This window comes from Arthrobacter sp. AQ5-05, assembly GCF_003287975.1.
Classification (GTDB): Bacteria; Actinomycetota; Actinomycetes; order Actinomycetales; family Micrococcaceae; genus Paeniglutamicibacter.
The window spans coordinates 1-57,671 of sequence record NZ_QMKQ01000022.1; the positions used below are offsets into that span (position 1 = coordinate 1).

39 protein-coding genes, 2 pseudogenes and 1 riboswitch (1 of these 42 running past the window's edge) are annotated in these 57,671 nt (G+C 59.9%); of the genes and pseudogenes, 25 read left to right on the plus strand and 16 right to left on the minus strand.

Features of this window, described 5'->3' with window-relative positions; translation table 11 throughout:
* Window positions 1-233: 233 nt before the first annotated feature.
* Window positions 234-806, plus strand: a complete 573-nt coding sequence (locus DQ353_RS16105) for a recombinase family protein (protein ID WP_113764038.1) — start codon at window positions 234-236, stop codon at window positions 804-806.
* A gap of 76 nt (window positions 807-882) precedes the next feature.
* Window positions 883-3,849, plus strand: a complete 2,967-nt coding sequence (locus tag DQ353_RS16110) for a Tn3 family transposase (RefSeq protein ID WP_113764041.1) — start codon at window positions 883-885, stop codon at window positions 3,847-3,849.
* Between the two features lie 146 nt (window positions 3,850-3,995).
* On the opposite strand, the gene DQ353_RS16115 is transcribed toward DQ353_RS16110, so the two are convergent.
* On the minus strand, window positions 3,996-5,345 hold the full coding sequence (locus DQ353_RS16115; RefSeq protein WP_113764043.1) for an APC family permease: 1,350 nt from the start codon (window positions 5,343-5,345) through the stop codon (window positions 3,996-3,998).
* Between the two features lie 471 nt (window positions 5,346-5,816).
* Window positions 5,817-6,146, minus strand: coding sequence for a C40 family peptidase (locus DQ353_RS21780; RefSeq protein ID WP_181578443.1), 330 nt, complete (start codon window positions 6,144-6,146; stop codon window positions 5,817-5,819).
* A 585-nt stretch (window positions 6,147-6,731) separates the two neighbouring features.
* Window positions 6,732-6,897: riboswitch (cyclic di-AMP (ydaO/yuaA leader) on the minus strand.
* A 1,079-nt stretch (window positions 6,898-7,976) separates the two neighbouring features.
* Between DQ353_RS21780 and DQ353_RS16125 the strand changes: the two genes are divergently transcribed.
* From DQ353_RS16125 to DQ353_RS16185, 14 genes and pseudogenes are all read left to right on the plus strand, one after another.
* Window positions 7,977-8,306 carry a metal-sensitive transcriptional regulator gene (locus DQ353_RS16125; RefSeq protein WP_113764047.1) on the plus strand — a complete coding sequence of 110 codons (330 nt, stop codon included), beginning with the start codon at window positions 7,977-7,979 and terminating at the stop codon, window positions 8,304-8,306.
* A gap of 154 nt (window positions 8,307-8,460) precedes the next feature.
* Window positions 8,461-8,688: a heavy-metal-associated domain-containing protein gene (locus tag DQ353_RS16130; protein WP_286166860.1), complete on the plus strand. Its 228-nt coding sequence runs from the start codon at window positions 8,461-8,463 to the stop codon at window positions 8,686-8,688.
* A 635-nt stretch (window positions 8,689-9,323) separates the two neighbouring features.
* Complete coding sequence (locus DQ353_RS21370; protein ID WP_146755278.1) at window positions 9,324-9,761, plus strand: hypothetical protein; 438 nt, start codon at window positions 9,324-9,326, stop codon at window positions 9,759-9,761.
* 439 nt (window positions 9,762-10,200) lie between these two features.
* Window positions 10,201-10,410, plus strand: a complete 210-nt coding sequence (locus DQ353_RS16135) for a heavy-metal-associated domain-containing protein (RefSeq protein ID WP_181578444.1) — start codon at window positions 10,201-10,203, stop codon at window positions 10,408-10,410.
* Between the two features lies 1 nt (window position 10,411).
* Entirely contained in the window at window positions 10,412-11,374 is a 963-nt protein-coding gene (locus tag DQ353_RS16140) for a DUF8832 domain-containing protein (RefSeq protein ID WP_113764053.1), read from the plus strand.
* A complete protein-coding gene (locus DQ353_RS16145) occupies window positions 11,371-13,692 on the plus strand; it encodes a heavy metal translocating P-type ATPase (protein WP_113764055.1) in 2,322 nt (773 codons plus the stop codon). Before DQ353_RS16140 ends, DQ353_RS16145 begins: the two co-directional genes overlap by 4 nt.
* A 35-nt stretch (window positions 13,693-13,727) precedes the next feature.
* Window positions 13,728-13,991, plus strand: coding sequence for a YHS domain-containing protein (locus DQ353_RS16150; protein WP_113764057.1), 264 nt, complete (start codon window positions 13,728-13,730; stop codon window positions 13,989-13,991).
* Window positions 13,992-14,102: 111 nt separating this feature from the next.
* On the plus strand, window positions 14,103-16,304 hold the full coding sequence (locus tag DQ353_RS16155) for a heavy metal translocating P-type ATPase (protein ID WP_181578446.1): 2,202 nt from the start codon (window positions 14,103-14,105) through the stop codon (window positions 16,302-16,304).
* An 80-nt stretch (window positions 16,305-16,384) separates the two neighbouring features.
* A pseudogene (locus DQ353_RS16160) lies at window positions 16,385-16,571 on the plus strand (metal-sensitive transcriptional regulator); the annotation flags it as partial.
* Between the two features lie 253 nt (window positions 16,572-16,824).
* Window positions 16,825-19,272 carry a phosphoketolase family protein gene (locus DQ353_RS16165; protein ID WP_113764061.1) on the plus strand — a complete coding sequence of 816 codons (2,448 nt, stop codon included), beginning with the start codon at window positions 16,825-16,827 and terminating at the stop codon, window positions 19,270-19,272.
* On the plus strand, window positions 19,272-22,553 hold the full coding sequence (locus tag DQ353_RS16170) for an HAD-IA family hydrolase (RefSeq protein WP_113764063.1): 3,282 nt from the start codon (window positions 19,272-19,274) through the stop codon (window positions 22,551-22,553). The genes DQ353_RS16165 and DQ353_RS16170 overlap by 1 nt, the downstream gene beginning before the upstream one ends.
* Before the next feature lie 128 nt (window positions 22,554-22,681).
* A complete protein-coding gene (locus DQ353_RS16175) occupies window positions 22,682-23,764 on the plus strand; it encodes a type II glyceraldehyde-3-phosphate dehydrogenase (protein WP_113764065.1) in 1,083 nt (360 codons plus the stop codon).
* Between the two features lie 32 nt (window positions 23,765-23,796).
* Window positions 23,797-24,054, plus strand: a complete 258-nt coding sequence (locus tag DQ353_RS16180) for an SHOCT domain-containing protein (RefSeq protein WP_113764067.1) — start codon at window positions 23,797-23,799, stop codon at window positions 24,052-24,054.
* A 1,034-nt stretch (window positions 24,055-25,088) separates the two neighbouring features.
* Window positions 25,089-25,517 carry a universal stress protein gene (locus tag DQ353_RS16185; RefSeq protein ID WP_113764069.1) on the plus strand — a complete coding sequence of 143 codons (429 nt, stop codon included), beginning with the start codon at window positions 25,089-25,091 and terminating at the stop codon, window positions 25,515-25,517.
* Window positions 25,518-26,059: 542 nt separating this feature from the next.
* On the opposite strand, the gene DQ353_RS16190 is transcribed toward DQ353_RS16185, so the two are convergent.
* A complete protein-coding gene (locus DQ353_RS16190) occupies window positions 26,060-26,959 on the minus strand; it encodes a DMT family transporter (protein ID WP_220094033.1) in 900 nt (299 codons plus the stop codon).
* Between the two features lie 752 nt (window positions 26,960-27,711).
* Window positions 27,712-28,767 (minus strand): zinc-dependent alcohol dehydrogenase family protein, encoded by a 1,056-nt coding sequence (locus tag DQ353_RS16195; protein WP_113764073.1) that lies wholly within the window; start codon window positions 28,765-28,767, stop codon window positions 27,712-27,714.
* 668 nt (window positions 28,768-29,435) lie between these two features.
* On the opposite strand from DQ353_RS16195, the pseudogene DQ353_RS16200 reads away from it, so the two are divergent.
* Window positions 29,436-30,618, plus strand: a pseudogene (locus DQ353_RS16200) (acetate/propionate family kinase).
* Window positions 30,619-31,300: 682 nt separating this feature from the next.
* Here DQ353_RS16200 and DQ353_RS16205 read toward each other — a convergent pair.
* From DQ353_RS16205 to DQ353_RS16225, 5 genes are all read right to left on the minus strand, one after another.
* Window positions 31,301-32,800 carry an ABC transporter permease gene (locus DQ353_RS16205; RefSeq protein ID WP_113764075.1) on the minus strand — a complete coding sequence of 500 codons (1,500 nt, stop codon included), beginning with the start codon at window positions 32,798-32,800 and terminating at the stop codon, window positions 31,301-31,303.
* Window positions 32,797-33,495 carry an ATP-binding cassette domain-containing protein gene (locus DQ353_RS16210; protein ID WP_113764077.1) on the minus strand — a complete coding sequence of 233 codons (699 nt, stop codon included), beginning with the start codon at window positions 33,493-33,495 and terminating at the stop codon, window positions 32,797-32,799. The genes DQ353_RS16205 and DQ353_RS16210 overlap by 4 nt, the downstream gene beginning before the upstream one ends.
* A 1,002-nt stretch (window positions 33,496-34,497) precedes the next feature.
* Entirely contained in the window at window positions 34,498-34,941 is a 444-nt protein-coding gene (locus DQ353_RS16215) for a hypothetical protein (RefSeq protein WP_113764079.1), read from the minus strand.
* A gap of 94 nt (window positions 34,942-35,035) precedes the next feature.
* Window positions 35,036-35,698 carry a cyclodeaminase/cyclohydrolase family protein gene (locus tag DQ353_RS16220; protein ID WP_113764081.1) on the minus strand — a complete coding sequence of 221 codons (663 nt, stop codon included), beginning with the start codon at window positions 35,696-35,698 and terminating at the stop codon, window positions 35,036-35,038.
* Window positions 35,699-35,842: 144 nt separating this feature from the next.
* The gene (locus tag DQ353_RS16225; protein ID WP_113764117.1) at window positions 35,843-36,415 is read right to left on the minus strand and encodes a recombinase family protein; all 573 of its coding nucleotides are present in this window, start codon (window positions 36,413-36,415) and stop codon (window positions 35,843-35,845) included.
* Window positions 36,416-36,992: 577 nt separating this feature from the next.
* Between DQ353_RS16225 and DQ353_RS16230 the strand changes: the two genes are divergently transcribed.
* The 4 genes from DQ353_RS16230 to DQ353_RS16245 all read left to right on the plus strand — a co-directional run bounded on the left by DQ353_RS16230 (window position 36,993) and on the right by DQ353_RS16245 (window position 43,400).
* Window positions 36,993-38,114: a tyrosine-type recombinase/integrase gene (locus DQ353_RS16230; protein WP_113764083.1), complete on the plus strand. Its 1,122-nt coding sequence runs from the start codon at window positions 36,993-36,995 to the stop codon at window positions 38,112-38,114.
* Window positions 38,111-38,443, plus strand: a complete 333-nt coding sequence (locus tag DQ353_RS16235) for a helix-turn-helix domain-containing protein (RefSeq protein WP_113764085.1) — start codon at window positions 38,111-38,113, stop codon at window positions 38,441-38,443. The genes DQ353_RS16230 and DQ353_RS16235 overlap by 4 nt, the downstream gene beginning before the upstream one ends.
* A complete protein-coding gene (locus DQ353_RS21375) occupies window positions 38,440-39,963 on the plus strand; it encodes a site-specific integrase (protein WP_146755279.1) in 1,524 nt (507 codons plus the stop codon). The genes DQ353_RS16235 and DQ353_RS21375 overlap by 4 nt, the downstream gene beginning before the upstream one ends.
* Window positions 39,964-40,322: 359 nt before the next feature.
* Window positions 40,323-43,400, plus strand: coding sequence for an SIR2 family NAD-dependent protein deacylase (locus DQ353_RS16245; protein ID WP_181578445.1), 3,078 nt, complete (start codon window positions 40,323-40,325; stop codon window positions 43,398-43,400).
* 435 nt (window positions 43,401-43,835) lie between these two features.
* On the opposite strand, the gene DQ353_RS16250 is transcribed toward DQ353_RS16245, so the two are convergent.
* The gene (locus DQ353_RS16250) at window positions 43,836-44,882 is read right to left on the minus strand and encodes a PDDEXK nuclease domain-containing protein (RefSeq protein ID WP_113764091.1); all 1,047 of its coding nucleotides are present in this window, start codon (window positions 44,880-44,882) and stop codon (window positions 43,836-43,838) included.
* A 136-nt stretch (window positions 44,883-45,018) separates the two neighbouring features.
* Between DQ353_RS16250 and DQ353_RS16255 the strand changes: the two genes are divergently transcribed.
* Window positions 45,019-45,249: a DUF2188 domain-containing protein gene (locus tag DQ353_RS16255; protein WP_113764093.1), complete on the plus strand. Its 231-nt coding sequence runs from the start codon at window positions 45,019-45,021 to the stop codon at window positions 45,247-45,249.
* Between the two features lie 490 nt (window positions 45,250-45,739).
* The gene (locus DQ353_RS16260) at window positions 45,740-47,017 is read left to right on the plus strand and encodes a hypothetical protein (RefSeq protein WP_286166861.1); all 1,278 of its coding nucleotides are present in this window, start codon (window positions 45,740-45,742) and stop codon (window positions 47,015-47,017) included.
* A gap of 118 nt (window positions 47,018-47,135) precedes the next feature.
* Here the strand turns inward: DQ353_RS16260 and DQ353_RS16265 are convergent, their stop codons facing one another.
* The 6 genes from DQ353_RS16265 to DQ353_RS16290 form a co-directional block, all read right to left on the minus strand.
* Window positions 47,136-48,134, minus strand: coding sequence for a hypothetical protein (locus tag DQ353_RS16265; RefSeq protein ID WP_146755281.1), 999 nt, complete (start codon window positions 48,132-48,134; stop codon window positions 47,136-47,138).
* A gap of 3 nt (window positions 48,135-48,137) precedes the next feature.
* The gene (locus DQ353_RS16270) at window positions 48,138-50,396 is read right to left on the minus strand and encodes a hypothetical protein (RefSeq protein ID WP_113764099.1); all 2,259 of its coding nucleotides are present in this window, start codon (window positions 50,394-50,396) and stop codon (window positions 48,138-48,140) included.
* A gap of 441 nt (window positions 50,397-50,837) precedes the next feature.
* Complete coding sequence (locus DQ353_RS16275) at window positions 50,838-52,289, minus strand: DUF2130 domain-containing protein (RefSeq protein WP_113764101.1); 1,452 nt, start codon at window positions 52,287-52,289, stop codon at window positions 50,838-50,840.
* A 448-nt stretch (window positions 52,290-52,737) separates the two neighbouring features.
* Window positions 52,738-53,490 carry a TM2 domain-containing protein gene (locus DQ353_RS16280; RefSeq protein WP_286166862.1) on the minus strand — a complete coding sequence of 251 codons (753 nt, stop codon included), beginning with the start codon at window positions 53,488-53,490 and terminating at the stop codon, window positions 52,738-52,740.
* Between the two features lie 95 nt (window positions 53,491-53,585).
* Entirely contained in the window at window positions 53,586-54,185 is a 600-nt protein-coding gene (locus DQ353_RS16285) for an Rv1352/Rv1906c domain-containing protein (RefSeq protein WP_146755283.1), read from the minus strand.
* Window positions 54,182-54,670 (minus strand): hypothetical protein, encoded by a 489-nt coding sequence (locus tag DQ353_RS16290; protein ID WP_113764105.1) that lies wholly within the window; start codon window positions 54,668-54,670, stop codon window positions 54,182-54,184. The genes DQ353_RS16285 and DQ353_RS16290 overlap by 4 nt, the downstream gene beginning before the upstream one ends.
* A gap of 240 nt (window positions 54,671-54,910) precedes the next feature.
* Here DQ353_RS16290 and DQ353_RS16295 point away from each other — a divergent pair, with 240 nt between their 5' ends.
* Window positions 54,911-56,905 (plus strand): hypothetical protein, encoded by a 1,995-nt coding sequence (locus DQ353_RS16295; RefSeq protein WP_113764107.1) that lies wholly within the window; start codon window positions 54,911-54,913, stop codon window positions 56,903-56,905.
* Window positions 56,905-57,671 carry the start of a class I SAM-dependent DNA methyltransferase gene (locus DQ353_RS16300; RefSeq protein ID WP_113764109.1) on the plus strand. It continues 844 nt past the right edge of the window, so 767 of the gene's 1,611 nt are visible here — the first part of the coding sequence; it begins with the start codon at window positions 56,905-56,907; its stop codon lies beyond the right edge, outside the window. Before DQ353_RS16295 ends, DQ353_RS16300 begins: the two co-directional genes overlap by 1 nt.

Genomic DNA, 57,671 nt, shown 5'->3' on the forward strand with positions numbered 1-57,671 from the left:
CGACGACCACGGGCTCGGCCTGAGTGATCTCTGAGAACCGAACCCGCCATGACTACGAATGATCCGGCAAGCGATGTATGAGGACGGGAAAGATTTATGGTGTCCGGGAACGATCGTTCGCGAGACAATCCTCCGGCTCTTTCGTGGCCCCCGGATTTCCGCAGGCAATTTTGTAACGCTTTCCGTGTACGAGCCAATGTAACGCCAAGCTGGGTTAGTGATACATTTTGGTCATGCGAATCGGATACGGGCGTGTCTCCACACGCGACCAGCACCCCGAAGCCCAACACGACGCCCTGCGCGCGGCCGGCTGCGACCAAGTCTTCCTCGACACCGCTTCGGGGAAACTCGCCCGCCGCCCCGAACTAGACAAGGCACTGCTCTCTGCCAACCGGGCCGGCGACCAGCTCGTTATCACCAAGCTCGACCGGCTCGGGCGGTCGCTGGAAAATCTCATCGAGCTTTCTAAGATGCTGCAGGAGCGTGGCGTGGACCTGGTGGTCCTGGACCAGGGCGTCGACACTTCCACACCCGCCGGGCGGATGTTCTTCCAGATCATCGGCTCAATCGCCGAGTTCGAACACGCGCTGATGTCCGAACGCACCCGCGACGGACTCGCCGCCGCTCGGGCACGGGGACGAACAGGTGGGCAGAAACCAAAGCTCGGTCCGCGTCAGGTCAAACTGGCCCGTGAAATGTATGAGGAAAAGGATGCTGACGGGAAACGGGCCCACACCGTCGAGCAGATTGCCCAGGAATTTGGTGTCACCAGGCCCACCATCTACCGGCATCTGGCCAAACCATGAGCTGCAGGTCTTGCGCATCGCGGTCCTACGACACGTCGGTAGATCGCGGCCTTCCAACTAACAAGGACTTCTGACTGTGGCCCTTCGTTCCCTGCTCACGACTGCCGAACGCGGCCAAGTCCTTGAAATTCCCATCGGCATCGAGGACTTGGCTGCCCACTACACCCTCGGCGAGGCGGACATGTCGCTGGTTCGCCAACGACGAGGAGATGCGAACCGGCTGGGTTTCACCCTCCAGCTGTGTCTGCTGAGGCATCCGGGTATCGCGCTGGCTGAAGACACCGAGGTGCCCATTGAATTGGTTTCCTGGGTCGCGGGCCAGTTGGGCATCGGCGCCGAGGCCTGGGACGAGTACGGCAGACGTGGGGAAACGCGACAGGAACACGGGCGGGAGATTCGCGCGTACCTGGGCATGTCAGCCTTCGGAATCGCGGATTTTCGCCTGCTGGTGGAGCACGTGGGCGGTGTGGCCGCGCAAACGGACCAGGGCATTGTCCTGGTCGAAACCGCGAGGGACTTCCTCCAATCAAGGAAGATCGCCACGCCCGGGGTGGAGATCATTGAAAAGGCCTGCGCGCAGGCTCTGATCCGGGCGAACCGGAGAATCCACGCCATATTGGGCGATAATCTCTCGCCCGGGCACCGAAGCCGTCTGGACGGGTTGTTGCTTCGCCGCCCCGACAGTTCCCTGACCGAGATCGGTTGGCTGAGGCAGGCCCCGCTGCTTCCCAACGCGCGGGCGATGAACGAGCACATCGACCGGCTCACGAGCTGGCGTGCCCTTGACCTGCCCTGGGATGCCGGCAAACTGGTGCACCGGAACAGGTTGCTGAAGCTGGCCCGGGAAGGCGCCTCGATGACCGCGGCAGACCTGGCCAAGTTCGAGCCCGGGCGACGATACGCGACCCTCTTCGCCATGTCCGTGGAAAGCATGGCCACGGTCACCGACGAAATCATCGATCTGCATGACCGAATTATTGGCCGGATCATCCGCACCGCCCGGAACAAGCAAAACCAGAACACCCTGGCCTCCCGTGCAACCGTCGCGGCGATGATGCGCCTGCACTCCAAGCTCGGCGATACCCTGATCGCAGCCAAGGAGAACGGAGAGGATCCCTTCGCTGCGATCGACACGGCCATCGGCTGGGAAGCCTTGACCGAAAGCATCGCCCAAGCCAAAGACCTGACCCGGCCGGCTGTGGAGGACCATCTCGCCCTCGTCAGTGCCCAGTTCACCACGCTGCGCCGCTACACTCCCGCATTCCTTGCGGCCCTTGACCTCCAGGCAGCTCCCGCAGCACAAGACCTGCTGGCCGCCATCAATCTCATCCGCACCATGAACACCTCCGGCGCCCGAAAGGTTCCCGAGAATGCACCCACGTCATTCATTCGTTCTCGGTGGAAACCGCTGGTTTTCACCGAGAACGGTCCAGACCGTGGATTCTACGAGTTCTGTGCCCTGGCAGAACTCAAGAACGCGCTGCGTTCCGGGGACATGTGGGTCACCGGCTCCCGCCAGTTCCGCGACTTCGACGACTATCTTCTTTCCGGTCCCGACTACACGGCCATGAAGAACGCCGGGGACCTGCCTCTGGTCACGACCGCCGGCGGGGAAGAATACCTGAAGGAACGTCTGGCTCTGCTTAGTGAACGACTGCGCCGGGTCAACGAGCTGGCGTCCCGCGGCGAACTGGCGGGGGTGCTGATCACCGGCAGCGGGGTGAAGATCACCCCGCTGGAGACGATCGTCCCCGCACACGCCCAACCCCTGATCGACCAGGCCAGCACCATGTTCCCGCGAATCCGGATCACCGACCTGTTGATGGAAGTCGATGGCTGGACCGGGTTCACCCGCCACTTCACCAATCTCAAGTCTGGCCAACCTTCCAAGGACAAGCAGCTACTGCTCACCGCGATCCTGGCCGACGGAATCAACCTGGGACTGACCAAGATGTCCGAGTCATGCACCGGCGTCACCTATGCCCAATTGGACCGTCACCAGGCGTCCCATATCCGGGACGAAACCTACAGCGCCGCCCTGGCGGAACTGGTCAACACCCAGCACGGGCACCCCTTCGCCGGGCACTGGGGCGATGGAACCACCTCGTCCTCGGACGGGCAGCGTTTCCGTGCCGGAAGCCAGGCAGAATCCACCGGGCACGTGAACCCGAAATACGGGGCCGAGCCCGGACGGATGGTCTATACGCACGTCTCGGACAAGTATTCTCCCTTCCACAGCAAACTCATCAACGTCGGGGAACGCGACGCAACCTACGTCCTGGACGGATTGCTTTATCACGAATCCGACCTGGCCATCCAGGAGCACTACACCGACACCGCCGGGTTCACCGACCACCTCTTCGCCCTCATGCACCTGCTCGGCTATCGGTTCGCGCCCCGGATCCGCAACATCGGCGACACCCGCCTCTACACACCAACCAACGACGCCAAGCTGTCGACGTTGGCGCCGCTGATCGGCGGAACCATCAACACCAAGACCATCACCGCGCACTGGGATGAAATCCTCCGACTGGCCACATCCATCAAGACCGGCACCGTGACCGCCTCCTTGATGATGCGCAAACTCGGCGCCTACCCGCGCCAAAACGGCCTCGCCACAGCGTTGCGGGAGCTGGGAAAACTGGAACGAACGCTCTTCCTACTGGACTGGCTCCAAGATCCCGACTTGCGCCGGAAAGTGACGGCCGGGCTGAACAAGGGAGAGGCCAGGAACACCCTGGCGCGGGCGGTGTTCTTCAACCGGCTCGGGGAGATCCGTGACCGAGCCTTCGAACAGCAGCGCTACCGAGCCTCGGGGCTGAATCTTCTCACCGCGGCCATCGTCCTCTGGAACACCGTCTACCTCGACCGCACCATCGCGACCTTGGACAGGGAAGACAAGGCCCCTGACCCGGAGTTGCTGCGTTTCCTCTCACCCCTGGGGTGGGAACACATCAACCTCACCGGCGACTACACCTGGCCACGCACCAACAAGATCAAACCCGGTAAATACAGGCCGCTGCGGCGTTCGTCTAAGTCCTAGCGTCGGATATTTCACTTTTTCACAAGCCACCCCTTTTAGGGCCTGCTGGGTTCTGCGGACTACCAAGCCTTAGAGTTCGGTGCCGGCGAATCGGACATACCCGGACCTGGACCGAGCGCTACCGGGCACGATCCCCGGGTAAGGAACTAGTCGTTGCTCTGTTGGTGAGACTCTTCGTGATCTTCCGTGCGTGGCAAACCACGATGGCGCACCACCAGCCACTGTGTAATCACGATGATGGTAGCCACGACCACAGTGATGACCACCGTGAACGGATCCGAACGGGCCCGAAGCACGACGAAGGGAACCAGCACGGCGAGATCCAGCACGATAGCCACCCACGGGATCCACTTTTTGGCTTGCACCTCGTTACTCAGGTGACGAATCATTCCCCAGTGGATGCCGAGGTCCATCACCAGATAGAGAATGGCACCCAGAGCAGCGATCTGGGATAAGTCGAAGAATGCTGCCAGCACGATGGCCAGCCCCGCGGTAATGAACAGCGCTTGGTGCCCATTGGTGTTTTTCGATCCTGGGACCTGGCCCATGTCGCGGAGCATGGCATAGAGCTTGGAGACGGAGTACAAACTGGCAACCAGGCCTGACAGTGTGGCGATCACCGCGATGCCCACGGTGAGTGCCATTCCCCAGGATCCGAACATCGGCTCGGCCGCCGCGGCCAAGGCATAGTCCCGGGCTTCGACGATTTGCGGGACGGTGAGGCTGCCGGTGACCGCGATGGTGATCAGTAGGTAGAGCACGGTGCACAGGCTGATGGAAATAATGATCGATCTGCCGACATTGCGCTTGGGTTCACGCACGTCCCCGCCTTGGTTGGTGATAGTGGTGAAGCCCTTGTAGGCCAAAATGCACAGCGCAACCCCGGCGGGAAAGCCCCACCATCCAGACTCGGGAGCGGTGCGGTCGGAAATGGCGAAAAGCCTCCCGAGCGATGAGAAGCCGGCTGCCAGGATCCCCCCGATGGCCAACACGGCAATCCCGATGATCTTGATGGCGGCGGTCACCGTCGCTGAGCCTTCCACCCATTTGTTTCCGACCATGTTCACCAATGCCGCGGCCGCGATGGCGGCGACAGCGAGGACAGGTACCAAGATCGTGGAGTCTTGTAATCCGAAGGGCCGCAACAGGTAGGTGCCGAAGGTTCGGCCCAGCAGGCTTTCGGCCAGAACCATCGAGACAAACATGAACAGGGACAGTGAGCCAGCGACTACGCCCGGACCATACGCGGCCTTGAGCAACATAGCGATCCCGCCGGAGGATGGGTTGGTGGCGGAGTAGCGGATGTAGGAGTAGGAACTGAAACCCACGACCACGGCGCCGGCGAAGAAGGCCCAGGGGACCCATTCACCGGCTAACTCGGCGACTTGTCCTACGAGGGCGAAGATCCCGGCACCGATCATCACGCCGGTACCCAGAGCCACCGAGCCGGTCAGTGATAGTTTTTGTTGTTCCTTCTCACTGGAATGGTTTTTCATGCAACGTTCCTTTCCTGCAGTGGTGCCTCACAAAACCGCAGCGAACGCATCGAAGCGAGTTCTCTTCAAAACCCATGATCATGCCTCCGAAGAAGCGACTTCTTCCAGGCCCCTTTTTGGTTTCGAAAGCCCCAGAAGAATACAACTGATCGGCATGGGATCACAGCCCATACATTGGAGTGGACTTGGAGCACCCAGGCATGTTTGGGTCTAGGGTTTAAATGAGGCAGGTGCTTTCGAGGTACTCCCCCGAAGTATGGTTCCTCGAGGCACCACCCGGGCTTCACGAACATCGATGGCAGGGAAACCTGATCGCAGTCCACAAGAACCCAATTGCAGAACCCTCGAAGCGGATGGTGAATCCCCACAGCGGTTCCAGCTCAGGGGTAGTAACCGCCTTCAGCCCGACGGTACGCAAAAATGGGGCCTCCACCCAGCAATGGATGGAGGCCCCGCACACTAAAAAGTCAACTAGTTGGCCAGTGTGTAGTAACCCATGAGCGGACCGTACGGGCTGTCTGCATCACGAATAACGGTGTCTACAGAAGGATTCTGAGCGCCGATGATCTTTCCACCGCCAATGTAGATTCCAGCGTGACTGCCGCCGTTCTGGTAGACCAGATCGCCGGGCTTGGGGTTGCTGGTCTTCACGAATTTTCCGCTGGTGCGGATGGCGGTGGTGTTGTGGGGCAGGCTGATGCCGGCCTTGCCATAGACGTACTGGATGAATCCGGAGCAGTCCCACCCGGCGGGGGAATCGCCACCCCAGACATACGGCGCTCCCTCAAATTTCAAGGCCATGCTCGCGATACTACCGAGCTTTCCACTGGAGTCGCTCGATTTCGAGGACTTCATGGGCGTAATCGAGTCAGCGACCGGTGCAATAGTTGATTCTTCCGAGGCTTCGGAGTTGGAAGTGGCGTGGGTGTGTCCCGAGCGCGAAGCCACCGGTGCCGGCGCTGCGTGCGTATGTCCGGAGCGCGAAGCCACCGGTGCCGGCGCTGCGTGCGTATGTCCGGAGCGCGAAGCCACCGGAGCCGGCGCTGCGTGCGTATGTCCGGAGCGCGAAGCCACCGGTGCCGGAGCCGAGCTCGAGGTGAAAGCGGCTCGGCTGGCCTTGAAAGTCCCAGCTTCTGGCGCTGATGCCGCTCGCACGTTGTCATTGGCCGGAGCGTAGGCGGGCACAGACAAGGCTCCAGTGGGTACTTGTTGTGCTTGGCTGGGTGCTGCTAGGCCCAGCATGAGGCCGGAGACGGCGGCCAAGACGGCGGCCTGCCGGCCAACTGAGCCTGCGTTGGAGGAAACGGCCTTCGAGATCGCGCCTACGGGGTTGCTACTGGCCGGGGTCGCTCGGTGGCGGGCTTTGCTGTGACGATTGGACATGGTTCTACCTCTCCCTATGCCTGCGAGGTGAGCTGTCGGGTTCGAGTGGGAGTCACTCGGTCTTCCACACCGAAAATCGGTGCAGAGGGCTTAACCCCAAGGGTCCTGACGGACCCGGATGTGGGTCCCCCGCCACTGCCAGCTAATAAGCGAACGGTACCCGGAGTGTTGGCAGTGCTCGGCAATCCACCCGGATATGCCGGGCACATATGAGGCCCGACACGTCAAAAAATTTACAGTAGATCACACCAAATGTCACGTTCTGATGACGGAACTGCATCTTTTAGGTAACGCACGTGGAGGCTGCCTGACTGCAACATGGCTTTTGTGCGCACCGGATAGCTGGAAGATAATACAGTGCGAAATTTGGTCCATGCTGGAACCTGAGGCATTCCCGGAAGTAGGGTGGCCATCGGACAGCCGCACCCCTGGCCAGCATCGGTGTCATCTTTCGAAGTCGCTCCCATTGCGCTTCCCGAATTTTGAGGCTAATTGAGCTGGCTTCTAACATTCAGGTTCTCAGGAGTCACCTGCACCACCCTGCAAGATGCTCCGCCATCATCTTCATTTCCGGTGCACACACAAAGAATTGGGTGCGCAGCTGGCCAAGCATGATTCTGATGCATGGTCAGATGTACCCAATTCCATGCATCGATGTCCCCGGGCATGGTCGATCCACATGGAGTCCCGCCAGCTGTGGGTGCCGTGAAGGCCAACTTCGTAGTCATGTGCGCTGGCTGAATCAACATTTTTCCGATATGCGGAAGTTACCGTTGGCGGCGTAGCCGCAGTACTCGCAGCACGACGACGACACCAAATACGGTCACACCGGTGCGGACCGAGGATGGCGATAGTGGCGCTACCAATGCAACACAAGCCACGGCGCCGATCACTTATAGCTCATTAATATACCGGCGATCAGCGTCTGGTTGGGTGAATGCGGCGATGTTTGCCACCAGGTAGTAGATGAGTACGCCAAAGGATGAAAATCCGATGACGCCACGTAGATCCGCTCTGGCGATAACAGCGTCGATCACGATGCCCAGGCCGAGCCTTCTTGCTTCACCCCGGCACCGGCCCCAGACGCCGATATCGGCCCCCGTGCGCCGTCGCATGCCATCTCGAGCTCAGAGCCGAGATCAATCAAGCAACCGGAATTCCGCAACGGACAGTCGCGGTGGCCACCCAACGGACATATACCCCTATGGGGTACTTGACAATATACCCTCTGGGGGTATTATTGGGCGTATGGCAAACGTTGCACCCCCCACCGATGAACATCTAAACCACGCCTACACCCCCAACAAGGAGGCCCTTCTGAAGCGACTGAGTCGCATCGAAGGGCAGGTGCGCGGGGTAAACCGCATGGTTAACGAAGAAACATACTGCATCGACATCCTCACGCAGATCTCGGCCATCAACGCCGCCCTGCACAAGGTCAGCCTCGGCCTGGTCGAGGACCACATTTCCCACTGTGTCGTCAATGCCGCAACCCAGTCCCTTGAAACCGGCAACCCGTCAATCGTGGCCGAGAAGGTTTCCGAAGTAACAACGGCCATCGGCCGCCTGCTGCGCTAAAAACCACCACACATTCCCCACACCCTGCACGAACCACCTCAGGAGAAGAAAACAGATGAGCAACGAATCAAGCTGTGGATGCGGCGGCTGCGGATGCGCAAGCAACTCCATCAACGAAGGAATCACCATCACCTCACGACCCACGGAGGAAACTATGGGAAATAACGTCACCCTAAAGATCGAGGGCATGACCTGCGGGCACTGCGTCACCTCTGTCACCAAGGAACTCACTACGGTTCCCGGAGTCAGCAACGTCGAGGTCTTCCTCCTAGCCGGCGGCACCTCCACCGCCACACTTAACGCCAGCACACCACTGGAGAACGCCGTTCTCGAAGCGGCCGTCACGGACGCCGGCTTCACGCTGGTTTCTGTAGACGCCTAGTTCTACGGTCGCATTTGTAGGGCGTACCTGCGGGCATTGTAGTGGCAGTGCTGGGCTCGGTGCTGATGTTTTCGGCGCCGGAGGGAACGGCGGGCCATCAGCCAATGTTCGTCGGTTTCGCAGGGCCCGTTGATGCGGGTTCTGTCCCAGGCATAGAGGCGCTCACCCTTGGTGCCGGTACCGGCTGGTGCGGTTGCGCCATGCGCGACGCTCCGGTGAGGCGAAGAGCTGGTTGGTTCGTCCTTCGGCGCCCATGGGGCCGGGGTCATGACTCGCAGGTTCATGGATATAGGCGAGTTGTCATTGCCATGGCTGTCTCCATCTGAAGGATAGAAAAGTCTGGGCGGCTCACAACGATCTCGACTCAGAGGCTTTCATCATCGGGTCCCCACCGGGACATCTGGAACAACGGATCAGATATCGTTCGCCGAAACCGACCGCATCGCGGTCAGGGCTATCGCGCACATATTCTCCCATTGATACCGGCTGTCTTCCAGAAAGAGCCAAAGCCCTCGTAAAAATCAGGGGCCATGGCTCAACGGGGTCCACTGCCCTGAAGACCTTATTAGATCCATGTTGAATAAGGCATCCGTTGCGGGCTCCCGCTTCCGGCCATTATCTCAAAGGTGGTTTCCGTGAAGAATCCCAAGGTCCAAGTACCCATCGCTTTTCCACCGCGCACCAGCAGCGAGGAAACACCTTCGCCGGCCACAACGTCACTGTCGCAACACGATCCTGGAAACGAAACCCCAACCTGTGAACGCTGCGCCTCGTCCGCCTATCTGGTCTATGAGCGCATCACCCTCGTGCTTGATGCCGAACGTATCCAACCGCCTGGTTGGGACCTCGCCTACTGGTGCGGGAAATGTGAATCGTTCTACGGAATGCTAACAACCGTCGCGCCCGGTGATCATAAGGGAATCCGGCTGGCCGCCGAGAACCCGCGCTATGTGCACTACGCGATGCCCAAGCCGAATACCGACACAGGCACCGGCGCAGCACCCTCCATAGTCAATCCTGAACCTCCGAACTCGCCACATGGTGTTAACCGTCGCGTTGGTTGGCGATCTTAGCGTCAGTGTGTTTGGCGATGACCCAACCGTAGAAATGCCCTACCGAGGATTTTCAGCAGGGCATTCATAGTCTTGCTGACGGCACGCTCGTCAGGGATGCCGGGATTTTATTCGCTGTTTTCGGTAACCGATGATTGCGTAGTTTCCTGGTCGACGATTCTCTTATTCCGGCGTAGGTGGCGACCAGTGCCGAAATTGCAAGGTTGCTCATCGCCCGCGGGCATCCACGCGATCCCTGGTGGATGACGGTGACGGCATCCTCGAAGAAAAGGGAATCGGATCGGTCGGCATCACCGCGGATATCGCTGCCACCCCTTGCGCCACGTCCGCTCCGCCGGCGAGGCACAGCAGGCAGATGAAGAAGAAAGCCTGCAACCATTGAGTTTATACCCCCTAGGGGTATAGAGTGCTAACCATATTAGGAAAAGGAGTATGAATCATGAGCACGACCGAATACCAAGTAACAGGGATGAGTTGCGGGCATTGCGAGGGCGCGATCCGCGCTGAGGTCTCTCAGATCCCGGGTGTCACCGACATCGAGGTCAGCGCGTCCACCGGCCACCTGGCCGTGACCTCCGACGAACAGGTCGATGACGCAGCGGTCATCGCTGCAGTCGATGAGGCTGGCTACGAAGCGACCAGGAGCTGAAATGAAGGCACCGGTACGGCTCGGTCTGTACGGGCTGGTCCTCGTGGTCGTGTTCGTCGTGGCTTTTGCCACGGCGGGCGTGGCCGTCCCAGGACAGACGGTGCAGAGCTGGGTAGGGAATACGAAACAGACCGATCACGACGCGGGAGAAGACCAGATGGACACCACGGCGCCCGAGGAAGACGCAGAGGATGTGTCCTCGCTGGGTCTGGCTGTCGCGAAAGATGGCTACCAGCTCACCACTCTGGCTGCTCCTGCCGAGTCCGGTGCGGACGGCAGGCTGTCTCTGTCCATTATCGGCCCGAACGGAAAGCCGGTGACTGACTTCGACCTGGAGCACGAGAAAGAATTTCACCTGTTGACGGTGCGCTCAGACGGGCAGCATTTCCGCCATGTCCACCCCGAAATGGACGCCAATGGCACTTGGTCGATCCCGTGGCAGTGGGACGCGCCCGGTTCCTACCGGGTGATCGCTCACTCCATACCCTCCGAGTCCGGTAAAACCACCACATTATCGTCTTCGGTACAGGTCGCCGGTAACTACGAGCCGGTACCGTCAGAAGCGGCCACCACGGCCACGGTGGACGGCTACGAGCTCAGTGTGGAGGGCGACTTGGTTGCCGGAGAATCGGCCGACCTGAGGGTGTCCGTCTCCCGCGACGGGAAACCGGTTACCGCACTGGAGCCCTATCTGGGCGCCTTCGGACACATGGTGGCCCTGCGCGAAGACGATCTGGCCTACCTGTACGTCAAACCCCATGGTGACCAACCGCAAGCCGGTGAGACATCCGGGCCCGAGATCACGTTCGATGCCAATGCCCCGAGTCCGGGCCGGTACCTGATCTACGTGGACTTCCAGGTAGATGGACAGGTACACACCGCACCGTTCGTGATCGACGCACGCCGCGATGAACGCTCCGGCGAAAACACCGGAGCAGAGCATGAGGAGGGAAGACGGCCATGACCACGACCGAGAACACCACCGGCACCGACAGCGTCGAACTACAGATCGGCGGCATGACTTGCGCCTCCTGCGCGAACCGAATCGAGAAGAAACTCAACAAGCTCGACGGGGTCACCGCGAGCGTCAACTACGCCACGGAGAAGGCCAAAGTCACCGGACCGGCTGGGATGGACCTGCAGATCCTGATCGCCGAGGTGGAGAAGACCGGCTACACCGCCGCGCTGCCCGCCACGCCGAAGGGCTCAGGGGACAACCCGCAGGACGAGGCCGAGTCCGCCGAGGATGCCGAACTGCGTTCGCTACGCCAGCGGCTCATCGGCGCAGCGGTCCTCGCGGTGCCGGTGATCGCGATGGCGATGATCCCCGCGCTTCAGTTCGACTACTGGGGTTTCGCCTCCCTGGTTCTGGCGGCACCCGTGGTGGTGTGGGCCGGATGGCCCTTCCACCGTGCGGCATGGATGAACCTCAAGCACGGTGCGGCCACGATGGACACTCTGATCTCTGTGGGTACCACGGCGGCGATGCTGTGGTCGATCGTTGCGCTGTTCTTCGGCACCGCAGGGCAACCGGGGGTGGTCCACCCGTTCGAGTGGACGATTTCGCGCGGCGACGGGCTCGGAAACATCTACCTTGAGGTCGCCGCCGGGGTGATCACCTTCATTCTCATGGGCCGCTACTTCGAGAAACGTTCCAAACGCACCGCCGGTGCCGCCCTGCGGGCACTGTTGCAGCTCGGTGCGAAGGACGTGGCGATCCTGCGTGATGGCAAGGAGCAGAGAGTACCGATCGAGGAGCTGTCGGTCGGGGACGAATTCGTCATCCGGCCGGGTGAGAAGATCGCGACCGACGGGACGATCACTTCCGGCCGATCAGCGATTGATGCCTCGATGCTCACCGGGGAGTCCGTACCGGTCGAGGTCAGCGAGGGCGATGCGGTCACCGGTGCCACCGTCAATGCCGGTGGCCGTCTCGTGGTGCTCGCCACCCGAGTAGGTTCGGACACACAGTTGGCGCAGATGGCAACGCTGGTTGAGGACGCCCAGTCCGGGAAGGCCGAGATCCAGCGCCTCGCAGACCGCGTGTCCGGGGTGTTCGTGCCAATCGCGATTGCGATCGCCGTGGCCACCCTTGGAGCGTGGATCGGCGCCGGGTTCCCCCTGTCCGCCGGGTTCACCGCCGCGGTGGCCGTGCTGATCATCGCCTGCCCCTGCGCCTTGGGCCTGGCCACACCCACAGCACTGCTCGTGGGAACCGGCCGAGGCGCGCAGATGGGCGTGCTGATCAAGGGCCCCGAAGTCCTCGAATCCACCAAGCGCATCGACACGATCCTGCTGGATAAGACCGGCACGGTGACCACCGGGAAGATGACGCTGACCGACGTGATCCTCGCAGAGGGCGTGGATCGGGCCGAACTGCTGCGCCTGGCCGGTGCACTGGAGGATGCATCCGAACACCCTATTGCCCAGGCCATCGCCGCAGGAGCTACCGCCGAAATCGGGGACCTCCCCACAGCAGAAACATTTGAGAACATCGAAGGTAAGGGCGTGCAGGGCATTGTCGAGGGGCACGCGGTGCTCGCCGGTCGTGAGTCGCTGCTGAGCGATTGGTCCCAGCAACTCGATGAGGGGCTGCGCGCAGCGAAGCAGACTGCCGAGAACCAGGGCAAGACCGCGATCGCCGTCGGCTGGGACGGACAGGCTCGTGGCGTGTTGGTGGTCTCCGACCAGGTCAAGCCCACCAGCGCGCAAGCTGTCTCGCAGTTCAAGGAATTGGGGTTGACCCCGGTGCTGCTCACCGGTGACAACCAGGCTGTGGCCGAGCAAGTCGCCGCCGAGGTCGGCATTGAGCAGGTCATCGCAGAAGTACTGCCTCGGGACAAGATCGATGTCGTCACCCGTCTACAGGGCGAGGGCAAGATCGTGGCTATGGTCGGCGACGGCGTCAACGACGCTCCGGCCCTGGCTCAGGCCGACCTGGGCTTGGCGATGGGCACCGGCACCGATGTGGCCATCGAAGCCGCCGACATCACCTTGGTCCGTGGTGACCTGAGGGCCGCTGCGGATGCGATCCGGCTCTCCCGCCGAACACTGGGAACAATCAAGATGAACCTGTTCTGGGCCTTCGCCTACAACGCTGCGGCGATTCCGCTAGCCGCCCTCGGGCTTCTGAATCCGATGCTTGCCGGGGCCGCAATGGCGCTGTCGTCCGTGTTCGTTGTCTCCAACAGCCTGCGCCTGCGCACCTTCAAGGCCCGCGTCGACGCCAAGGCATCCGAACCTGCCGATTCAGGGACCGTCCGTGAACCGGCACACGCATGATCGCCATCAACAGCTCAACGAAGAAGGAACACATCATGACTACACATAACAACCACAACGACCAGAGCATGAGTGCTTCGGCAGGCTGCTGCGGCCACACGCCCCAGTCCGAGGACACGACGAACGCACGTGCCGAAGACGTAACAGAGTGCCCGGTGATGGTCGGCACCCCGGTGAGCAAGGCCCAGGCAGAGGAAGCGGGCCTCTACCGGGACTACCAGGGCCAGCGATACTGGCTGTGCTGCAACTCCTGCGGGCCCCTGTTCGATGCTGACCCCGAACTCTACGCACCCGCGTAGCACCGGCCGCCAGGATCCTCTCTTGCCGGGCTCACTCCCAAGGTAGGCACGCGGGGCGATCGTCCCACTACAGAACATCCCGTATCGGGGTATCAGAAAGAGAAGGTGAGTATGCGAAACAAGCACGAGCACGCCGCAGAAACGGATGCTTCGGACCATTCCTCAGGGCACATCCATGCGCCCGAGGCCGGCCCCCCGGAGGGTGAGCCACACACAGCCCACCAGGGCGGGGAGATGGGCAACCAAGGACACGAGGGGCACGGTGGTCATGAGGGTCATGAGGGTCATGAGGGTCATGGTGACCACGTCGGTCAGTTCCGGCGCCTCTTTTGGATCATGCTGGTCCTTGCCTTCCCGGTGGTGGGTTTTAGCGAGATGTTCGCTGACCTGGTTGGGTACCAGTTGCCCGACGCCGCGTGGATTGGCTGGGTTTCCCCCATCCTCGGCACTCTCATGTACTTCTGGGGTGGCCAGCCCTTCCTGAGCGGGGCGGTCTCCGAGTTGCGCTCGCGCAAACCGGGGATGATGCTGCTCATTGGATTGGCCATCACCGTGGCGTTCGTTGCCTCCATGGGCGCGAGCCTGGGGCTGCTCGATCACGAGTTGGACTTCTGGTGGGAGCTCGCCCTGCTGGTGGTGATCATGCTGTTGGGGCACTGGATTGAGATGAAGTCCCTGGCCCAGACCACCTCGGCCTTGGATTCCTTGGCCGCCCTGTTGCCCGACGAGGCGGAGAAAATCCAGGGAGATGAAGTAATCACGGTTTCTCCGGCGGATTTGGTGGTCGGTGACGTGGTTATCGTTCGGCCAGGCGCCGCCGTACCTGCCGATGGCAAGATCGTCGATGGCTCTGCCAGCATGGATGAATCAATGGTCACCGGCGAGTCCAAAACGGTGCGCCGCCAGACCGGCGCGCAGGTGGTCGCAGGGACCGTGGCCACGGATTCCGGGCTGCGGGTGGAAGTTACCGCGATCGGCGAAGACACCGCGCTGGCTGGCATCCAGAAGCTTGTCGCAGATGCCCAGGCATCCACCTCCCGCGCCCAGCGGATCGCCGACACTGCCGCTGCATGGCTCTTCTGGTTCGCTTTGGGAGCCGCCGCGATCACCGCCGTGGTGTGGTCGTTCCTTGGGCTACCGGACTTCGCCGTGGTGCGAACTATCACGGTGCTGGTCATTGCCTGCCCGCACGCATTGGGCCTGGCCATTCCGCTGGTGGTCTCCATTGCCACCGAACGCGCCGCCCGCGGCGGGGTCCTGATCAAGGACCGTCTAGCACTGGAATCGATGCGCACTGTCGACGCAGTCCTGTTCGATAAGACCGGTACCCTGACCAAGGGCGAGCCCACGGTCACCGCGATTGAACCCGTCGACGGGCGCGATGGCGATGCGATCTTGGCCTTGGCCGCGGCAGCCGAGGCCGATAGCGAGCACCCGCTCGCCAAGGCCATTGTCGGCGCTGCCAGGACCCGCAACCTGGAGCGGTCCAACGCCACCGATTTCTCGTCATCCCCCGCGGTGGGTGTCAAGGCCACCGTGGACGGCGTGGTGGTTGAGGTCGGCGGTCCCTACCTGCTGGAGAAGCACGAAGTGGGAGAGATGTCCATCGCCGATGCGTGGCGTGCCCAAGGCGCCATCATTTTGCATGTCCTCGCCGATGGGGTGGTGATCGGCGCGTTGCGGCTGGCCGATGAAATCCGCTCTGAGTCACGAGATGCCATCGATGCCTTGCACGCCGCAGGTGTGCAAGTGGTGATGATCACCGGCGACGCCGAGGCCGTCGCCAACACGGTCGGCGCTGAATTGGGCATCGACCGCGTCTTCGCCGGGGTTCGGCCCGAAGACAAGGCCGCCAAGATCGCCGAACTCCAAGCGGAGGGACTCAAGGTGGCCATGGTCGGTGACGGCGTCAATGACGCACCGGCCCTCGCCCGGGCCGATGTGGGTATTGCGATCGGTGCAGGTACGGACGTCGCGATCGGTTCAGCCGGTGTGATCCTGGCCAGCTCGGATCCTCGTTCGGTGCTCTCGGTCATCGATCTTTCGCGTGCTTCGTACCGGAAGATGAAGCAGAACCTGTGGTGGGCTGCGGGCTATAACCTGTTTGCTGTCCCACTGGCAGCAGGCGTTCTGGCGCCGATAGGGTTCGTGCTGCCTATGAGCATCGGTGCGATTCTCATGTCGGTCTCCACCATCGTGGTGGCGCTCAACGCCCAGTTGCTGCGCCGCCTTGAGCTGAGTCCAGCCCACAGTACAGCGAAGTTCCTGGACCGTCATCCCGTCGAGAAGTCGACGGCAGTTTCCCACAGCTGACTTACACATTTCACGAGACAGGAACAGAAGCGATGGACAGCAGAATACGGCCGCCAACCGCACCGAAAACCACGGCAAACCGTGGCATCCACCGCATGATCGACGAGGACATCTACTGCATCGATATCCTCACCCAGATCGGCGCCCCTGACTTCTGCCTTGGAGGACCTCGCTCTTGGCCTCTTGGACGACCACGTCAGGCACTGTGTCCTCGACGAGAGGATCAGCGAGGCTTCACAAGCGATCACCCGACTCGTCAAGCCATGAGGAGGGGAACCCAGGGGAAGCACCACAGGCACGATTCTAAGAACATTTTTCGGACCCGTCACCAACGCTCTAATCTCTAAATCCGGGGCCTCGGTGCAGGTCCCACCTCAATCAGGCTGCGCTGACGGACTGCCCGAACCGTCAGTGCTTGCCCGCATGGCGCAGCCTCGTCCGGGGCTTTCGCCGGCGGGCGACCATTGAAGCACACCCTGGCACGAGTCGGTTCGTGCCATCCAAGTCCAAGGAGAAGCCAATGACATCCGCGAGAATCCCTCAAATGCACGCAGCTGCGCAAGGACCGCTTGACCGCCAGGAACTGGCCCGCCTCGATGCCTGGTGGCGCGCGGCAAACTACCTCTCCGTGGGACAGATCTACCTGCTGGAGAACCCTTTGTTGCGTGAACCGCTGACCTTGGAGCACGTCAAGCCTCGGTTGCTGGGTCACTGGGGAACTACGCCTGGGCTAAATTTGATCTACACGCACCTGAACCGGGTGATCAAGTCCCGTGATTTGAACGCAATATATGTGACGGGGCCGGGCCACGGCGGTCCTGGGCTGGTCGCCAATGCCTATCTTGACGGGACCTACAGCGAAGTCTATCCAAAGGTCGGACGAGACACCCAGGGGATCGGGCACTTGTTCCGCCAGTTCTCCTTTCCGGGCGGCATCCCCAGCCACGTGGCTCCGGAGACCCCGGGATCCATTCATGAAGGAGGTGAACTCGGCTATTCGCTGATGCATGCCTATGGGGCGGCATTTGACAACCCTGATCTGCTCGTCGCCTGCGTCATCGGAGACGGGGAAGCCGAGACGGGACCACTAGCGGCGAGCTGGCATTCCAATAAGTTCTTGGACCCCGTCCATGACGGGGCCGTACTGCCGATATTGCACCTGAACGGTTACAAGATCGCCAACCCCACGGTGCTGGCCCGCATCCCCGATGAGGAGCTGATCAGCCTGATGGAAGGCTACGGGCACCGGCCCTACCTAGTCGAGGGCGACGACCCCGAGGCAGTGCACCAGCAGTTGGCATCCGTCATGGACGATGTAATGACGGAGATTCACAGGATCCAGCGTGACGCCCGGGATGGGACGACCACGCAGCGTCCGTGTTGGCCGATGATTGTGCTGCGCACCCCCAAGGGCTGGACCGGGCCAAAGGAGGTCGACGGGTTGCCTACCGAAAACACCTGGCGGTCCCACCAGGTACCGTTGTCAGGCCTGAGGGAGAACCCCGGGCATCTGAGCCAACTCGAGGCATGGTTGCGATCCTACCGACCAGAGGAACTCTTCGATGAGAACGGGGCGTTGCGGCCCGAGGTATCTGCACTGGCACCCGAAGGGCTTAGCAGGATGAGCGCAAATCCAGTCGCCAACGGAGGGACAGTGCTCGAACCCCTGCGCCTGCCAGACTACCGCGACTACGCCGTTGCAATCGAATCTCCGGGCACCACAATTTCCGAGGCGACCCGTGTGCTGGGCGCTTACCTACGCGACGTCATCCGGGACAACCCCTCGACCTTTCGCCTGATGGGACCGGACGAGACCCTGAGCAATCGCCTTGGTGCCGTATTCGAGACCACCGATCGCGTGTGGCAAGGTAGCCGGCTACCGACGGACGAGCACCTGGCTACCTCCGGCCGGGTCATGGAAGTCCTCTCCGAGCACCTGTGCCAAGGTTGGCTCGAAGGCTATCTGCTCACCGGTCGCCACGGAATGTTCTCCTGTTACGAAGCATTCATCCACATCATCGACTCAATGGTGAATCAGCACGCCAAGTGGCTCAAGGTCGCTGGCGAAATTCCTTGGCGGCGTCCAATAGCCTCGCTGAACTACTTGCTGACCTCTCATGTCTGGCGCCAAGACCACAACGGCTTCTCACATCAGGACCCGGGATTCATAGACCATCTGGTCAACAAGAAGGCCGAAATCGTCCGGGTGTACCTTCCCCCGGATGCCAACACGCTGCTATCGGTCGCCGATCACTGCCTGCGCAGCCGCAACTACATCAACCTCATCGTCGCCGGCAAGCAACCGGCCCTGTCCTACCTGACAATCGATGAGGCTGCCCTGCATTGCCAGCGCGGTTTGGGCATCTGGGAATGGGCAGGCAATGAAACCGCTGCCACCGGTTCCGGGACGCACGACGCCCAGAGACTCCCCGATGTGGTGATGGCCTGCGCCGGGGACATCCCGACCCTTGAAACCCTCGCGGCCGTGGACCTGCTGCGTCGGTACCTGCCGGAATTGTGCGTAAGGGTTGTCAACGTGGTTGACCTCATGCGGCTGCAACCGGCCTCCGAGCACCCGCACGGGCTTCCGGAGGCCGAGTTCGACGCCGTCTTCACCTCCGACCGGCCGGTGATCTTCGCTTACCATGGCTACCCGGCGCTGATCCACCGCTTGGCCTACAGCAGGACCAACCACATGAACTTCCACGTGCGCGGTTTCCGCGAGGAGGGCACCACGACCACACCGTTCGATATTGTCATGCTCAACGATCTGGATCGGTTCCACCTGGTGATGGACGTCATCGACCGGGTGCCGGGTCTAGCCGAGAGGGCGGCCGGGTTGCGCCAGCGGATGGTCGATGAACGTATCCGCGCGCGCGCCTGGACACGGGCTCATGGCGAGGATGATCCCGCGATCACCAACTGGATCTGGCCCCACGCGCAACCCGGGACCGCCGAGGAGCTTTGATGGGCTTGGATAACTTGTGGATGGCGACGGGTGCGGATGCTGACACGGTTGCCGGCACGATCTCCGGGTATGCCGCGGTCATCTTCGACATGGACGGGGTCATCACCGACACCACCGGGGTGCATGCCGCGGCGTGGAAATCGCTTTTTGATGAACTGCTCCCCCGGTTCGGCGACGGGCAGGAACCCTTCGACGCCGAAGGCGACTATCGCGCCTTCGTTGACGGGCGGCCCCGCGAAGACGGAGTGAGGACCTTCCTGGCATCACGCGGGATCACCCTTCCAGAGGGAAGCGACGGGGACGGGCCCGAACGCCTTAGTATCAATGGGCTGGCCGCCCGCAAGCAAGGCTTCGTGGACGCAGAGATGGCCGCACACGGAGTGAAGGCGTTCCCCGACGCGGTGGAGCTGCTGCGTACGCTGGCTGTGGGCCAGGTTCCCGTGGCACTGGTGACTTCCAGCCGCAACAGCGAAGCGGTCCTTGACGCCGCCGGAATCACGGGGCTGTTCCCCATCCGCGTGGACGGAAACGATGCGCTCCGCCTGGGCCTTGAGGGCAAACCGGACGCGGCCATGTTTCTCGAAGCGGCCCGTCGCCTGAAGGTGGCGCCGTCCGAGGCAGCCGTGATCGAGGACGCTGCCGTCGGGGTCAAGGCGGCGGCCGGCGGCCGGTTCGGCCTGGTGGTGGGTGTGGACCGCAACGGCAACGGGGCCCAGCTGGCATCGGCGGGGGCGGACATAGTTGTCCGACATCTGGCCAACCTGCAGCAGGGGCTTCCGGATTCTGCCTTTGACGGACCTGAATCCTGGTGCGCTGGTGCAACAACCGGGACCAACGAGGACTGGAACCTTGTCTATGACCGGTTTGATCCGGCGCAGGAAGGAACCAGGGAGGCGCTGTGCACCATGGGCAACGGGTACTGGGCGACCCGCGGCGCGGTGCCCGGAAGCACCGCCGATGGCATCCACTACCCGGGCACCTATCTGGCCGGGGTCTATAACCGGCTGCGCACCGATCTCAACGGTCGGAGCGTCGAAACCGAACACTTGGTCAACGCCCCCGACTGGGCCTTTATGACTATCCAGCCCGGGGAAGGTCCCCTGCTGTTTCCCGGTTCAGCACACATGCTCAGCCATCACCAAGACCTGGACCTGCGCCGCGGCGTGCTCAGTCGCACCAACCGCTATCGCGATTCATCCGGCCGGACCACCAGGGTCACCTCCCGGCAGTTCCAGTCCCTGGCCGAACCGCACTTGGCAGCCATGGAAATCACCCTCGAGGCCGAGGATTGGTCGGGCGCGCTGACCGTTTGCTCCGCCGTGAACGGTGCCGTGGCGAACCGCAACGTGGCAGCCGATCTTGCCCTCAGCGGTGAGCACCTGGTCATGTCCGGATCCACGGCAGTGGATGAAGAAACGGTCATCCATGAAGCAACCACCAATCAATCGGGGATCGAGATAGCCACCGTTCTGCGTACGCGTGTCATAGGTGACCCCGATGTCCTGGGCCACGAAGTAATCAAGACCGAGACCTTGGTCGGACACGAAATCATTCTCCAGCTGCAACCCGGAACCCCCGTGAGCATCGAGAAAGCCGCCACCGTGGCAACCTCCCGGGACCGCGCCATCTCCACGGCTGGTCTGGACGCCAAAAACAGGATCCTCCAGGTTCCAGCGTTCTCTGACTCGCTGGTCGCCCATGAGCAGGCTTGGGAAGATCTCTGGAATGAGTTCGGTATCCAACTGCAGGCTGGTTCCCGGCAGTCGCTGGCCCTGAACCTGCACATTTTCCACGTGTTGCAAAGTGTCGCCGCGGCCGATCCGGACCTGGATGCGGGCATGCCGGCACGGGGATTGCACGGGGAAGGCTACCGCGGCCACGTCTTCTGGGACGAGCTGTTCATTCATCCGATGCTGACCCTGCGCCGGCCCGAGCTGACCCGGGCATTCCTTCTCTACCGCTACCGCCGGCTCGATGCGGCCAGGGCCGCTGCCCGCACCGAAGGACTGGACGGAGCCATGTTCCCTTGGCAATCGGGCAGTGACGGCCGTGAAGAAACCCCCGACGAATTGTTCAACCCGCACAGCGGACAATGGATGCCGGATAACTCCCATCGGCAACGGCATGTTGGCTTGGCCGTCGCCTACAGTCTCTGGCAGTACTACCAGTCCACCGCGGACACCGGTTTCCTCATCGACTACGGAGCCGAGATTCTTGTGGAGGTGGCCAGGCTGTTCACTTCACTGGCCATCCATGATCCTGCCAGTGATCGCTTCGACATTACCGGGGTGATGGGCCCGGATGAATACCACGACGGGCTGCCCGATGCCCCGGGGCAGGGGTTGCGCAACAACGCCTACACCAACGTCATGGCCTCCTGGGTTCTGGCCAGGGCCGTGGAGACCATTGAGCTATTGGGTGAGCACCATTGTGGTGGGCTCTGGCACCGGCTCGGCATGGAACCGGAGGAACTTTCCCGGTGGAAACGGATCAGCAGCCGGCTGCGCATTCATTTCCACGCTGACGGGGTCCTCAGCCAGTTCGACGGCTACGAGCACCTCGAGGAATTCGACTGGGACGCATATCGAGGCAAATATGGGAACATCGGGCGGCTGGATTTGATCCTGCAGGCCGAGGGCGACTCGACGAATCGATACAAGCTCTCCAAGCAGGCCGATGTCCTGATGCTGTTCTATTTGTTTTCGGCCGAAGAATTACGCGGTATTCTCGTCCGCCTCGGGTACGCGCTGCCACCGGAGATCATCCCGGCAACCATCCGGTACTACCTGGACCGTACCAGCCACGGATCGACCCTGAGCAAACTCGTACATAGCTGGGTGCTGGCCCGGACCAACAGGGGCCGTTCCTGGGCGCTCTTTGAGCAGGCGCTGGAGGCGGACCTGTCAGATACCCAGGGCGGGACCACCCGCGAAGGCATCCACCTCGGCGCCATGGCCGGCACTGCCGACATGGTGATCCGCTGCTATGCCGGGGCGGAAACCCGGAAGGACGCCCTCTGGCTGCACCCGGTTCTTCCCGCCGAACTAGCCGGGGCATCTTTCTGGCTGCGCTACCGGGGACAACCGATCAGCATCTCGCTGACCCAGCAGAGGGCCAGGTTGGAACTACACCGTTGCTCCACCGGACCAGTCCGCATCCGCCTGGACGGCGTCGAGAGAACGCTGAAACCAGGTGAGGTCTGGGACGTGGCCCTGCCTCACGCGGACGGACACGGACCCTTTAACGATCTCCTCGAAGATGGCATGATCAAGAAGGAATGATGCTGTCTCACAAGGCCGTGCCCAACGCCACGCAGAACCCAGTGCAAGGTCTTTGAGGTCTTGACCAGCAGCGGTCGCTGGGCCCAAATTGCAAATCCTTTTAAGAACCACCCGAGAAAGGAACGAACATGTCGCAAAGAACACGGATCGCTGTCAATGGTTACGGGGTCATCGGCAAACGCGTTGCCGATACGGTCAGGATCCAGTCGGACATGGAACTCGTCGGCGTCAGCGACGTAGCCGCGGACTACCGGATCAAAACCGCCGTGACGCTAGGTATGCCTGTGTATGCTTCTGACGCACAGACGGCGGCGGGGATGCGTGCAGCAGGGATCCCGGTCGCAGGCGCGCTGGAAGAACTGCTGGACATGGTGGATATCGTCGTGGACTGCACCCCTTCCGGGGTCGGTGCCAAGAATCTGGACCTCTACCGCAAGCACGGAGTCAAGGCCATCTTCCAAGGCGGGGAAAAGCACGAACTCACCGGCCATTCCTTCGTTGCCCATACCAACTATGCCACCGCTTTGGGGCGCGATTCCACCCGGGTCGTCTCGTGCAACACCACTGCCACCGTGCGTACGTTGACAGCGCTTAAGGACGCGGGCCTGCTCGCCAGAGCCCGCGGGGTCCTTATTCGCAGGGCCACCGATCCCTGGGAATCTGACCACTCAGGGATCATGAACACCATCGTCCCCGAAAGCCGTATTCCCAGCCACCAGGGACCGGATGCCAAGACCGTTGATCCACAGTTGGACGTCATCACCATGGCAGCGAAAGGATCACACACCCAGAACCACATGCACTACTGGACCGTTCAGCTAACCCGCACCGCAGACCGCGAAGAAGTGCTTGAGGCGTTGAGGGCAACACCCCGAATTGCCTTGGTACGCAAGGCGGACGGCATCGTGGCGCTCAATAGCACCGTGGAACTCATGCGAGACCTGGGCCGACCCCGTGGGGACATGTATGAAGTCGCCCTCTGGGAAGATATCCTCACGGTCGAAGGACTGGAACTCTTTTATACCTACACCGTCGATAACCAAGCGGTCGTCATTCCCGAAAACATCGACGCCATCCGAGCCCTGGCCGGAACCACTACCGATGCCATCGAATCCACCCGTCGCACCGACGAATCCCTCGGCATCCGACAGGATTTCCTATCAGCACCCAAGCGCATCGACGGGGCAAGCCCCGAGACAGATCGCCAATAGCCACCACGTTCATAAGAACTCAGGAGAATACAATGTTTTGGTATGGCAACGACACCAGCGGATGGGGACTGATCCTCATGGCAATCAGCATGGTCGTGTTCTGGGGAGCACTGATCACTGGGATCACCCTGCTGGTGCGCTCCTCCCGCCCGGAACTGCCGGCGGGCCGGACCATGCCCCCGCTGCACACCGCCGAAGCGCTCCTTGCCGAACGCTTCGCACGCGGCGAAATCGACCAGACCGAATATAATACCCGTCTAGCGGTCCTACAACAGAAGCCGGGATCCTGACGCGAAGCTTCGTCGTCTACACACACATTCACCCTTCCTGGACGTGCGTTGTGGGGCACTGCCCGTTTTGGATGGCTGGATCTTGAGCGCACGATGGACCCTGCCACGGTTTCGCCGCGGTTCTCACTCACCCGGGTGCCTCTGACAGACAAGCTTGCCAAAACACCATGATCTGGGAGCCGCGACGGAATCGGGCGCCAGCCCGGCATCATTGGCTGTTTCACAATGCCGATTGACGACGTGCGGTGTTACGCCATCTCCGTTTCCACCCCCAGAAGGAAGGGAAGCGCTGGGCACGATCCTCGACGATGTCCTCCCCCCAGAGGAAACTGCTGGGGGTCGGCCGAGCGAAGCTGTGAGAGCAAGGGTCACGGCAGCAAGGTCACATACGACGACGCCCCCATGGTCGTTGCTGACATATCCCACCGTGCGTCCATCGAGATCATCACAACGGTGACAAGACTTGCGAAGGCCTCTCATGCAGGGTTGTGACATTCACGGTCCGGGGCCCGAACAATCATCAAACTGGCACTAACCGACAGCGATTTTCCCTCCTTGCGTTCTGTGCCTTCCCCTCGTGAATCGGCGGGTCCGGACCAGCACGCCGCCCTCGGTAGTCGAACCTGCGCGTCACTACATGCTATTAACATGCCTGTCGAATATCATAAAACCCCATGACACCCGTGAAGATATGCGCTCAACAACGAGGCCACGCGAGTCCGTGCTCTCGTTCGTCTCCCCCGCTCGGAAAAAGTCCCACGCCTTGGTACCTTGTGCTTGCACCCAGTGCCAGGTCGTTCCGCTGGCACTCTGGGAGCCAGTCCCCCAGTGATTGAGCCAAAGCCGTGAATGTTCATCCGGAGCGCACCGAACGAAATGGTTTTACTGCACCGGCCCGCAGTCAGCTCTGACCTGCGTGGCGTAGTCGGCATCGCGTCCGAGCCGTCACCTGCATTGTCTACCCCCTCATGGTGGGACCCTAGCAATATGGCAAAGTGGTGGATGCCAGCCAGTACCGTCGAAAGGACCAAACAATGAGCAGCACCAATGGATTTCAGATAGTGGTAGGCATCGATGGCTCGGCTTCATCCCTGTCCGCTCTGAAGTGGGCGGTGACCGAAGCCCGTTTGCGCCAGGCGCGGATACGGATGGTGACGGCCTGGCAGTATCCAGCCACGGGGCTTGATGTAAACGGCCCGACCTGGGACTTCGTCGCATTTGAGCAAGATGCCCGAACACTTCAGGACGAAGCATTGAAGAGCGTGGATTCTGAAGGAACATCCATCGACGGAGAAATCCGGCAGGGCCCCTCGGCTTTGGTTCTGCTTGATGCTTCCAAGGATGCTGATCTCCTTATCGTAGGCTCCCGCGGGCGCGGAGGCTTTACCGGCCTGCTTCTGGGCTCGGTGTCCACCCAGATCGTCCACCACGCCACATGCCCCGTACTGATCATCCGCGACTGAGCCGGTGCAAGGGTTCCGGATGCTGGTACCAGCAGATGTCGGGGATGCCAGAATGGGGAACCGGTGCCGATGATCCAAACACCGGAACCGCACCGGTAGCTCGATGGCCGAACAAATACCGGGTCGTGCACGTCTCCGACGAGTCCGCCGAAGGCTGAGCTGGGGCGGACGAGGCCGAAGTGCACGAGCTCAAACGGGAGAACCGCGGACTGTTTTTCCTGAAAACGCGCCAGCATACTTCACTCGGAATCCGTCATAGTGGCTAACCATGAACCCGTTGGCTCCCCCGACTGTCGGCGCGGCTCCGTCGCAGGGGTACAGCAGTAACATGCACTGCCGGTCTCCACCACGGCGGCCCGTTGGTCGGCATTGACCCGGTGGGGCTCCGACGTCTTCAAGATAATTTGAGGTGGCTCTCGGGTCCCTGCCGACCCGCACGATAAGGTCGCGTCACGTCGCCTTGCGAATGATTATGTCATTTGCAGAAGGACAGATTTGTTCAGGGCCGGACGCTCGACAGCAGGACCGTCTCAGGAGGTGATCTACTGCATTTCGTCCGGCACGGCCTCTTCGCGCTGGCAAGCCACGCACAAAACGCCCGGTGGCCCGGAGCCGGCAACGCGCTGCTTGGCAAGCGCCATCCACATCGCACCCATCACCAGGGCAATGCCCGCGGCAGTCCACGGACTAGGACGTTCGCCGAGCACGACGATTCCGATTACCAGGCCGAACACCGGAATGAGGAACATCCACACCGTCAGCGATGACAGTGCCGATCGTTGTGCCTCAACGAACCAAGCCAGCGTTGTCGCTGCCGTGGCCACCAACCCCAGGAATCCGAGCACAAGGATAAACCGAGGGGTCCAAGAAATGATGGGAGGCCCTTCAACGGCAAAAGCCAGTCCGGCGAGGACCAGTCCACCGATCAGGAAATGTGCTGCACTGGTGACTACGACGTCGAGGCCGCCCAAGGTTCGCACCAGCAAGGTCCCCACTGTCACCGACGCAGCCGAGGCCAACGACAGCAGCGCACCGGAGCCGCCTCCTCCGGGCAAGGCGACCATCAGAAGACCGGCGAACCCGAGGAGCAGGGCAGCTCCCGTTCGTGGCGTGATCCGTTCCCGAAACAGCCACCATGCAGGGAGCAGAATCAACAACGGTTGTGCATTGGCCAGCACCGAGGCCACGCCGGTGGATAGTCCGGCCACGCCCGCGAACATGAAGGCGAAGGCCAGGCTGACGTTGACCAGACCGAGGAGCGCGATCTTGCCCCAGGCCATGGCTGAGGACGGGAGCGGTCGCCCCTGCCAGAAAGCCACCAAGGCCAGTGCACTACCGCCGAGCAGTGCCCGCAGCGTCGCGAACCACAACAACGGCGCATCACGAAGCCCCCACTGGATGAGGAGGAAACAGGTGCCAAGGGCCGCGGTGATCCAAAGCATCCGCCACGGAGAAGGCTTACCAGTCAATGCCGGGGCGTTCCTGCCAGCTATCGATGCGCCCATTGCCCATTCCCCGCTAGGGTGTGACCGGCGCAGCGACGTTGTCCAGATGCTACTACCGGGGGAACCATCGCAGCTCCGACCCTCCGTGGGGATGCTGCGATCTGTTTGTTGGCAGCGTGCAGTGGCGACTCAACTGTATTCGACTCGGTATTGTCAACTGGCTTGGGCCAGACGCGTTGAGAACTCCAACGACACTCTGCCGGGTGGTTTTTTGCCACCTATCGGCTGCCGGCTCCGCAACGTGCAGAGCGTTTTCCGACACAGTATTTATCTCCCAATCCATATAAAACTCTGATCTTGCTGGTAGCCGTTGCAAAGGAAGCTTCCGGGGAGTATGACTCTTGTCGATCGGTTCACCGCCGCTGGCTAGCGTGGTGGCACCGAGATGCCCGGTTTGAGCATCTGTAGGCCACTCAGCAGCAACCCGGTAGAAATCAAACGTACGGGCACCGGGTGCCCTGGGCACTTGAATTCTAGTGATCGCGACGATGGGTCCTCCGATATTTTCTGTACCCTGCACTGCCTGCATGGACGGTTGAACATTGAACAGGGGACGCTCCCACCGCCTCATGCTGACTACTATTTATGTGCCAAAGTTTGCGGGGTGTCTGCCGTTAGAGGCACTCGATTCCGTCAATCTCCGCGGCCCGCAGCCTAATGATGAGTCCACAAAACCGGAATTCTTCCGCTCAGGCGTTGAGTATCACTTTCAGAGCTTTGGTCTCGGCTGCCCGGGAGAAGACGTCGTAGGCTTCCTCGATGTCGTGGAGGGCGAACGTGTGGCTGACAAACTTGTCGACGGCCAGCTTCTTTTGGGCGACTAGCTTGAGCAGGGTGCCAGTCGTATTGGTGTTCACGAGGCCCATGGTGATCGTGATGTTGGAGATCCAGAGCGAGTCCAGCGGTAGCTCCACCCCCTTGCCATGCACGCCGACATTGGCCACGTGTCCACCAGGTCGGACCATTTCCAACACCATGACGAAAGTCTGGGGAATGCCCACCGCCTCGATGGCAACATCCACACCTAACCCGTCGGTCAGGGCGAGGACCTGTTCTTTCCAATCGGCATCCGTTGACAACACACCATCGGTCGCGCCAAACGCCTTTGCCTGCTCCAGCCGGTTCGCGTCGACGTCGATCGCGATGACGCGCGCCGGGCCATAGAGCTGCGCCGTGGTGACTACGGCGAGTCCAATGGGGCCCACTCCAACGACGGCGACGACGTCGCCCGCCTTGACAGCGCCGTATTGGATGCCGATCTCGTGTCCTGTCGGGAGGATATCCGAAAGCAGCGTGCCCTCCTGGGCCGTGACGCCTTCGGGGACTTTGTACACGGAGGTCTCGGCGTAGGGAACACGCACGTATTCGGCCTGCGTGCCATCAATCAGGTGCCCAAAGATCCACCCGATGCCTGACGCACCTTCTTCCCCGAGGCAGTGGGAGAACAGGCCAGTCTTGCAGTAGTCGCAGCGACCACAGGCAGAAACGCAAGAGAGGATGACCCGGTCGCCCACGGCAAGATTGGAAATGGCCGACCCGACCTCGGTGATTGTCCCGACGCCCTCGTGACCAAGGACCCTGCCGACGGTCACAGCAGGGACATCGCCCTTGAGAATGTGCAGATCCGTACCGCAAATAGTTGTGGTCTCGATCTTGACGATGACGTCGGTGGGCTTCTGAATCTGAGGATTGGGGACTTCTTCCCACGATTTTTGGTTCGGGCCGTGATAAACGAGTGCTTTCATTTTCTCTATCCTTTATTCGATCGCCAGCAATTGATCAGTAGGCGGAGTGGCGATCGAAAGATGGCTGTGGTGCACTCAAATAGGTGTCAGAATGCAGCTTCTGCCCAATACCCAAACAGCACCTTCATCCGACTCGATACGCTTCAGCGGCACAGAATTGCACCGTGAAACGACCGCTCGGGTTCGAGGAAAGATACGCCCCGCCACCGAAACCCGTCAGAAGAGTGGCTGATCTTGCATTAGATCGTCCCATGCACGAGTGTGAAGTTTCAAGGGTCTTGGGTCCCCGTCGACCCATAAGGAGCCTTCGCCTAACCGCGTACGTTGCTTCATTTGGGTTCCTCCGCTTCAGCTTGGTTGCAAGCCTCTGGACTGCAGTGGCGGTTATGCCGTTTCTACGCAACTGATGCGGGCACAAAGTCAAGCAGTGGTAAAGAAGCAGTCCGTCCGAGTATGCACCGCAGGCGCAATGAATTCAGATTGCGGAGGAAGCCGGTCGAACTGACAGGGTGGCGTCGAGACCACGCCCGAGCGGCATTGCAACAGGTGTCATCGCTGCGCACGCGCACTGGTGCAATGACCGCTGGAAGTCCACGGTAGAGAGTGCTGCTAATTCATTGCCAGGCAGCACCGCCATAGTGTAGTAAGCCACCGACCGGGAGAGAATAATGTCTATATTAGTATTGAACTGCGGTTCGTCGACGCTAAAGGTCCAGCTGCGTGAGGTTGATATTTCACGCGACGCCGACGTCATCGTGAATGCGGACTCGTTGTTCGAAGAGCTGGTCGATATTTCGCCACTAGCTTCGCCACCAGACGGCGTTTCTGAAATTTCCAGGACGGTGAAAACTCTTTTCACGAAGATGCAAACTTTATTGGTGTCCCACCCCGTTGAGGCGATTGGCCACCGGATTGTGCACGGTGGGGAAGAATTCTCAGCGCCCACCCTGATCACCGATGAAGTGATCCGGCATCTGGAGACGTTGAACTCAATTGCTCCGCTGCACAATCCACCGGCGCTGGCGGCATTGCACGCTTCGATGGACTTGTGGCCGGGAGTACCGCAGGTGGCGGTCTTTGACACGGCGTTTCATCACACGATGCCCGAAGTAGCATGGCGTTATCCGCTGCCCCAGGAAACCTCGGCCGCTCATGGAATCCGCCGATTCGGATTCCACGGCACCTCCGTCGAGTATGTTGCCGTCGCTACGGCCCGCTTTCTGGAAGTTCCCCCCCGGGTCACTCAATGCGATTATTGCCCATCTAGGTAATGGCGCCTCGGTGACGGCCATTCAACAGGGCGTTAGCATCGACAATTCCATGGGCATGACTCCGCTGGAGGGGCTCGTCATGGGTACACGGGCCGGAGACCTCGACCCAGGAATACTGCTTTTCCTGCTCCGCTCCGGTATGGATCCTAGCCAGTTGGAAGGCTTGTTGGAAAACAATAGCGGGCTTCGGGGTTTGACCGGATCATCGGATATGCGTGATGTTCAACAGTCTGCCGAACGCGGCAACGAGTCGGCACAGCTGGCGTTGGACATCGCCGCCTACCGACTGGCTAAATATATCGGTGCTTATCACGTAGCGATCGGCGGAGCGCAGTGTTTAGTTTTCACGGCAGGGATCGGTGAAAATTCGCACCAATTTCGCGCGAATGTTGTGGCCCGACTGGGTGCGTTGGGCGTCTTCGTTGATGAGCTATCCAACATCGCGAAATCGCATGAAACCCGGATCATCAGCACCACGGATTCGGCTTTCCCGGTGATTGTCGTACCGACTGATGAGGAGCAAGCGATTGCCGAAGCAACAGCAAGAATGCTCTCGTTGTCGTGGGTTGGAACCGACTAATATCTTCGGTCGCGCGCTGAACACTGGTTCAGCTAAACCGGCTTTGTGGACGCGAGCTTTCGAGCCAAGGTACCAAACGGATAAGCCAGTAAAGATTTTCAGGAACTTTAGGGAAAACCCCCGAAAAGGACTTGCGAAAAAGATAGGGCGCGCAAAACAGAAAGTGAACAGCTACCATCAACATGACGAAGCCGCTACGTCTCACATACGGTTTATCCGGGGAGCCCAAGCGGTCGGGATGACACTGGAGACGTAAAAAGTATCCTTGTCATTCGTGGGGACGGAATAGTGCACTGTGCGCATGTCACTGCCCTGCTTGTCGGGACATTCGGAGACGTCCGTGTCCGGCAAAGGGAACTAGCGTTCATGGAAACCGAACCGCAAAATATTATTGATACGAGTTGAGACCTCGACCCAGCCGACTGCACGGCAAAATCCGTCTGCCAGATCATCCCGACTCACATCCATCGGCCCCGCCCGAGGGATGTGAGTGTTGATAGCACCTCTCGCATTTAGTCATAGCGTCACGAAAGATTCTAGCTTTCCAAGGCACCCGCCGAACACGACCAAGCTACTGAACCTGAGACAAAACAACGCCACTCCATGACCAATTCCAGTATCTTGGTTGCTATCATTCCATAGCCAAGCTGATCGGACTCGGCGCTCTTGCGTTGTTGAGTACTCAGGTCCAGCTCACGGGGCGTGTTGTGCGATGGTAGGTAAAAACCACGGCCACGAGGAGTGCAACGAACCATCCCAACCCGACAAGGACCGGCACTACTTCGTCGAAATTTCGGGTAAACGCCTCGTCGATGAGGACCTGCGATCCGCCGTATCCGGGTAGCAAACGAGACCAAAAAACCGGTTCCGACTGCAACATCGGATTCTGGATAATGCCGATGTCCAGGAACGCGATGAGGAAGGCGACAAACACTCCGCTAACGGATCCGAAGATCGGTCCGAGAAGCGCCCCGATGAGACCATAGGTCAGCCCGAGGAGAATGTTGGCGCCGGCATAACCTGCCCCCTGGACCGGGCTGAAGACCAGTGCGCTGGTGGTTAGGGCCACCCCGGTTGCGACGAGGACAGAAACGGTCAGGACCCCTAGCCGAGCCGACAGCAGTGCGCTGGTTTTCATTCCAACCAGAGCCGCCCTCCGGTCGCCATCCCGACTCTGAAGCACACCAAAAAGGCCAATGAGCGCCGCGAGTGACGCGACGGCGACAGGTGCCATCGTCGCTCCGTGCAGATCGATAAGAGACAGTACGCGGGTGACGCTTTCCCCGTTCTCACGCAAGACTATCGAGATAGGTTTGTCCGGGGTGATGACATAGACGCCGAGAATGAACACCACAGGCACGACCACGAGAAGGGCCCACAGCGTGGGATTGCGGCGAGTCTCCCTCCAAGCAGCGCGCAAGGCGGCGGGAGTTTGGGAACGGAACGATCCCGCTTCTGGCAGATGAATGTGCCGATGGCCAGTGCGAGTACGGGCGATGATGAGAGCCCAGGCTGCGCCGACCGCGGACGCGGTCCAGATCAGCGACCAGCCGAGCTCACCGACAGGACCGCTGTGCCCCGATGGCAGATCTATCATCCACAAGGTGACGTAGTAAGTCGGTAAAAGCCGGGTCGCAACGTTGTCGGTGGATCCCATCGCCGGTCCGAAGAATACGTCCACGATCCAGGCGAACAAGACGATGACGCTGCCGTTGAGCGGATTGCGCACCATCACCCCGACCGCGGCACCGATGGCGACATAGATTCCAGCGAACATGAGTGTCCCAGCGAAAGCCCGCCAAGGGTCCTCGACCCCGGTGCGGATGATGAGGGCGATCAGGGCTGCTGTGGCAGCCAATACCGCGAGGCATCCCCCGGTAACCAGACGAGCAAGGGAGAGCTGCACCGCTGGGAAGCCCGCGACGACCACTCGTCGATCGGTGCCGCGTGTCTCTGCCATTTGGAAATACATAGCGACACCAGCAATGAATCCGGCAGCCCACCCTGCGGTCGCCAACTCGACCGCAGGGCCCGCTGGCCCTCCAAACAACTTTGCAAAGGACGCCAGCTGACCGCTCGCAACCAGCACGAAAACTATGGGCACCACAACAAGCAAAATCAGGTTGACCGGATTGCGGACATAGTCGTTCAGAAAGCGCTGAATAAACACTAAGGTGGTCATCGCGCGACCACGCCTCCATCACGGATGTCGAGGATACGATCAAAACGGTCCTCATCGACCACAATGTGACTGATGATCAGTACCGTCCGCCCGGCAGCGCGACGCCCCGCGACGAGAATCCAAAATTTCTGATAGGTATCCCAGTCGAAGCCTGCCGAGGGTTCGTCGAGGAGGAGCACATCGGGGTCCGCGAGCAGAGCCAGACCGAGGTTGAGCTTGGCCAGTGTTCCTCCTGATAGCTGATCGGCACGAGTGCGCGCGTATCGTTTGAATCCCAGCTCTTCGTAGATCAACTCTCGTGATCCTGCCATTGCGTGTCCGGTCATTCCACAGGCTCTGCCGAACAGGTCGAAGTGCTCATCGCACGTCAATCGTTCGTAGACCAGTGGCGTCTGCGGGCAATAGCCCAGCCGACCGCCGCGGGAAATTGTTCCCTGGTCGGCGCGCATTTCACCAACCAGGATTTTCATTAGAGTCGATTTACCGGAGCCATTCTCGCCTGTAAGGCCCACCACCTCGCCACGAAACAAGGCCAGATCGACACCGGAGAGGACATCACGGGTCCGGCCGAAGAGCCAAGGCCCACGTCGATACGACTTCGTGACACCCGAGGCCTGGAGCACCGGATCTTCACCCCGGATGGCACTCTGAAACCTTCCGCCGTGCTGAACATGTTCGCCGTGTCCGTGGCCCATTTTCCACCCGCTTCTTCCTCTGATGGTAGGCGTCGCGCCAAACGGGGGCAAGCAAGTCCTATCGTCGGTTAAGGCTTACGTTTCGTTGGTGGCATGAGCTTCGCGGCAGAATCAACGTCACTCTCGAGAGACCGTGGAGTCGCGCGCCTACCCATAACTGCCCACAACTTATTTCTCATCCAAAGCAAATCCTTTCGGTGTGAGCCTCGCCCCGCTAAACAGCCCCAATCCCAAAATGCGGATCACCTGACGCCTACGGGAGTTCCTGCCTTTTTCTTTCTGGTGAAAGCATCCGATTCATGCCTCAGGGCTTTCTGCTCGGGTGACGTGAACGGGCTGTGCATGCCGGCTCTATGGAGGGCCACACTCTCTGCCTACCTGCCAGGATGCACCGGTTCGCCGTCGGGCAACTCTGAACTCAGCAAACTCGTCAGTTGCTCACACCACCACGCGAAGTGGAGATTTCGCAAGCTGGTACCCGACGGATTGTTAGCGCAACAAAGCCTGAACCCCCGATTTTGCACTCAGCGGCGCAAGCTTTCGACCCGCTTGTGAGACATTTTGGAATTGCCCCGGAACACCCCTAACAGACACGACGCTAAGACCAATACGTTCCGATATGACCACGTGCCGCATTCAGCAACGGAGGCTGTTTGGGTAGATTGCCCGGGGCCAATCACGATGGATTATTGTTTTTCCCGGGAAACGTCGTCAGTAGTTTCAGATACTGACACCAGTGGCTCATTCGGCGTTCTCCACGTGGCGAACGCCAAGACCATTCCGAGCAGTCCGATACCGACGAGCACCACCGCTGTCAGGGGCAGCCCAAATGCCGCACCTAGGGCGCCTGCCAACGGGTAGGTCACCAGGAACATAGGTGCGAGAGGGAAAACTGAGCGGCAAAAATCCCAGATCGAATTTGAGGATCACTGTTGCGCTGCGACAAACGGGAAGAAGAAGTCAAGATCGTGGATGCCATGTGATCACCTTCGATCAATAGGATTAAGCCTGGTTGCTGACAACCAACGTGACGTCGAAGAAATCGAAATATCCTGAGTATCCCGTTCTCAGTCTCGTGGTGATGCCTAACCGCATAGGCGGATAGCCGGTCTGCAACGCACAGATGATCGCAGTTCTTTCCTCTTCAGTGGCGTGAGGAAGAGCCTCCCCCACACCGTTGGTGATCTGAACAAAGCACAGCAATAACCCCCGCCGCTCAGTCGCCCGTGCGTTGTACCCTCGTTGATAACCTTCCAAAATAGGCCGCACCACCTCCACCCCATAGGAACGGTAGGCCTGAAGCACCAGATCTCCGGTGTCATACCCGGGATGGTGTGCATTGCTTTGGGGAACTACGACAATTTTGGCACTCAACCCATGTAAACGATCCGCCGCATATTCCCCAAGTTCCCCAGCTAGCACCATGAGCTCATTGATCGAACTCACTTCAGTGTCCTTCCTGTAGGTCGGCGACTCCCTACGTCTCAAGCTCCAGTCCACCTGAAACTAAACACTTCAGAGGCGGAAAACGGGCATTGTTCTAAGACCTATCATCCGTGGGTGCCGCCTTGGGATCAAGGCCTGCCATGAGACCATCTATCCGTTCAATGCCCGCATGTAGTTTTCCTACCATGGACCAGAGAACTGGATGTTGTTCGTGAATCTCCTCCATCGATTTCCCTGCGGCGGTGAGCGTTGAAAGGTCAAAACTGACATTGGTGCGTGCCCCTGCCAGCGTGGATCGCAAGGCACCGAATCCAACGACGACATCGGCAATGAGCGCCCGGTTTCCATAGGTGGAAAGCCATGCCAAGTCTTCGATGGCTTCGAGCGCTCGCTGGCCCAGAACAGCGGAGGCCTTAGCCGCCTCCACCGATGCCTCGGATATTGCAGAATCTCGGGCTGAACTCGGGTTCATCCGAAAGGCGGCACCAAACGCTTTGGACGCCGCTGCATCTTCATCAGCCAATCGCAATGCTTCGTGGCGCAGTGCATGGGCTCGTGGGAGGATGAGGCTAAGTTCCAGGCTCTGATCTTCGGAGGTTTGGGTATAACCGGCAACCATTGATGTCAAAGAAGCGGCGACGGCAAGCATCAAACCTGCGCCGGCACCACCGCCCGGCGAGCCTGTGGACTGGGCCAGAGCCCACGTCCATTCTTCAACAGTCGTGTTCTGCGTCGTGATTTCCACAGTGTCACCCATGACACATAGTGTGTCCTAAAAAGCTACGTTTAGCTTTGAATTTGCAGTGTGGGCTACGAAACAGAATTCGTCGTAGAGAATTCGATGCCGCGGAGCGCCGATTGTGCCTCCAACTACGGATATTACTGTGCTTGGTGTCAGCAACTACACGGTGGACCGTTCCGCTCGACGCAGATACTGATACACCGTTTCCCGACTCAAACCGTACTCCCGTGCCAGCTGGGTCTTGGGAACGCCCGCCAAAGCACTGGCAACCAACTCACTGACCTGCTCAGGACTCAGCGAACGCTTTCGCCCCTTATAAACCCCACGCGTTTTGGCCAAGGCGATCCCTTCGCGCTGACGTTCCTTAATGAGGGAGCGTTCAAATTCTGCGAAGGCCCCCATGACCGAGAGCATCAGGTTCGCCATCGGAGAGTCCTCCCCCGTGAACACCAACCCCTCCTTGAGGAACTCCACCCGGGCACCCTTGCCGGTCAGTTTTTGCACCACCGAGCGAAGGTCATCCAAGTTCCTGGCTAAGCGATCCATGGAATGCACCATCACGGTATCCCCTGCACGCGCGAACCTGATCAACTCATCAAGCTTCGGACGCTTCGTATCCTTGCCCGAAGCATGGTCGGTGAAGACCTGGTCCAGACTCTGGCCTTCGAGCTGGCGTTGCTCATTTTGATCCAACGTACTGACCCGAACGTACCCAATTCGCTGCCCTGCCACTGGCTCCCCCACAACTTAGAAAATCCTGCTCATTGTCAGGTTAGATTCTAAGAGTTCGTCCGAGAGGTGTCCATAAATAATAATATGAACCCTACTTTGACATCATTCGAGATGCTCGTCTGACGTCTAGTTGGGGTATACCCCAAGCAGACACCGGGACGCAGCGCGCTGCGCCACGCTGGGACACATAACCACGGAACGCACCGAACTCTTCTAGGCGGCACGTTCAACTGTCCACCACGCGATCGCCTGGGCGACGTCACCGGATAGATCCGCAAAAGTTGAACTTTCGCCGGGGCATGAACGACGAAAGGCTGTTAGCGTGAATTTCCGTATGGATTCTTGTTATAAACGCAATTTCATCTGATGTTCTATTGCGGGCACTTTGAACATTCCGAGATCTTTCGCCATTGGGTCAGGTCAGAGGCGTGGCCCGGTGCGGGGTTTTCTTGGACGAGCCAGCCCGGCGGGGTTCGTGTGAGGCCATGGAAATTCGTTTGACCTGAACCCTTGCAATCGATTTACATCTGATGAAGGATACATTCATCAGATGTAAGCAGCGAAGGGGTAGTTTTTGATGGTCGGAAACGGCTCCGAGCCCGGGGCGGTGGGACTGCATCTGCTCGGCGACCTGCCGCTGCTGCGGCCGGAGGAACAGGTCTTCACCGCCATGCTCGACGGTTGGCGCAACCAGCAGCTGGCGCGGAACCTGGCGTTCTCCACGATCGAGGGCCGCGAGAACGCTGTGCGGTCATTCACCCACCACGCCGATGCCTTTCCCTGGACCTGGACACCGCAAATGGTTGATGAGTGGATGGGTGATCTGCGTTCGGTCCGGAACCTGCGTCGCTCCACGTTGCGGAACTACCAAGGCACCGTCCGTTCCTTCTGCACGTTCATTACCGATCCCGCCTATGGCTGGGCCACCGTCTGCCAGGAACGCTTCGGAACCCACCCGATCCAGGTAATCCACGAGTGGAACGCCGCCGTGCATGCCCAGGAAGCCGAGGCTGGACCGGCAAAGCGTGCCTTCACCCGTGATGAACTGCAGGCGTTCTTCGACCATGCCGATGAACAGGTGGGCCGGGTGCGCGGGCAGGGACGCAAGGGCTGGCTGCCGGCATTCCGTGACGCAATGCTCTTCAAGACCGCCTACGCCTTCGGACTGCGCCGCAACGAGACGAGGATGCTTGATGTTGTGGACTTTGGCCGCAATCCCCGGGGCCCTGAGTTCGGGGAATACGGTGTCCTCTACGTCCGCCACGGCAAGGCAAACAAAGGCTCTCCGCCCAAGCGCCGCAGCGTGCTGACGGTCTTCGACTGGTCAGCGGAGATCCTGCAGCAATGGAATGAAGAGGTCCGTCCGATGTTCCCAACGGCCACGTCCGGGGCTCTATGGCCCTCGGAACGCTCCGCACGCGTGGGTTTCACCCAGATGAACACCCGCTTCGGCGCCTATCGTGACAGCCTTGGTCTGGACCAGGGGCTGGACTTCCATTCCTTTCGACGCTCCTACGTCACGCACCTGATCGAGGGCGGCTGGGACGCGCGGTTCGTCCAGGAACAGGTCGGTCACGAACACGCATCCACCACCTCGATCTACACCTGTGTCTCTTCCGACTTCCGCACCAGGACGCTGCGCCGCGCCCTGGACACCGCCGTTGCTGCCGCCCTGCCGCCTGAAAGGAAACCACAATGAAACGCCACGTCAGCTACCAGTGGAGGCTCCGGGAGGTCATGGCCACCCGCGGAATATTCACCGCCACCGACCTATCCCCGCTGCTGCTCCAACGCGGCATCGAGCTGTCCTCGGTGCAGGTCTGGCGGCTGGTCACCCAGATCCCCGAGCGGCTCTCCCTCCCGGTCCTCGCCGCGCTCTGCGACATCCTGGAAGTGACCCCCGCCGAGCTGATCGCCACCCGGGCAGAGGCCGTGGCCCCACGCCGCACCGCCACCGCTGGCGCCGAAGTCGTGGACCTTGCCGCCACCATCCGACCCAAGCGCGCCAGGATCACCCCCGAGTCGTGAGCCCTGCTTACGACAGTCGCGAGAAATATGAGCGGTGGCACGTGCGCACCTGTGTTCGCTGCTGCCGGCATGCCGCCAAGGCGGCGAACTGGTCCGATGGACCCATCTGCCGGAACTGTCTGGACAAGGCGACCCGCACCTACGGTCCCTGCCCCGGCTGCGATGCAGAGCGCCTGCTGCCGGGCAGGGACGGCGCGGGGGCGCCTATCTGCCGGGACTGTGCGGGAATCACCCGGGATTTCTTCTGCGACCGTTGCCGCTTTGAAGGACGACTGCTCGGTAAAAGACTGTGTGAAGGATGCACCCTCACCGACCGGCTGAGGGCACTGCTTGATGATGGCACGGGCCGCATCCACCCACCCCTGATCCCGCTGTTCGATCAGCTGAGGACCATGCAGCATCCAGCACTGGGGCTGGGCTGGCTCAGGAGTCCGCAACCCCAAGCCCTGCTCAGTGATCTTGCCTCCGGCCGGCTCGAATTGACCCACGAAGCGTTCCAGCAACTGCCCCATTGGAGAAGCGCGGCCTATTTACGCGACCTGCTCATGCAAAGCGGCGTCCTGCCCCGCAAGGACAGGCAGCTCCTGCTCTTCGAACGGTGGCTGGACACCCATCTGGCCGCCGTGACGGATGTGGAGCAGGCCCGGCTGCTGCGCCGTTTCGCCACCTGGCACCAACTCCGCAAACTTCGGGCCAAGGCAGCCAAAGCCCCGCTGGGCATCTCTCCGACCAAAATGGCCCGCCAACAACAGACCCAGGCCTTGGCGTTCCTGACCTGGCTCGACCGCCGCGGCACGGCCCTCAACCACACCCGGCAAACCGATTTGGACCTCTGGCAAAGCGAGAATTACTCGACGCGCCGCTCATCCCACACATTTCTTACGTGGTGCATGAAGATCGGCAGCATGCCCGTCCTGACCATCCATTACCGCAAGTCAGCCGCCCAGACACCCATGGGCCAACACCACAGAATCAACGCCATCCAGCGGCTCCTCACCGAGGAGAGCATCCCGCTGCCCGCCAGAATCGCTGGGCTGCTGGTACTGCTCTATGCCCAACCGGTAACGCGCATCTTGAGACTCAGAACCAGCGACATCGCCACCGACGGTGGCACCACCACCATTCGTCTGGGTGACCCGCCGACGCCGGTACCCGAACCGCTGGCCCGGATCTTGCATGATTATGTGGCAAACCGCCCCCATATGGATTCGGCAACAAATCCCGGATCTTGCTGGCTGTTCCCGGGGCACCGCGCAGGAGAGCCCCTTCACCAGTCCACGCTCCTCAGTTTCCTTCACAAACTGGGCATCCCACCCCAACGCGGACGAACCTCCGCGATCCGACACCTTGCGCTCCAGATCCCGGCCCCTGTCCTCGCCCAAGCACTGGGATACCACCACACCAGCACCACCAGGATCGCCGCCGAAGCAGGATCACCCTGGAGCGGCTATGCAGCAGGAGCCCACGACCAGTCGCCACACACAGCCGAGACACCACCTGAATACAGACCACTTGAATAGCGGTTGTTACCAGTACCAGACCCCTCGACCTCAGAACTGCCCCTACTGCCCACCGCGCGACAGCAGAAGGTCCTCAATCTCATGGATCAGCACGCCCAAAAAACATAAACTCGTTGGCCTGCCGCTCCGTGATAGTGCTGCATGCCGTGTTGATCTGAAACGCTGCAATCGCCGAAACTGCAGTAGGACCAGGCGCTAGCATCAACTGCCCATACGGAGCTCGGGTCTTGCCCATGATGGTGTGGGGCACGAAGAGTCAGCTGCGACCTGTAAGCTTCTAGCGCTCACACGCACCACGAACGAGTCACACTTGATCCTATTCTTCTAGGACCGATTAAACATTGGGGAAGGCATACATTTTGAACGAGTACCTGGAACGGCTCCGTTTCGCAGTAGCGGATCACACCGCAGTCGTCGTTGCTGGCACGGGGGTCAGCAAATCCCTCAGCTCAGGAGCCCCCACCGCCGACTGGGTAGGCCTCATCCGCAACGGCATTGAGCGGGCAGCGAGAGACATTCCCAAACTTGATGCATGGCAAAGCCTCCAGGAAATCTCGCTCGAACATGCCTGTACTGACGGTGATACTGACGATCTGATCAACGTGGCTAGCGCTGTCGCCACGAAATTGAAGAAGCACTCGCCCCAACTATTTTCGGACTGGCTTCGCGAATCTGTTGGCCTCTTGCCGCTCACGGAGCCCGCCCTCGCCCAGAGCTTGGGAACACTTGGGCTCCCCATCCTCACTACCAACTACGACACACTTATTGAACAAGCGCTGGGACTGCCCTCGGTAACCTGGCGGGACCCCGAAGCGATGCGCGAACTATTCAAAGGCGAATCGCGAGCCGTCGGACACTTGCACGGAATCTTTGATCGCCCGGACAGCGTGATTCTTTCAGATACCGACTACTCAAGAATCCTGATGGACAATCGGGCACAATTTGTGCAGCAAGCCCACTATGCAACTAAGAGCTTCATTTATGTCGGCTACGGAAGTGGATTAGACGATCCGAATTTCTCCAAATTGCTGGAGTGGCATTCTCGAGCCTTCCCAGAATCGCGAGGTGACCACTTTCGTCTCTGCAAAAACGACGACGTTCAGAGCCTCAGCCGCCAACATGCACAACACGATATTCGTGTCGTGGGTTACGGCGATGAATACAGCGATCTGACCGGGTTCTTAAATACATTGGTTCCGGAGGCTGCGAACGGAACCACCGTGGTTATACGGGATAATCTGGCCTACGCACGTGAGGCTATTACTGAACAAGTCCGCCAGGAGATGGTCGTCGCGGCGGAGATCGATGACATCGACGAGCGAGACTTAAATGCGCTCACCGTTCCTCCCGTTTTATTGCCCTACTCGCACGAACAGTTCGCTTCCATGCAGGCAGCGGACGATGAGACGACTCGACCGAAGCGAATCGACCCGCACGACGTCCATGGTGGAAGCAAGATCCTGATTGTCGTTGGTGACGAACACTCCGGCCTTACAACAGCACTCCGCTGGATTGTCGCGCAGACATCTTACGTGCGGGAGAACGTGGCTCCGATATACATCGATGCGCGCCATGCAACCTCGCCAAACAGGCCACTGTCGAATCTCGTGGTCCGTGAAAGTCTTAGCCAGCGACTAATTGACTCTCGACGGGACGAATTGCCGCCCTATATCTTGGCAGTTGACAACCTCACGCCGAACGAGTCGCTTTCATACAAGCGCTCTGCAGCAGACCTACTGTCCCTGAACACGGACTTTATAGTTGTCGGGTGCAAGCAAGGATTAGAAAGGGAACTGGCCAGAGACCTCTCAAAAGGAAGGCTGGAAGTCGAGACCTGCTTCATGGGCAAGCTCAGCCGCTCCGACATTATGTCTTTTGCCGAAATCATCGCTCCTCAACGAGCAGAAGACATTTGTGATGGCGTGCTGGACGTGATCAGGCGTGAATACCTTCCCCGGAATCCATTCACAGTGTCACTGCTAATTTCTCTGTTCGTCCAGGCCCGCAGCGATCAATCACAAAACTCAGAAACAGCCGTCCTCAATGACTACGTCCAACTTTTGCTGGGACGAAATGGGCCGGTAGTTGATGCCCGCATGGCGCTCAGCCTGCAAAATAGGGAAACGGTCCTGGCGGAACTCGCTAAGCACTTCGTTCGAAACCGCAAAGGCGCATTGACGCACGCCCAGGCAATCGAGACGATTCAAACCTTTTTTGTGAGCGTCCAATGGAAGGAAGATCCAACTGCTGTTTTCGAAAACTTCCGAGCAATTCGAGTTCTGAAGGTTGGGCACGACAAGGTGCAGTTCCAGCAAACCACCTACCTTCACCTATTTGCCGCAAAAGCAGCGATTGCAGACTCCGACTTTTTAGAGGAGCTGCTACAGGACCCTCTCTTCTTTTCGCCCATAATCGGTCACTACGCTGCACTCATTCGCAATAGCCGTACGGTCGTCGAAGAAGTTTCGAAATTGCTGTCTGGGGAAGCCCCCGACTCATTCAAGAGCGGCGCCTTCGGAATCATGGAGAAACGCGAGGTACCCGAACATCTCTCACCAAGCCAGGAAAACTCAGAGGTGCCAACTGAGACCGATGCTCCAAGTAGCGGCACCACCAGTTCCGCCCACGACGATGAGCAGAAAGAGGGTGATTATGACATCTCAAATGACGCCGATACGGTGCCCTTTCAGCTGGAAGACACTTCGAACCTCTCGCCAGCCACCCAACTCTCGTGGAGCGTCGATCTCGTTTCCCGCGTCTTGCGAGATAGCGATCAACTAACTGACGCCGACCTCAAGAATCGGGTCTTCGCAGACGTCCTGACGTGCTGGGGCGCACTCATAGCGCGTTGGGAAGAAGAAGAAGTCTTCGTCGAAGCGACGCGGAGAATCGCCAAGGCCATGGTTGAAGCAGGAGACCTGCCGGAGGAAAAGGAAGAAGAAGTCGCGACTCACATGGCACTTCTTCTTCCCGCTTTCACTGTCGTAAGTGGGATTGGAGCACGGCTCGCTTCGAGGAAGTTGCTGGTCCCGTACGACAATCTGTTGCAAAATACAGAGTTCATGGCCGGCGTCTATGGGCCACCTATGGCGGCCTGCTTCGCCATGAATGTCGGGGATTCAGACTGGGCAAGCCGCCTCCCAGACCTAGTCAAAACACACGGAAACCGTTGGATCGTCTCAGATTTTCTGTTTGGGGTCATGTCTTTGCTCTACCGGCTACAGGACCTTCACTATCGGGATGAGGAAAATATCCTGCAGTTTCTAGTCAATCGACAAGCTGAACGACACAAGTTTAAGTCGGAGCAGCACAAGAGCGTGTCCTTAGCAGACTATAAACAACGAATGCGAAAAGATCGTACGCTAAATACGCGGAGACGCCTGCCTCGCGGCACGAGCCCACTCGAAATTCTGGGAACCCAAAGCGACGATGATTAGATCGACAAAGGATCCTCCGCCCCCCATTGCAGTCAGATTTTCCGGAGGTGATTTGGTGAACACCCCATCAATGCAGCGAAATTGTCGAGACTTTGTCATCGCAGCTACCGAGGCCAAACCAGTCAATACGTTCTTCGGCAGCGCCGGTAACAAATCATGGAACGTTTAGTTCCCTGCTTCCTCGGATAACAGCCCAAGGTGCCGGGACACGGTCGTCCTGCTCACCCCCAACAGTTTGCCGAACTCGGAGGGGTGTGAGACCGGCCGTCCGGTACTGACGTGAACTGTGCCGGTAAGCATGCCGCTGTTTTGCGAGCGGTGCCTGCTTACCGGGGTATTGCAGGTCAATCGCCAATAACCGCACTTTCGATATTTCCCGCCGCATTGCATGCTGACCTGCAGGGTTCAGAGACGTGTAGCTGGGCCCGCAAGGCGTCACGCGCCGGGCAGAATCTCCGGGTCGTGTTCGAGTGCTGCGGTGATGGCGTCCGGGGACGGGAGGGTGGCCTTCTCATCGACTGGCAGTGCCTCGTACGTGTAGGACGTCACGGCCAGGGGCTGGGCGGAACCGTCCAGGGCATAGCGCACTGTGCGGTCGTTCTTGGACCCGCACACCAGGATCCCGACAGTCGGGGCCTGTCGGGGCAGCCGGAGCATGTCGTCGACGGCCGCGACGTAGAAGTTCAGCTGTCCCAGGTGCTCGGGCTTGAACTTGCCGGCCTTGAGCTCCACCACCACGTAGCGGTCCGAAGGCACGTGATACAGCAGAAGGTCCACGAAGAAGTCATCCCCATCGACATCCAGGTGGTGCTGGCGCCCGACGAAGGCAAATCCCGGACCGAACTCGGCCAGAGTCTGGGAAAGGCGCAGCGTCATGGCCTCCTCCAGGGCATGTTCCTGGGCTTCCTCGGTGAGTCCCAGGAAGTCCAGGACCAGGGGGTCCTTGGCAACCTCCCGCGCCAGGTCGGTGCCTTCGCCCGGCAGCCGTGCCTCGAGGTTGTTGGGGGCCGCGCCGGTGCGGGTGTGGAGGGAGGTGCGGATCTGGTGCTCCAGGACGGCCACCGACCAGCCGTGCTGGACGGCCCGTGTGGCGTACCAGCGACGCAGTTCCTGGTCGTTCAGCTTGTTCAGGAGCGCAACGTTGTGGCTCCAGCTCAATTGTCCAGACGGCGTCTGGACAATTGGTTCCCCGCCGCTCCAGGCCGCGGCGAAGGCGCGCATGTTGTACACATTGGTCCGGGAGAATCCCTTCATGTGCGGGAACTCCGCGCGCAAGTCATGGGCGATGCGGTCAAGGACCTTGCTTCCCCATGGCTGGCCATGCTGGCGTTGAAGGATGGTGCGGCCGATGTTCCAGTACAGCTCGATCATGGCGGTGTTCACGACGCGCTGCGCACGGTGCTGGGCTTCCCGCACGAGGTTCTTCAGGGTGGTGAGTGCGGCGGAATAGTCCCCGGGAAGGTCAGGCTCGAGCTCGGTCATGGTTCAACCCTAGTTGGAGTCACCGCCGTTCTGGCGCAATGGTCCAGACGTCGTCTGGACCATTGAGGGCACGTGGAATACCCCCTAGGGTTGTCCAAGGACGACCCTCGTCCGTCGTGTGGAAAGGAAATATTCCATGTCAAAGAGCGGAATCGAAACCTACAACGAAAACGGCGAGTGGAAGAGCAGGCGCCAAGGAAGCAGCCGTCCCTTCGCTGTAGGTGGGACCAAAGCGGAACAGCAGGCTAAGGGCCGCGCTGCAGCAACACGGGACAAAACAGAACACACCATCAAGAAGCTGGACGGCACCATCGGGGAAAAGAACTCTTATGGCAGTGATCCCAACCCTCCCAAAGACAAGAACTAGGGGTAAAAGGTCTGCTGAACGGGTTCGAAGACGGGCCGCTAGCGTTGAAATGAGCTTTCAACCGACGTGCTGTCCGGGATACTTGATGCTCCCGGACTGCGCACGATGGTGGGGTCCGACCAGTATTGGGCCCCAACATCGTTTAACGCCAAACCCGGGTCTTGAAATGGGCAAGCTCCAACCAGCTCTACCAAGCCCACGTCACCACCTCGGGCCGGCCCGCGATACCTTTAGAATCACAGGTGGTGCGTTGACCGGTTGAGACCGCCATCCTTTGATGAGGCGAGAGCGGGTCTGCAGCAACACCATTTAAGCCGTGGGTCGCACCGGCAAACGGATCTGACACGAACTTCGTGAACAGCGATGGATCGTTGGTGCGGACGATGTCCCCCGCCCCGGAGATCGCACCGCTGGCATAGGCTGTTTGTGGTGTCGCTTTCCGCACCGGATGGGGACACAATTCCATCCTCCTCAGGGCTTTCGCCTGCCCGTGCTCCAGGAGTCAAGAATGGATAACGAGATTCAGCTGATCAGTGACGGCGACGGCGTGGCGGTCATCGGGGACCCCACGGCTGTCGAACGCTTCCTTGTCTCCGAGGGTCTGCCGTCGAAGGACCTCGGGCTTCAGCGTCTCCGGCCTGTCCTCGGGGTCGCGGCCGGGGTTGCCCACGCAGGTTCCGAGATTTCCGCCAACTCAGGTCGCTGGGTGAAGCTGACCGAGGAATCCGCGCAAGCCATCAAGAAGTACGGACTGATGAAAAGTTCCAAGACCGGGCTAAGCATGGGTGTGGTGCAGGCCAAGGACCAGGCCAAGGGGATCAAGGGAATTGTCCAGTTCGCGAAGGGTCCCGGTTCGCTCGTGGCAAACCCGGCAATCCTGGCTGGTGCCGCGGGGATCATGGCCCAGGTTGCTATGCAGCAAACCATGGATGAGATCACCGACTATCTGGCCGCCATCGATGAGAAGGTCGACGATGTGCTCCGCGCCCAGAAGGACGCTGTGCTGGCGGACATGATCGGAGTCGAATTTGTCATTGCGGAGGCCATGGCCATCCGCAAGCAGGTCGGGCGGGTCTCCGAGGTCACGTGGTCGAAGGTGCAATCCACGTCGATGACGATCGCTCGAACCCAGGCGTACACATTACGGCAACTCGACGCACTCGCGGAAAAGATGGAACACAAGACCAAGATCGGCGATCTCGCCCAGACGTCCAAGGAAGCCGAATCAAAGGTTCAGGAGTGGCTCGCCGTGCTGGCTCAATGCTTCCAACTGCAGGATGCAAACGCAGTGCTCGAACTCGACCGCGTGCTGGATGCGTCTCCGGAGGAACTGGACCAGCATCGCCTCGCACTGAGGGCTGCCCGGCAGAACCGGTTGGAAATCATCGCACGAAGCACTGGGCGTCTCATGGCTCGCATGGATGCGGCGGCCGGCACCGCCAACACGAAGGTGCTGCTGCACCCGACCGCGTCCCGGGCCATAGTGCATTCGAGCAACCATGTCGCGACCGGAGTCGTTGACTTTCACGGGCTGCTTGGGATCGATCGCAGTCGACAGTCACTGGAGGCCAAACGATGGGTGGAAGCGGCCACGGAGGCAAGGGACAGGGCGCTCGAGACAGGGGCAGGGGGCGTCGATGCCGCCGGGCGCCTCGGTAATGAGGCCCTCGACCTCGCCAAATCGGTGAGGAACAAGCTTTCCAGCAGGATCGTCGATCGAGCGCTGCGTCGGCACGGGAACGACGAGGAACCTGCCAACCAAGACTAAGTTAACGCCGACCGTCACCCTGGAGAGCCCGTCTGGCGCCGTCACGCTGAGTGACAGGAATTTGGCTGGTTCATTCCGTCACCTTATTTTCCCTTTGATTCGCGATCTGACTCCAGAGTCAGTTCCAAATCCACTTCATGACCCGGTCGCGGGCAATGATCGGGGTTCCCTCCGCTCCGCGCAGGTGCGCCCGAACATAAGTGGGTCGTCGGCTCACACTCATGCGAGAATCCGACACGAGATGGCTGGTCGTGATCCAACGCAAGTGGGCTCTCACTCTCCACCGGTGATCCTTGCCGCGCTTGCGCTCCCCGCCCCTGTCAGAAGGGGGCGGGGAGCCCGGCCGATTCAGCGGACGCATCATAATGATTTTCACCTGCGAAGACCTCGAGGAAGCCTGCTCACCCGGTGTCGGAAACGAATCCGTTGAGGCCTCTGCCACTTTCAAGGAATTCGCAATGATGAACAGGTTCCCAATGAACATGACCAGTGACTGGTGGTGGGGAATCTTGAACGCCGGCACGCCGAAATTGCCCAACCAGGAGGCTAGGCTTTCACGGGTCACAGTCTTCATGAAAGGTAACGAAAACTCGCTGATCAACCGGAAACGATCCGCATCAACGAGTGAATCAATGTCCGTACTGTCACTGTTGGTATACAGCTGGAACAGGATCTCCTCGTCGCCTTCGACATACCAGGAGATTGCGGATACGGCGACCTGGATGCGCTCTTCGTCCTTCAGCGGTGTCGCAAAGTGGCCGTAAAGCGTCGGGACTTCCAGGACCACGAAACCGCTCAGGGCGGGCATCGCCTCAGCGAGATTCCATCTAGCAGTCGGCTTCACGACTCCGTCCATGTTGAAGTCTTCGACAGCGATCATTGCTTCGTCGCCAATTTCCCGGCCAATCCACCCCAAGGAGAACGTTGCAAGCTGGTCGGCGAAGTACCGCAAATAAGCGGCATCTCCATACTGCTGGGCTGCAGCCAGCTGATCAACCCGCTCGTGTACACCTTCAAGAAGACCATCCCGCAGGGCGGGAACGTTCTCGGGTTTGGAGCGGCTGAGCGTCGGAGGACGCATGCCGGCAAGCCATGGCGAATGGACCATGTTACTCATCGGCTAGGAAACGCTCGTCGGAATCACGTTACGCAGGTGCTCGCCGTAGTACCCAACGAAAAGCTTCTGGTTGGACTTGATCGTGTCATCGGAGAAGTAGATGCGCGGGCCCGGAAGTGCCTGGTCGATACGAATGTGCGGGAAACATTCGATCTCACGGTCTCCAACCCACTGCTCATCCTCGCTGACCGAGAAGGTCCGTGTGCGACGGTACGAGGATGTTTTCGTTCCCGTGGTCGATGATTCCATTGCGATCTTATGCCGGGGGATCTGGAACTTCGCATCCGACGAAGATGCAAAGTCGACGAACGAAGCTGAAATCTCGTCCTTGACCATCTTTTCGGCATAGTCGTTCAGGGACAGGAGTGCATGAAGCGCCTTTTTGGACCATGACTTGCTGCGTTCAAAGCCATCCAAGGATTTTGCTGGTGTGAGGGCATCGGGTGAGATCGAGAGGTATTTGAGATTTTCGTCGGCGTACCTGTATAGGTCGAGGTTGTTTTTGAAGGCAGCCGTGATGAGCGTTATGTCGACTTCCTCTTCACCGATTCCCTCCGTTTGCTCCAGCACGGATGCTTCGGCGTCGTGCATGCGGTACCAGCTCAGTTTGGTTTCAAGCTGAACCATCTTGCGGCGGAGTTCTTCGTTCTCCGATTCCATGAGGTCAATTAGTTCGGTTGCCTCGCGAGCATCTTTATCCCTGGTGATGCTGAGCTTGGAAATGTAGTCGAGCTGGTCAACATCGAATTCGGCTGTGGCGGCAGCCTTGAATCCGTCGCGGGACACCGTGAGCTTGCGGACGGTTTCGTTGAATTCGTCTATCTCTTCAAGGAGTGCTCGCCGGCGCTCCTCATCTTGTGCGGCTTGGGCTGCGAGCTCTTTGCGATGCGCTTCCCTCATCTGGGAGATCTTCTTGTTGGTGGACTCTACAGATTCCTTGGCTTCTCGGATGAGCTTTTCAACGGTCAGGTTGAGGTTTCTCTTGTCGCCATGCAGCTTCTCCGCTTCCTCGGTTGCATTCGCCAACTTGGCATTCAAGGTCTCAATGAGATCCTTGTCTTTCTCCGAAGTTTCGAGGTCAGAGAAATCCATTCCGCTGATCTTGATGGATTCCTCGAGAATGAGACGCAGGGAATCGTTGAGCAGACTGATTGACCCTGGCTGAGTGACGTTAGGTTCCGATGTTTCTTCCGTTAAACGCTCAGTATTCGGCTCACTAACCGGAGCTTCCCCTATGGGGATTTCCTGGGTGGCTTCCTCGGGTTCAGCAGGCTCTTCCGGCAGACTCACCTTGTAAGTGTCATGAAAGCGGAGAGCTTCACTGTTGACGCCCTCAAAGTAACCTCGTGATTCTTCGACAATGCGCCCCTCGAAAAGCCTTCTTGCTCGCTCTTCTGCCTTTTCGTGATCGGTGCCATTGGCGTCGACGATGAATTCGGTGAGGATAACAGCTTGCTCAGCCTGCGTGAATACACCGGTTTCAAAACCGATGAACGGCAACCCAATTGGCGAGAAGTTCGAGTCCACCGGCTGTTCGGAATCCAGAATGTTCTGGGACTCGGTGGAGCCGGATATGAGAGTATCGACGCCATCGAGGGCGTCTACGCCGAGGAACCTGAGTGCTGCGTAACCCAAGCATTGGTCCAGATCAGCGCGCAGCTTCGCTTCACCACCCCGCAGGCTGATCTTGATTGGAAGCTTCAGGCTTCTGACATAGTTCTTTGTTGTACCCTGATCACCCTTGTCGGTATTCTTCTTGAAGAGCATGGGGCCTGTGGAACACAGGATAAATTTAGTGTCCTTGTTCATGAGGACACCCGGCTTTTTACCCTGATTTCGGGAGACGCGCACTCTTACCAGAAGAGGGTTCTCCTCTTGGTACTGCTTGATGATCTTGGCCGAGGGCGGATGCAGTAGCCTGCCGTGGGAGATCTCCATCATGCAAGTCTTGTTGTTGCGCTGCAGGTTGTTGGTGGGGAAGCCGAATCTTGGGATGAGCTCCTCAGGGATGACCTTCGTTTTGACCCTGTTGTCGGCGAGGGCGTTTAAGGTGAAACTTCTAAGGTTCAGTATTTGGCTGTCAGAAACCCTTGTCGATTTTAAGTTCGCGTGGACGGGAATCCATAACCCTTTGAGCTCTGGGTGTTCTAACCATGAGGTTGCCCACGCCCCTGTGAAGAACCCATTCTCCTCGACGGGTCGGGCTGCTTCTTCGTCCTTCGGGAATGATTCTGCATCCAATGGAAGGCTTAGTCCAAACATGATGTTCCGATCGTCAGATGTGAATGTTTATCGCAGTACCAGGTGCTGGCACTTGTTGCCTTCTTCATACCCTAGGGCTTCCCCACTTAGGTGCTGTGGTCAGTGACCCAAAAGGTCGAGCTGACTTGCTACTTAGCGAGTAGTCCCAGCTTGTTTCATTCCACAATTCGCTGTCATCTGTCATCTTCCGCGCCCGACCAAATTGCCGGAGGCATGTTCTGTGATCACCTCGAATTAGGCGTTACTCATCTAGGGCTGGGTGTCGCAGGTATAGAGGGCGACGGATAAGTCCGATTTGGGGGCACCAGATTCTTTTGAGTGTGACTACCCCCAGCATCACCGAAGCTCCCATTCGATAAGAGAGCGCCAACACGGCACGCCACCTATCGAACGGGAGCTTCAGCACGCCCTACGAAATCCCCTCGCAGATCGATAGCACTACTATATTTTTTCTGCGGCCACCAAGGTCGGGGCGTCTGTGAACTTCGCAGCCATTGTCGGGTTCCCGCGGGTGAGGCGCTTGATCGTGAGGTCTTCGGCCTTGCTGTTCGCCAACCGGAGGTTATTCTCGGAACCGAGGAGCGATTCCTTCACCTTGTGCAGTCGATCGATCGACTTATCGATGTCATCGATCGCGTCCTTGAATTTCCGGGAGGCAAGGTCGTAGTTCCTGGCGAACCCTGTCTTGAAGGTGTCGAGCGCGTCCTCGAAATTCGTGATGTCGACATTCTGCTCCCGGACACGTGCGAGCTCGGTCTTGTATTCCAGTGAGTTCAGCGCTGCATTCCGGAGCAGGGTGATGATTGGGATGAAGAGCTGGGGGCGCACAACGTACATCTTGGGGTACCGGTGGGACACATCGACAATGCCACCGTTGTACAACTCGCTGTCGGACTCCAACAGCGAGATGAGAACCGCGTATTCGCAGCCTTTCTCGATTCGGTCCCTGTCTAGTTCCTTGAAGAAGTCCTCGTTCTTCTTCTTGGTGGCTGTTTCGTCTCCTTCGTTTTTCATCTCGAACATCACCGAGATGAATTCCGTGCCGGACTCGTCCGCCTCGCGGAAAATGTAGTCACCCTTGCTTCCGCTTCGAGCGTCGTTGTCCTTCTCGAAGTAGGCCATGGGGAAGCCGGCGGAGCGGATGCGGTTGAACTCGATTTCGCAGTGTTGCTCAAGGCTCTCACCGACCAGTTTTGTGGAGAGTTTCGCCTTGAGGTCCTTGTAGTAGGCGATCATGTCGTCTTTCGATTTGATCTGAAGGGCATGCGTGTCCCTCATTGTTGACTCAAGCAGCTGCTGCTCGGTCTCCTTGGCCAAGAGATTCCGTGCAAGGTCGTCCCGTTGTTTCTCGATTCCGTTCACGGCTTCCTTCACGGCGAGCTGCTTCGCGACCTCGCGAGACTTCAGCTCTTCCTTGAGACGTCCGATCTCGGCAGCTTTCTCCGCGGTCTCTGCCTGAAGCTTGTTGGTGAGCGTCGCCTCCGCAAGTTCAATGGCGGCCCGCTTCTCTTTGCGAGCCTCTTCGAGTCGCTCCTGAAGCACCTTCTGTTCAGTTGCTGTCGCCCCGAGATCGCGTGCAAGGGTGTCTCGTTCCTTTTCCAGGGCACGTACAGCCTCGGTGACTGCGAGCTGCTTCGCGAAATCGCGGGCTTTGAGTTCCTCCTTGAGACGCTCGATCTCGGCGTTTTTCACTGCCACGTCCTTCTCGAGAACCGCCGCAACCTTTGCCTCGGCGAGCTCGACCGCATTCTGTTTTTCTGCCTCCAGCAGCTCGAGCCGTTCGTGGAGGGCCTGCTCGAACTCGCGGTCATGCACCTGCTTCAAAATGTCGGCGTAGCCGGCCTCATCGATGGTGAACGCCTTGTGGCAACCGGGGCAGATAATCTCGTTCATGGGGACAACCTTTCAGTGAATTTGTGTGTCGTTTGACGATTGATGTACATACCCGGCAGCGTAGGGACCGCCCTTTTCCACACCGTAACGGACATTACGGGGCGAATTCATGATGTGACTTAGGAACCTCGATTTACCTAGCAGGATTATGGTCGAACCCGGACGCCCGGAAGCAGCCGACCGCCTGATCCATGTTGTTCGACTGGCCCTACATGTCTGGTTCCCCCGGTTCTTTCCATTGGTATGTGGGGGAGAATTTGTTGAACTCAGAGCATTTAAACGCTTCCGAGCACAGCGAGAACGCTCAACGGGTATGCCGCGATGGACGCATAGAGGAACATTCATCAACGAACCATCCTGAGCCAAGCCCCTAAGCGGACGCCCCTGCTGCGGTGGCACACCTCCGACACCGCAATGGTTTTCTGCCTTGTCGGCGGTATGAGATTGTCTAGCGTTTTTCCTCGACGGTCAGCGTCCACCCGTCAAAGCCTGCTGCCTTGACGTCAAGGTAGTAGCTACCCGGGGCCTTGTGCAGCACGGTGTCTGCCTTTTCGGTCTTGTCCAGCATCAACAGCGGGATGCCGCCGTCGGTGGCGATGTCAACGCCTTCCCTTTCCAGGTACACGGCGCCCACGGCGAAGTCACCACCTCCAGTGAATTCATAGCTCATCCGGGCTTCGGCGCCGGTCAGTTCAAAGGTTTCACTGGCCTTGTCGTTGCCGCCCTTCAAGGCAATGACCTTCGTCCACTTTTTCGCTTGCTCCGCAGGAGCCACAGCCGCAGGTTCCCCGGCGGGCTTCTCGGCCTGTATCTGCTGCACGGATGCTGGGCTTCCTGCATCAGCTGCTCCCCCGCCGGCGTTGGGTCCGGCGAACGCTCCGAGGAGGACGACGATTGCGGTGACGATCCATGCGACCGTCTTTCCCTTGTCGTATCCGGCCAAGGGCGCACCGGACTTGTCACGTTGTTTTCCGGCCAGCACCAGGATCAGGTCAACGAGGACCCAAACGCCCAGGCCCCCGAGAGTCAGCAACTTGAGCAGGCCCGTGCCGATCTTGCCGAGGTAGAAACGGTCAACACCGAAAACGCCGAGGAAGAGGGCGAGGAGCCAGGTGGCGATAAACGACTTGCGCGGGGCGGGAGCCAGATGGCCCTGCATCGGCTGCTGGGGGTGGGTCTGGTAGGGATTGGTGGTGCTCATGGTGTCCTCCTTGCCGCTGTCGCGGCGGTGAAATGGTTTTGGGATGCGAATGTAAAGATGAGTCCTACTGATCCTGGCGGGCCGACATTGTGCCCCTATTTCTTTTGCCAGCTGCCGCAATTTGAGGACTTGAAATCCTGGCCCCTGGCCAGATTCACCGTGGGCTTTCCTCCCCCGGGGATGTCATTGTCGATGATGTCGCTGCCGTTTGTTCCTGATCGGTAGACACCCCAGTAGCATCGGGACCCCACGGTCTCCTTGGCCCGGTAGGTGCCCGGCTTGATGTCTTCACCCACGGTCCAGGTCCCGTCGCTGACGGTGTTTGCGGCGGCTTCCGTCTCGGCCGTGCCGACTGCCTTCTCACGCGTCTCGACGGCTGCCGCGGCCTCCTCGACCTCTGTTTCCTTTTCACCCACTGCGCTTTCGCGTTCCTCCAGGTCGGACAGCAGCGTGTCGTGCGTGGTCGTCAGTTCTTCCAGCGCACCGCGGTACTTGTCCCGGTCGGCGCCGGCCACCTGGGCATGGCTGACGGCCGGGGCGTATTCATCGCTGGTGGTCGGATCCGCCACGGCCAAGCCGGCGAAGACGCCGCCTGCGAGCAATCCGGCCGCCAGGATGGCGGCGAAGATAGTTTTGCCGCCCTTGCCCATTGGTGGCTTTGGTTCTCGAAAAGTCGGTTCCATTGGCGTTTTCATGGCTGTTCCTGGCTTTCCACAACGATGTTCAGGCCATTGTCAGGATGGTAGTTCCAGCTGGCCCCATAGCCAGACCAGGCGGCATCCTGCATTCCGTCGAGCGACCTGGTACTGGCCATGCGCGACTTCACGCTTTCGGGCATTTCCAAGGCGTCCAACACGCACACAACGTCCGAATACGGTGCCCCCTTCGTGTCATTGCCCGCGGTCTCCAGCGTCACACTGTTGCCCTCGTCCATGACGGTGACACCCAGGACGTCGACCAGCTCGCAGGCTTGGACGGCGTTCGTAATGGCCGCCGAAGGGGAATCGGCTGCGGGTGCGGTGCTGGCGGAAAAGCCAATGCCCAACCCGATGGCGAGACCGGCTACCAGGCCGACCCCGCCCGCAAGCCAAAGGTTGTTGTACTTGGGAGCCTGGTTCCGGAAGCCGGCGTGGGCGCCGGTGGTCGATGGTTCGGTGTCGGTTGCTGCTGGTTCCTGCATGTCGGTTCCTCCTTGGAAGCTGCGGTGAAGTGTCGTGCAGATGGGACCGCCCCAAGCGGTCCCATCTGCCCTAGCGCCGGGTCTCCCCCAAGCTCCGGGCATGTTCCCAAGCTATGGGGCATTGGAGGAATGGCAGTAACAAAGCACTGATAACGGGGGTTATCAGCGTTGACAGTTCCAATACTTGCCTCTTCAAGTAGTGTGTACCTAGGCCCATGCAGCAGCGAAAGGAGACGTCAGATGGAAAGATCGGGAACAACCCTCACGCTCTCCCTAACGGACGTCTCGTTGCTGGCCCGGGTGCAACGCCCCGTGGTGTCGATGTGGCGGACGCGCAGCCGTAACACGGCAACCCCATTCCCCGCCCCCGTTGAACAGTCCAACGACCAGGAGCTCTTCAACGCGGACGAGGTGGTGTCGTGGCTTCGGCAAACGGGTCGGGGAAACAATCCCGACGCGGCCGAGGACTCCGCAGCCTTTGCGAGCAACGCACGCGAGAATTTCGAGGTCCTCTCAGCGTTGCTGGTCCTCCGTGCCCTGACCGGGCTGGAGCTGGGCGGCGTGGATCCGGAGGACGTCTTAGACCTGGCCGAGGAAATAGACCCCGACGACGAATGCCTCTTCGGAGAGATCGAGGGCGACTCGGCATCCCTGGTACCGCTTCTAGCACTCGCGGACCAACTCAGCGAAGCCTCTTACAGCTCGGTTGCGGCCTTCGAAAAACTCGTGAAGGACCACTCCCGCACCCGGCGCACCGAGACGGTGTTCGCGGCGGCGGCCATTGATCTGCTGGCGTCAGCGGCCGTGGCACTCTCCGGGGAGACGAGTACCTTCTACGATGCGACACCGGATGATGGTGAAGTGCTGTTGGCCATTGCCGCCAAGTTCAACGAGTTAGACAATGTGGTTCTCGGCCTGTCCCCCATCATCCCGGTTTCGACCCGCATGGTCTTGCGGAGGTTGTGGATCAACGCCTTCAGCCGCGAGAACCTCCGACTTGAGGGAATCGCAGCGCGCATCCCCGGCCTGGTCACCGTCGCACACTTCCCCTACCGGGAACGGCCAGATCTCACCGGCCCGCAAATCCTGACGGATATCGACGACATTTCCCTGGACATGGACTCCAGCCAGGCCGCGGTCATTCTCGCTCCCGCAAGGCTGCTCACCGATGCTCTGCCCTCCGGCTCGGCGGCACGCATCCGCGATTCGCTGCTCCGTTCCGGAAAGATCCGCGCGGCCGTTCGCCTTCCTGCCGGGCTGCTGACCTCCAAACCGCGCCAACCCATGGCACTGTGGGTCATCGGCAAGGAACGGATCGAGGTTCCCATAGCCGAACGCTGGATGATGGTCGCCGATCTTTCCACCACGGGTCTAGATGAGGCCGGCCGCCACGACTTGGTGGCGGACCTACAGGCATCCATGCACGACAAGGCTACAATCCGTGCCCGCGCGTTCCGTTATGGCAGGCTCGTGCAGACCCGTCTGCTGTTGGCCGGCGACGGCAACCTTTGCAGCAGGCCACGCAGTGCACCCCCGACAACGGCAACCGGTTCAGATGCGGCGGCCCTCGTGATGGCGGAAACCGAAATCAATTCTCTCAACGCGGTTGCCGGCCCCAGGGCTCTGGATATCAGTGTCGAACCCGGCGACGCCATGGCCACGTCATCCGCATCCCTGGGTGAATTGCTGCACCACAAGTACCTGCGGTTGATCCCTGGGACCCGTTTGCACGCCACGGACTCCCAAGCCAGGGAAGGTTTCACGGTGCTGGGGCTTCCCGAACTGCGCGGCAGCAACACGCCTCGATACGTTGACAGACTCGTGCTCGCTTCGGACTATCCGCGCGCCCAGCTCACCGAACCGGGTGATGTCATTTTCAGCGATGTCGGCGCATCAACGGCAATCGTGGATCCGCACGGTGCAAGCCTCGTCCAGTACCCGGCCCGGATCCTGCGCATCAACAATGCCAAGTCCTTGGGGCTCATCGCCTCGGTACTCGCTGCGGACATCCGGGGCCGCCATGGTGGTCCGTGGCGTCGGTGGCTTGTGAAACGATTCCCCGAGGAACATCTTGCACAGACCAAGGCTGCCCTGGACGCGATCGCCGGTGAACGCCAGGTTGCCTTGGACCGCATTGCCCGATTGGATCGGCTTTCGGTCCTTCTCACCGAAGGATCGGCGACGGCCGCCCTGCGCATTACCAATAACAGATCCCCTCTGGAAGGAAACAACTAGTGCCTCCGAAAACAAAGGTTGAGACAGCACCCTCAACCGTGAAGGAACTCAAGGACACGCTCTGGAAGGCGGCCGACAAGCTGCGCGGCTCCATGGACGCGTCCCAATACAAGGACGTGATCCTGGGTCTGGTGTTCCTGAAGTACGTTTCGGATGCCTTTACCGAACGCCGTACGCAGCTGCACGAAGAGCTCGCAGCTGACGGGATGAGCGAAGACCAGATTAGCCAGCTGATCGATGACACCGACGAGTACACGGGCCGCGGCGTGTTCTGGGTCCCGGCGAACGCCCGCTGGGAGTACCTGGCCGAAAACGCCAAGGGACTGCCCGCAATCGACGGAGCCGCCCCAAAGAACATTGGCGAGCTCATCGATGCCGCCATGGATGCTGTCATGGCAGCCAACCCGACCCTCGCAGCCACCCTGCCCCGGATCTTCAACCGGGACTCGGTGGATCAGCGCCGCCTCGGCGAACTGCTCGACCTGTTTAACACCGCTCGCTTCACCGGCCAGGGCGCCGGACGGGCCCGGGACCTGCTCGGAGAGGTCTACGAATACTTCCTGGAGAAGTTCGCCCGCGCAGAGGGCAAGCGCGGCGGCGAGTTCTACACCCCCGCCGGCGTCGTCCGGGTGCTGGTGGAGGTCCTCGAACCGACCAGCGGCCGCGTCTACGACCCGGCCTGCGGCTCGGGCGGCATGTTCGTGCAGACCGAAAAGTTCCTGGACGCGCACCATGCGGACCGCACCGCGATCTCCGTCTACGGGCA

Excerpts from the sequence above, each read along its gene's own strand:
- DQ353_RS16105 (WP_113764038.1), top strand. The coding sequence starts at position 234 with ATGCGAATCGGATACGGGCGTGTCTCCACACGCGACCAGCACCCCGAA.
- DQ353_RS16115 (WP_113764043.1), bottom strand. The coding sequence starts at position 5,345 with ATGAAAAACCATTCCAGTGAGAAGGAACAACAAAAACTATCACTGACC.
- DQ353_RS21780 (WP_181578443.1), bottom strand. The coding sequence starts at position 6,146 with ATGGCCTTGAAATTTGAGGGAGCGCCGTATGTCTGGGGTGGCGATTCC.
- DQ353_RS16125 (WP_113764047.1), top strand. The coding sequence starts at position 7,977 with ATGGCAAACGTTGCACCCCCCACCGATGAACATCTAAACCACGCCTAC.
- DQ353_RS16130 (WP_286166860.1), top strand. The coding sequence starts at position 8,461 with ATGGGAAATAACGTCACCCTAAAGATCGAGGGCATGACCTGCGGGCAC.
- DQ353_RS16135 (WP_181578444.1), top strand. The coding sequence starts at position 10,201 with ATGAGCACGACCGAATACCAAGTAACAGGGATGAGTTGCGGGCATTGC.
- DQ353_RS16140 (WP_113764053.1), top strand. The coding sequence starts at position 10,412 with ATGAAGGCACCGGTACGGCTCGGTCTGTACGGGCTGGTCCTCGTGGTC.
- DQ353_RS16145 (WP_113764055.1), top strand. The coding sequence starts at position 11,371 with ATGACCACGACCGAGAACACCACCGGCACCGACAGCGTCGAACTACAG.
- DQ353_RS16150 (WP_113764057.1), top strand. The coding sequence starts at position 13,728 with ATGACTACACATAACAACCACAACGACCAGAGCATGAGTGCTTCGGCA.
- DQ353_RS16155 (WP_181578446.1), top strand. The coding sequence starts at position 14,103 with ATGCGAAACAAGCACGAGCACGCCGCAGAAACGGATGCTTCGGACCAT.
- DQ353_RS16165 (WP_113764061.1), top strand. The coding sequence starts at position 16,825 with ATGACATCCGCGAGAATCCCTCAAATGCACGCAGCTGCGCAAGGACCG.
- DQ353_RS16170 (WP_113764063.1), top strand. The coding sequence starts at position 19,272 with ATGGGCTTGGATAACTTGTGGATGGCGACGGGTGCGGATGCTGACACG.
- DQ353_RS16175 (WP_113764065.1), top strand. The coding sequence starts at position 22,682 with ATGTCGCAAAGAACACGGATCGCTGTCAATGGTTACGGGGTCATCGGC.
- DQ353_RS16180 (WP_113764067.1), top strand. The coding sequence starts at position 23,797 with ATGTTTTGGTATGGCAACGACACCAGCGGATGGGGACTGATCCTCATG.
- DQ353_RS16185 (WP_113764069.1), top strand. The coding sequence starts at position 25,089 with ATGAGCAGCACCAATGGATTTCAGATAGTGGTAGGCATCGATGGCTCG.
- DQ353_RS16190 (WP_220094033.1), bottom strand. The coding sequence starts at position 26,959 with ATGCTTTGGATCACCGCGGCCCTTGGCACCTGTTTCCTCCTCATCCAG.
- DQ353_RS16195 (WP_113764073.1), bottom strand. The coding sequence starts at position 28,767 with ATGAAAGCACTCGTTTATCACGGCCCGAACCAAAAATCGTGGGAAGAA.
- DQ353_RS16205 (WP_113764075.1), bottom strand. The coding sequence starts at position 32,800 with ATGACCACCTTAGTGTTTATTCAGCGCTTTCTGAACGACTATGTCCGC.
- DQ353_RS16210 (WP_113764077.1), bottom strand. The coding sequence starts at position 33,495 with ATGGGCCACGGACACGGCGAACATGTTCAGCACGGCGGAAGGTTTCAG.
- DQ353_RS16220 (WP_113764081.1), bottom strand. The coding sequence starts at position 35,698 with ATGGGTGACACTGTGGAAATCACGACGCAGAACACGACTGTTGAAGAA.
- DQ353_RS16230 (WP_113764083.1), top strand. The coding sequence starts at position 36,993 with ATGGTCGGAAACGGCTCCGAGCCCGGGGCGGTGGGACTGCATCTGCTC.
- DQ353_RS16235 (WP_113764085.1), top strand. The coding sequence starts at position 38,111 with ATGAAACGCCACGTCAGCTACCAGTGGAGGCTCCGGGAGGTCATGGCC.
- DQ353_RS16250 (WP_113764091.1), bottom strand. The coding sequence starts at position 44,882 with ATGACCGAGCTCGAGCCTGACCTTCCCGGGGACTATTCCGCCGCACTC.
- DQ353_RS16255 (WP_113764093.1), top strand. The coding sequence starts at position 45,019 with ATGTCAAAGAGCGGAATCGAAACCTACAACGAAAACGGCGAGTGGAAG.
- DQ353_RS16265 (WP_146755281.1), bottom strand. The coding sequence starts at position 48,134 with ATGAGTAACATGGTCCATTCGCCATGGCTTGCCGGCATGCGTCCTCCG.
- DQ353_RS16270 (WP_113764099.1), bottom strand. The coding sequence starts at position 50,396 with ATGTTTGGACTAAGCCTTCCATTGGATGCAGAATCATTCCCGAAGGAC.
- DQ353_RS16275 (WP_113764101.1), bottom strand. The coding sequence starts at position 52,289 with ATGAACGAGATTATCTGCCCCGGTTGCCACAAGGCGTTCACCATCGAT.
- DQ353_RS16280 (WP_286166862.1), bottom strand. The coding sequence starts at position 53,490 with ATGAGCACCACCAATCCCTACCAGACCCACCCCCAGCAGCCGATGCAG.
- DQ353_RS16285 (WP_146755283.1), bottom strand. The coding sequence starts at position 54,185 with ATGAAAACGCCAATGGAACCGACTTTTCGAGAACCAAAGCCACCAATG.
- DQ353_RS16290 (WP_113764105.1), bottom strand. The coding sequence starts at position 54,670 with ATGCAGGAACCAGCAGCAACCGACACCGAACCATCGACCACCGGCGCC.
- DQ353_RS16295 (WP_113764107.1), top strand. The coding sequence starts at position 54,911 with ATGGAAAGATCGGGAACAACCCTCACGCTCTCCCTAACGGACGTCTCG.